Here is a 55,101-nt window from a genome sequence, read left to right as displayed (position 1 = left end):
ACTTCGAGGCGCTGTCGGCGTCAAGCAAGTTGTAGTTGCCGATGAAGCCTGCGGCGAATATGTCCACTGGTGCGGTGTAGAGGGTTTCGGCATCGCCGCTCTGCACGATCTTCCCTTGGTTCATCAGGAAAATCCGGTCGGACATGGTCAATGCTTCTTCCTGATCGTGGGTGACGAAAATCGTGGTCAGGCCGAGTTCGCGCTGGATCTGCCGGATCTGTTCACGCAGGTGTTTGCGGATACGCGCATCCAGCGCCGACAGCGGTTCATCCAGCAGCAACAGGCGTGGGCGAGTCACCAGCGAGCGGGCGAGGGCAACGCGTTGACACTGGCCGCCGGAGAGCTGATGCGGATAACGACTGGCGAAGTCGTTGAGCTCAACCAGTTTCAGCACCTCGGCGACACGCTTGTGGCTGTCGTCGGCATTGACCTTCTGCATGCGCAGGCCGAAGGCAACGTTTTGTTCGACGGTCATGTTGGGGAACAGCGCGTAGCTCTGGAACACCATGCCGATCCCGCGTTTCTGCGGGCTCAGCGGCACGATGTCGACGCCATCAAGCAGGATCTTGCCGCCATCCACCGGCGTCAGGCCGGCAATGCAGCGCAGCAGGGTGGACTTGCCGCAACCCGACGGGCCAAGCAGGGTGACGAATTCGCCCTTGTTGATTTCGCAGTTGATGTCGCTGAACACGGTCGTGCCCGCGTAGTTTTTCTGCAGGTGTTGGACGCTGACATAGCTCATTCGCTTTTGTCCTTGTTCAAGATGTTGGCGATCCAGGTCAGGACCAGCACGAAAAAGAAGTACGAGATCACCAGCGCACTGGTGAAGTGGCCGCTGCTGTTGCGCATGTTGTTCAGGTACACCTGCAGGGTTTCGTAGCGCGTGCCGACGAGGATGTTGGCGAACACGAACTCACCGAACAGGAACGAGAACGACAGCAGCAACGCGACCATCAGGCCCTTGCGCAGGTTTGGCAGCACCACCAGAAATGCCGCCTGAAAGGTGCTGGCGCCGAGCAGTTGCGCGGCGTCCATCAGGTCGCGCAGGTTGATCGCCTGCAGGTTGTTGGTGATCGCCCGGTACATGAACGGTAGCGCCACGGTGAAGTAGCAACCGATCAGAATCCACGGTGTGCCGACCATCGCCAGCGGCCCGGAACCGTACAGTTGCAACAGACCCACCGACGACACCACCGGCGGCACCGCGAAGGGCAGCAGGATCAGGATGTTCATCAGCGCATCGAGTTTCGGGAAGTGGTAATGCACCACGAACAGCAGCGGCAGGATCAGCACCACCGACAGCACCAGCGCGCCGACGCACACCAGCAGCGACTGGCCGAAGGCATGCAGGAAGCGCGGGTCGCTCCACAACTGGAGGTACCACTTGAAGGTGAAACCGCTGGGCAGGATGGTCGCCGACCAACTGCTGGCAATCGAGTAGATCAGCGTGCCCACCAGCGGCAGCAGCAGAATCGCGAACAGCAGATAAACCACGACGCGGTGGTAGACGCCGGCCGGGCCGGATTCAGCGCGAGACATGGTAGCTCCTCTTCAACAGCAGTTGATGCACGACGGTGACAATGGTCATCAACGCCACCAGCACCACAGCCAGGGCGCTGGCCAGATTCGGATCGAGGGAAATATCCCCGGAAACCATTGCCGCGATTCGGATCGGCAGCACGTTGAAGTTGCCGGTGGTCAAGGCGTACACCGTGGCGTAGGCGCCGAGGGCGTTGGCCAGCAGGATCACGAAAGTGCCGAGCAGGGCCGGGGTCAGCACCGGCAGACCGATGTGGCGCCAGAACTGCCAGCCGTTGGCGCCGAGCAGCGCAGCGGATTCGCGCCAGTCTTCACGCAAGGCGTCGAAAGCCGGGTAGAGCAGCAGCACGCCGAGGGGAATCTGGAAGTAGGTGTAGAGGATGATCAGACCGGTTTTCGAGTACAGGTTGAAGTCCTGAATGATCCCGGCCTGCTTGAGCATGATGGTGATGCTGCCGTTGAAGCCGAGCAGGATGATGAACGCGAACGCCAGCGGCACCCCCGCGAAGTTGCTGGTCATGTTGGCGAAGGCATTCACGAAGTTGCGCAGTTTCGAGTCGACCCGGCGCAACGAATACGCACCGAGCACGGCGATGATGATGCCGAATACGCTCGACCAGAAACTGATCTCCAGGCTGTACTGAATCGCCTGCAAATAGAACTTCGAGCTGAAGATCTTGCTGAAGTTGGCGAAGCCCCAGCCGAACTCTTCCGATTGCAGGCTGTTGATCATCACCCAGACCAGCGGGGCGATTTCGAACACGATAAAGAACAGCGCGAACGGCACCAGACACAGGGCCGCCAGCCATTTGCCGCGAGTCATGGCATTCACTTGAGCAGCTCCCGGCACACAGGTTTGTCGTGAGGGACGCCGAGCAGTTCGCAGACGGTGCCGCAGATCTCGGTCTGCTTCGGCGCGGCGTCAGCATTCAGGCTGAAGGCGTTGCCGAGGACGAACAGCGGCACCTGGCGCTCTTCCGGTAGCAAGCCGTTGTGCGAGCGGTCGTTGTTCATGCCGTGATCGGCAGTCACCAGCACCTGATAACCCGCGTCGAGCCAGCCTTGCAGGTAGTCGGCGAGGATGATGTCTGCCGAGCGTGCGCTGTTGCGGTACTGCGAAGAGTCGAGGCCGTGCTTGTGCCCGGCGTCGTCGATGTTCATCGGGTGGATCAGCAGGAAGTTCGGCGCATGGCGCAGGCGCAGGTGTTCCGCGTCGGCGAACAGGTGCGAATCCGGGTAGTGATCGTTCCAGTAGAAATGCCCGTGCTGGATCGGTAACGCTGGATCGTCGGTATGACGGTCGCGGGCCGCTACGAACGGTGAGCGGTTGTACAGTTCGCTGACCCAGTGATAGGCCGCTGCGGCGGTTTTCAGGCCGGCGTCGCGGGCGTAGTGATAGATGCTGCGCTGGTTGGACAGGCGCGCAACGTTGTTGTGGACGATGCCGCTGTCGATCGGCGGCACGCCGGTAAGGATGCATTCGTAAAGCGGTCGGGACAGGGCCGGCAACTCGCACTCCAACTGATAGAGCGCGGCGCGTCCTGCGCCAACGTAAGCCTGCAGATGCCCCATGGCGTGACGCGCGACCTCGTAATTAAGACCGTCGAGCACGACAAGGATGACGTTGTGCTTCATAGGGGCAAAAACTCCGCGAAAACAGGAAATTTCAGATTCAACCTGGATCCCCTGTGGGAGCGGGCTTGCTCGCGAAGGCGGAGTGTCAGTCATAGATGCTTGACTGATCCACCGCCTTCGCGAGCAAGCCCGCTCCCACATTTGGATCTCCAATGGATCCAGCAGTGGGGATTTACAGGATTACTTCATCTCTACGATGACTTCTTCGTTCCACTTCTGCGGCAGGGCCTTGGAGGTTTTTTCCCAGGCGTCGGCGTCCTTGATCGGCGTGACCTTCTTGTACTGCTCGTTTGGCAGCAGCTTGGCCTTCACGTCTTCCGGCAGTTGCAGGTGCTCGGCACGGATCGGACGAGCATTGCCGCGGGCGAGGTTGGTCTGGCCGGCGTCGCTGAAGATGTATTCGCGGGTCAGCTTGGCGGCGTTCGGGTTTTTCGCGTACTTGTTGATGATGGTGGTGTAGCCGGAAATCACCGAGCCATCCGACGGGATCAGCACCACGTAGTCATCCGGGTTGGCCATCTTGGCCTTGTAGCTCAGGCCGTTGAAGTCCCAGACCACGCCGACTTCGATCTCGCCTTTTTCCATGGTGGCGATGGTCGGGTTGGCCATCGACAGGCGACCTTGCTTGGCGATGTCTGCAAACAGCAACAGGGCCGGCTGGATGTTTTTCTCGTCGCCACCGTTGGCCAGGGCAGCGGCCAGTACGCCGTTGGCGGCTTGCGCAGCGGTGCTCACGTCACCGATGGAAACCTTGTATTTGCCGCCCTTGAGGTCAGCCCATTTGGTCGGGACTTCGGAACCGTGCAGCAGCTTCTTGTTGACGATGAAGGCGATGGTGCCGGTGTAGGCCAGTGCCCAGTTGCCGTCCTTGTCCTTGGCCCAGTCCGGGACTTGATCCCAGGTGCTTGGTTTGTACGGTTGCACCACGCCCTGCTTGACCGCGATCGGGCCGAAGGCGGCGCCGACGTCGCCGATGTCGGCAGTGGCGTTGTCTTTTTCGGCGGCGAACTTGGCGATTTCCTGGGCCGAGCTCATGTCGGTGTCGATGTGTTTCAGGCCATAGGTCTTGGCCAGGTCTTCCCAGGTGCCTTTCCAGTTGGCCCAGTCATCGGGCATGCCGACGCTGTTGACGGCGCCTTCCGCTTTCGCAGCGGCTTCGAGGGTTTTCAGGTCGGTACCCGCCGCCATGGCGGAGGTGCACATTGCAATGGTCGAGCCTAACAGTGTTGCCAGGAAAAGCTGTTTCATTCCGAAGCTCCTTGGTCGTGTTCAACGCTGCGATTGCGGTTTGTGTTGGTCTAGGTCAGCAATACCTGAGCCAATTTAAGGGGGCTGGATGACACTTTGATGTCGGCGGTCGCCCGGCAGGCCTTTTATTGGCCCGGTTTCGGCGCTTGCCCGGTAAGCGTAGACCAAGGTCAAAGCCCCGGCGGACAAGGCACTTGGCCGATGTATTGCAAGTCATGAGGGCGACCGTCGGGCGGGTTTGTCATCTCTCGGTCATCTGCACTGCCTAGGCTTGCAATACAAGGAAACGGCTTGCAGGCCGTACGGTTTTTGCCCCGAAACAGTGCTGGTCTAGTCCAGATAGGTAACGTTGATGCGCGATGAGGCAACAAAAGCGGTGACAGCGATTGGTCAGGTGCTGCAGGAGCAACTTGATCACGGCCTGCTCGCGCCCGGGAGCAAGTTGCCGGCCGAGCGCAAGCTCAGTGAGTTGTTCGGCACCACGCGCATTACTGTGCGTGAGGCCTTGTTGCAGTTGGAGGCGCAGGGGCAGATCTATCGCGAGGAGCGCCGTGGCTGGTTCGTTTCGCCGCCACGTCTGGCGTACAACCTGATGCAGCGCAGTCATTTTCACGCGATGGTCAGTGCGCAGGGGCGGGTACCGTCGACCGAGGTGATTTCGGCGCGGTTGCAGCCGGCGTCGGTGGCGGTGTGTGCGTTGTTGCAGTTGCCTGCTTTGTCGAGCGTGATTCAGATTTGCCGGTCGCGGCGGATTGACGGGCGGCTGGTTTTGTATGTGGAGCACTATCTGAATCCGCAGTATTTTCCGGGGATTCTGGGATTTGATTTGAATCAGTCGATGACCGAGCTTTATGCGCGGCATTACGATTTGCGCTATGGGCGGGTGCGGTTCGAGATTGTGCCGACGTCGTTGTCGGTGGATGCGGCGGCGGCTTTGCGGGTTTCTGTCGGGAGTCCGGGGTTACGGATTGCTCGGGTCAATTATGATCAGCATGAGCGGTTGATTGATTGTGATCTGGAGTTTTGGCGGCATGATGCGATTCACGTTGGTGTAGATGTTGTTTGACCTTGGCGGCCTTTGGGCCGACCAGGTTCTTGGGGTTTTGGGTGTATATCCGTTGCTTCGGGTGTTGCCACTGGCGGTTTCGCTTTTACAGCGAGTCCCTTTGGCAAACGCCCCAAAGGAACCAAAGGTCTGTGCCCTGACGTTCGGCCCGCTCGCTAAAGCTCGGGGTTCCTTCGCTCCGGGATCGATCCGGGCGCATCGCCTCCGGTTTGCTTCGCTGCACCTCCTCTCGATGTGTTCGACTTCGTCGAACGGTCGCTGCGCTCCCACCCCCGGATCAATCCCTCCGCTCAGCCTGCCGACGGGCCGGTGAGTCAAGATCAAGAGCTTTCGGCGAGCTGACACTCGGCCATTTGAGTGGTGAAGAGCCGGCGGTCGGCTTTTGCTTTTCTGTAGGAGTGAGCCTGCTCGCGATGGCGGCCTGAAAGCCGACCAATCACCAACTGCCTGCACTCAATCCAACTGTGGGAGCTGGCCTGCCAGTGGTGGTGACCTCCCAGCCGACCAACTCCAACAGCCCACACCCATCCACTGTGGGAGCGAGCTTGCTCGCGAAGGCGGCCTGACAGCCGACCAATCTCCAACTGCCTGCACCCAATCCCACTGTGGGAGCGAGCCTGCTCGCGAAGGCGGCCTGACAGCCGACCAATCTCTAACTGCCTGCACCCAATCTCTCTGTGGGAGCTGGCCTGCCAGTGATGGTGACCTCCCAGCCGACCAATCTCCAACTGCCTGCACCCAATCCCACTGTGGGAGCGAGCCTGCTCGCGAAGGCGGCCTGACAGCCGACCAATCTCCAACTGCCTGCACTCAATCCAACTGTGGGAGCTGGCTTGCCAGCGATGGCGGCCTGACAGCCGACCAATCTCTAACAGGCTGCACACGGTCAAATGTGGGAGCGAGCCTGCTCGCGAAGGCGCCCCCACTGTCACTTCATCTCTACTTGCCCGCCCCTGCATTGGCATACAAATAATCCGTCGCCAACGACGCCATCGTCCTCACTCCAACCACCAGCGCCGACTCATCCACAAAGAACCCCGGATTGTGATTCGGCGCTGCCTTGCTCATGTCCTGATCCCGTGGCGTCACCCCGAGAAACACAAACAGCCCCGGCACTTCCTTGGCGAAGAACGAGAAGTCTTCCGCGCCGCCCACCAGCGGCGCATTGACCACGTCATCCTTGGCGGCCCACTTCAACGTCGGCAGCATTTTTTCCGTCAGTGCCGGGTTGTTGATCGTGGGGTCGTATTTTTCGATGATGGTGACGTCGGCTTTCGCGCCGCCGCTTTCGGCGATTTTTTCGATGGTCTGGCGTACGTCGGCGTGGAGTTTCTGGCGGATGCCGTAGTCGTAGGAGCGGATGGTGCCGCTCATGTCCACGGACTCGGGAATGATGTTGTAGCGGGTGCCGCCGTTGATGGTGCCGATGCTGACCACCGACGGGTAGGACGAAATGTCGGTGCGGCGGCTGACCACGGTTTGCAGGCCGACGATGGTTTGTGCGCCGACGGTGATTGGGTCGATGCCGTCCCACGGGCGGCCGGCGTGGGTCTGTTTGCCGAGGATTTTGATGCGCAGGTCGTCGGAGCTGGCCAGAGTGGCGCCGGGGCGGTAGGCGATCTGGCCGGCGGGGACGCCGGCCCAGACGTGGAGGCCGAAGACGGCGTCGGGTTTGGGTGATTTCATCACGCCTTCCTGCACCATCATTTTCGCGCCCCAGGTGTTTTTGCCGTCGGGGATGAAGTCGCTCGGGCCTTCTTCGGCGGGCTGGAAGTAGAAGACCACGGTGCCGGGTAGGGTGTCGCGCATGCCCGTAAGAATTTTCGCCGTGCTCAGCAGGATCGCGGTGTGGGCGTCGTGGCCGCAGGCGTGCATCACGTCGACTTCTTTGTCGAGGTAGGTGCCTTTGGCTTTCGAGGCGAAGGGCAGGTCGGCGACTTCCTTGACCGGCAACGCGTCCATGTCGGCGCGCAAGGCCACGGTCGGGCCGGGCAGGGCGCCCTTGAGGATGGCGACCACGCCGGTGCGGGCGACGTTGGTTTTGACTTCCAGGCCCATGGCCTTCAGTTGCCTGGCGACCAGTTCCGCGGTGCGTTTCTCGGTGTTGCCCAGTTCCGGATGCGCGTGGATGTCGCGGCGGGTTTCCAGCAGCTGCGGTTCAAGTGCCTTGGCTTGCGTGGCGATCAGTTCGCGGGTGCTGTCCAGGGTGGCGGCGCTGGCGGTGCCGGCCAGCACGGTGAGCAGAACGGTCTGGGCGATACGTGTCAGCTGCATCGGGTTTCTCCGTGGTTATTGTTTTTCTGGCTTCCCTGCCTGTGACCCGAGTGTCTGCGCGAAGTGCTATTCCTTCGGCTGGCCACCGCCGGCAGTGATGACCTGCACGCTCATGCGTGGCGTCGCCAGATCGAGTCCGGCTTCGTCCAGATGGCGTTTGAGCGACAGGTTGAACGCTCGGGAAACTTCCCACTGTTTGATCGGCGCAGTCTTGAACCGCGCGCGAAGAATCGCGCTGCCGGACTCGAAGCTTTCCACGCCCTGGATCTCCAGCGGCGACCAGATGTTGCGTCGCTGCAGCGGGTCGGTGCGCATTTTCTGGCCGACTTCGCGCATCAGTTTGATCGCGTCGTCGATTTCCATGTTGTACGGCACCGCCACGCGGAAGATCGCGTAGCCGAATTCCCGGGAGTAGTTCTTGATGCTTTTGATTTCGCTGAACGGGATGGTGTGGACGATGCCGTCGATGTCGCGCAGGCGCACGGTGCGGATGGTCAGGCCTTCGACGGTGCCGAGGTGGCCGCCGACGTCGACGTAGTCATCAATGGCCAGCGAGTCTTCGATGATGATGAACAGACCGGTGATCAGGTCCGCCACCAGCGACTGCGCACCGAAACCGATGGCCAGACCGATCACACCGGCACCGGCCAGCAGTGGCGTGACGTTCATGCCCATGTTCGCCAGGGCGACGATCAGCGCGATGATGAAAATCGCCACGAACAGCACGTTGCGGATCAGCGGCATCATCGTTTGTGCGCGGGCATTCGCCAGGCCTTTGCGCGAGCGGGTGAGGGCGTGGTGCACGGCGGTGTCGGCGAGGATCCAGATCAGCCAGGAGAAAATCAGCGTGCCGATCAGGCTGAACAGTTTGACGCTGACGTCATGCCCTTCGCCCTCGGCAAAGCCGATCAGCGATTTGCCCCATACGCGTAGGCCGAGCTCGATGAAGATCAGCCACACCAGCAGGTGGGCGAGGGTGTAGAAGAAGCTTTTCAGGCGTTCCGAGTACAACGCGTGACGCTTGGGCCCGCGCTGCGGTTTGAGTGAATGACGGCGCACGAGGCCGTTGATCACCATGCACATCACCAGCAGCACCGTGCAGATCAGCGACTGACGCAGGGCGGTGCTGGTGTCGCCGGCGGAGACGAAGGTGGCGAACAGCGAGATCCCGACCAGCACCAGCGCCGGCACGTACCAGAAGGTGCCGAGGATATCGATGGTGTCGCTGAGGGCGCGGCGGGTCAGGCGGCGGGACAACGGCTGGTTGCGGATCAGGTGCGCGATCGGCCGGCGGAAACGCAGGATGAACAACCCGGTGAACAGCGCCGCGAGCACGTTGGTGATGGTCGCGGTGGTGTGCGCCAGGTGCACGCCGAGGCCTTCGACCAGGCGCGGGTCGCTCAGCGCTTCACCGAATGCGGCGAAGCTGCCGATCAGCCACAACGGACGGAAGGCCTGATGCCGCAGGATGTACAGCGCCCGGTGCCGGTGCGGGCCGTCGAGCAGCGAGAAGGCGATCACGCAGATCGCCGAGAAACAGGTGCCGACCACCAGCGCATAAGCCAGCACCATCGCCAGGCTTTTACCCAATGACGACGGCAGCGCGTAGCTCATGTAAACGGTGATGACCAATGCAATCAACCACGGCCCGAGCTTGCGCAGGGCGAAGCGCAGCATGTCGAGGGCCTTGGGGTGTTGCGGCAATTCTTCGGTCAGGCCGAAGCGCATGCGCACCCGGTGACCGAGCCAGATCAGCGCGGCGGCGAGCAGGCTCCAGACCATCAGGATCACCGCGAAGCCGAAGATGATCGGCAGCCATTCGCTGGCCGGCAACATCAGGGTGTCGAGTTCGTCCCTGGCCAGATCGAACTCGTCGGACCAGCGGGTCAGCGGGCTGTCGTCACCGGAGAACTGTTTCTCGAAGCTGGCCAGGGTGCCGCCGATCAGCCCCAGCACGCCTTCTTCCGGTGAGGCCTGGGCTTTCTTGGTGGCGTCGCGCAGCTTTTTCAGATCGCTCAGCAATTGCGCGCGTTGCTTGTCGTTTTCCAGCGACTTGATGACTTCATCCAGCGACTGGCCCAGCGGCTCTTGCGCCTCCGGCTGCGTCTTGGTGGTGTTGAGCAGGCCCGGCAACCCGACCGCCTGGGCAGGGGCCAGCGGCAGCAGCGTCATCAGGCAGACAAGGAACAGGCAGGGCAGAGCAAACAGACGAGCGAACACTAGGCGGTCAACCTCGCAAAGGGGCGAATTGAGCGAGTGTACGAGGCAGCCAGAATCAATGCGAGCCGGGCGCGGATTTATTCGTTGAGTTTGGCGAGGATCTTGTAGACCACGGTCGCCAGGATCATCAGCATGCCGACCCACATGGCAAACACACCGGCGTTCTTGTCGCGGAAGTTGAAGCCGATCGCCAGCAGGATCATCCCGGACAGAATCGGAATGAGCATGGCGTGGAAGGAGGACATCGAAATCATGGTGACTGCCTTGTCGAAGGGAATGATTTAAGTCTAGGTCGCATTTGGCGGAGCGGTTCTGATGTGTATCAGAATTGAGTCAGTCCAATGATGAAATTGTGTTGTCTGGACTGGCGCTTTCGCGAGCAAGCCCGCTCCCACAGGTTGAAATGCATTCCAATGTGGGAGCGGGCTTGCTCGCGAAGCTTTTCAGCTTTTAAGGCAACTCGCGGCTGGCGTAGAACGCGCTCAGCACTTTGACGAGGTGCGCCAGATCGTGGCTGCCGCACAGTTCGCGGATCGAGTGCATGGCGAAGGTCGGCAGGCCGATGTCGACGGTGCGCACGCCCAGGTGGCTGGCGGTGATCGGGCCGATGGTCGAGCCGCAGCCCATGTCGCTGCGCACCACGAAGCTCTGCACCGGCACTTCTTCGGCCATGCACAGATGGCGGAAGAACCCGGCGGTTTCGCTGTTGGTGGCGTAGCGCTGGTTGCTGTTGACCTTGATCACCGGGCCGGCGTTGAGTTTCGGACCGTGGTTGGCGTCGTGCTTCTCGGCGTAGTTCGGGTGCACGCCGTGGGCGTTGTCGGCCGAGACCAGCAGCGATTTCTGGATGGTGCGGACGAACTCGTCACCTTCCGGCAGCAGGCGGCGCAGGGTCTGTTCAAGCATCGGGCCATCGGCACCGCACGCCGAGCAGGAGCCGACTTCTTCGTGGTCGTTGCACACCAGCACGCAAGTTTCTTCGGTGTCGGCGCTGAGCAGGGCTTGCAGGCCGGCGTAGCAGGACAGCAAGTTGTCCAGGCGCGCGCCGGCGATGAAGTCGCCATGCAGGCCGATGACCGCCGCGCTCTGGGTGTCGTAGAAGCTCAGTTCGTAATCCAGCACCACATCGGCGTTCAGGCCATGTTCGCGGGCCAGTTGATCAGTCAGTACGGCGCGGAAGTCGACGCGTTCGTCGCCGGCGAATTGCGCGAGGATCGGCGGCAGCTCGGTCTGCGCGTTGATCGCCCAGCCTTGATTGGCTTCACGGTTCAGGTGGATGGCCAGGTTGGGAATGATCGCGATCGGCGCCTTGAAGTCGATCAGCTGGCTTTCGACCTTGCCATCACGGCGGAAAGTGACGCGGCCGGCCAGCGACAGGTCGCGGTCAAACCACGGCGCCAGCAGCGCGCCGCCGTAGACTTCGACGCCCAGTTGCCAGAAGCCCTGACGTTGCAGTTCCGGTTGCGGCTTGACCCGCAGGCACGGGCTGTCGGTGTGGGCGCCGACCAGACGGATACCGTCGTGCAGTGGCGAGTTGCGGCCCATTTTGATCGCGACGATCGAGGAGTCGTTACGGGTGACGTAGTAGCGGCCGTTGGCCTCGGTGGTCCACGGCTCGCGCTCGTCGAGGCGCACGTAACCGGCGGCCTCCAGACGCTGAACAAGGCTGGCGGTGGCGTGGAACGGGGTAGGGGAGGCCTTGAGGAAGTCGATCAGGCCTTGGTTCAACTCTTCGCGCATAAGAAGCTCCAGACAGCAATGGGCGCGAGTTTAACGCATCGGCCCGGGAATTGAATCCGGACAGGATCGGGGCGGAAGCGGGCTTGCTCGCGAAAGCGGTGGGTCAGATGCAGATTTTTTGGATGACACACCGCTTTCGCGAGCAAGCCCGCTCCCACAGGGAGTAATGTGGATCAGCGGGCGGCTATGCGTTTTTTCAAATAGTTCAAGATGACTTTTTCATCTTCCGGTTTATCCGGACGCGGCAGCTGTTGCGGCCAGGACTTCTGGCTCAGCAGTTTTTTCTGCTGGCTCTCGTCCCAACGCAGAATTTCCCGCGAGGCGCATTCCCACCATTCGTGTCGGCAAACACTGTAGTACGGATCTTCCGGCGCGGCGCTGCCGTACAGCAGATCACGACCGACCTTGCGCAGGGCGCCTTTCTGGTGGCGCAGCTTCCATTTGATTTTCAATCGGCGCCAGGCCGAGGGGAACGGCTTGACCCGTGGCACATCGCTGCACAGATCCACCAGGCGCTGGCTGAACTGCTCGCCGTGCTGGGAGAAGAAGTACGTCTGCATCGCGTGGAAGAAACGTTTTTCCGCGAAGTAGTGGTAGACGTGTTTGCGCGCTTCCACCACCTGACGCTCGCGCATGGCATACGACAGGGCGATCTGTTCGATGGTGTGGATTTCGAAGCCGCCGAGTGTCCACTCATCAATCAGGCGGATCGACTCTTCGAACAGCGCTGAGTCGCTGTCGGTCACGCCGCACAAGCCGCTGTTGTAGAGCTTGAAACCGTTATCCGGCGTCACGCCGTGGCTGCGCAGGTCGCGACCGAGTTTTTGATAGTCGGGACGCTGGTGCACATCTTTCCAGTCGTACTCGAAGCGATCCATCACCGAGCGATTCGGCTCGATGAATTTGAACAGTTGGCTCGGGTGGCGGGTGAACAGGGTGTCGGTGTCGACGAACAGGGTTTTTTCCGCCCACTGCATGCCCGCGGCGATGGCGCAGGCCTTGCGGCGGTGGTGATAGCCGTGGGTGCCTTGCCAGCGGGTCAGAGTCGCTTCATCCAGCAACACCGTGTCGACCGGCCAGCCCGCATAGTCGTCGGGGCGATCAGTGAGAATGCGGATCGCCGGTCGCTCGCCGTTTTTAGCCTGGGACAGGACGGTCAGGATGCTGAACTTGGCTTCGCGCCGGTACACATCCTGATTGCCGTAAACCAGGTAAAGCAGTTGATGACGAACTTTCGTGAGGGGGGTTACCAGGGAATCAATACAACTCATCCGAAAACAGAATCCTTGTCCAAATAAACAGCACTGCCACTCAGGCAGCGCTCAAAACGGTGCCGGGCATTCGAAGCGCAAACGCTCGCCGGTTTGCGGGTGGGTGAAGCTCAGCATGCTGGCGTGCAGGCACAGACGCGGCCAGGCCGCCAAGGCCTGCTCATGGGCGTACAGCCCGTCGCCCAGCAGCGGGTGACCGATGGACAGCATGTGCACACGCAACTGGTGCGAGCGACCGGTGATCGGCGTCAGTTCGACGCGGCACCAGTCGCCGCAACGTTCCAGTACGCGCCAGAAGGTCAGCGCATGCTTGCCGAATTCGTGGTCGACCACGTGCCGCGGTTTGGTCGGCGGATCGTAGCGCAGCGGCAGGTCGATGCTGCCGCTGTCCAGCTCCGGCTGACCCCAGCAGAGCGCAGTGTAGGCTTTCTCTGTTTCACGATCGTGAAACTGCCGCGACAGTTCGCGGTGAGTATCCGCGTCACGGGCCAGCAGAATGATGCCGGAGGTTTCCCAGTCCAGGCGATGAACGATGCGCGCTTCCGGGTAGCCGTTTTCCTGCAGGCGGGTGATCAGGCAGTCCTTGTTGTCGTCGGCGCGACCGGGCACCGAGAGCAGCAACGTCGGTTTGTCGACCACCAGTACGGCGGCGTCCTGATGAATGATGCGGATGTTGGACAACGGCATTAAAACAGCCTCGTAACAAATGCCAACGGCGGCTCAGGGCCATTCCGCGATGGGAATGGCCCTGAGCCGCCGTCGTTCCTGCCGGATCGACTCAGCGATCGGGCAGGGTGATGTTGAGTTCCAGAATCGAGCAACTGCCCTGGCTTTCCAGTGCAACATGTACGTCGTCGTTGCCGATGTTGACGTACTTGCGGATCACGTCGACCAGTTCCTTCTGCAAGGCTGGCAGGTAATCCGGCGTGCTGCGCTGGCCGCGCTCATGCGCCACGATGATCTGTAGACGCTCTTTCGCTACCGAGGCGGTACTTGGCTTTTTGTTGGCACGAAAGAAGTCAAAAAGGTTCATTACCTACCTCCAAACAGGCGCTCGAAGAATCCCTTCTTCGTAACATCGAGGAAACGATGTTCTTTTTCTTTGCCCAGCAGACGATCAACGGCATCGCTGTACGCCTGACCGGCATCGCTCTGGTCGTCGAGAATCACTGGAACGCCCGAGTTGGAAGCCTTCAGAACCGCCTGCGACTCAGGGATGACGCCCAGCAGGGTCACGGCCAGGATTTCCTTCACGTCTTCGACGCCCAGCATCTCGCCATCGCTGACGCGCTGCGGGTTGTAACGGGTCAGCAGGAGGTGTTCCTTGATCGGGTCTTCGCCTTTTTCGGCGCGACGCGATTTGCTGGCCAGCAGGCCGAGCATGCGGTCGGAGTCACGTACCGAGGACACTTCCGGATTGGTCACGATGATCGCTTCGTCGGCGAAATACATGGCCAGGTGCGCACCTTTCTCGATGCCCGCCGGGGAGTCGCAGACCACGAAGTCGAAGTCTTCCTTCAACTGCATCAGGACTTTTTCCACGCCTTCCTGGGTCAGCGCGTCTTTGTCGCGGGTCTGGCTGGCGGCCAGCACGTAGAGATTTTCCAGGCGCTTGTCTTTGATCAGGGCCTGCTGCAGGTTGGCTTCGCCGTTGACCACGTTGACGAAGTCGTACACCACGCGACGCTCGCAACCCATGATCAGGTCGAGGTTACGCAGGCCCACGTCGAAGTCGACGATCACTGTTTTGTGGCCGCGCAGAGCGAGGCCGGTACCGATAGCGGCGCTGGTGGTGGTCTTACCCACACCACCCTTGCCGGATGTAACCACGAGAATCTTGGCCAAGGTGTTTCACCCCTAAGGAAGAAGGACTTTTTAGCCCCTGAAAAACATCTCTTGAAAACTACTGCAGTCGGACAGCCTTGGCTGGAATTCGGCGCAAGTCGCAATTGCCGGGGGCAAACGCTGCTTGTTCCTTTTTCCTACTTCGTTTGAGCCGTTTTCGCTACGTTTTAGAGATGCTTGGAAAATGCGGCAGTATCCGTTAAAGCCGAATGATGTTCAACACGTCGGCCGACAGGCTGACCTGTACGCCGGAGCCCCACAGTGGATCGCGGCGCAAATCTTCGGAAACCTTGTAATGCCCGGCGATGGAGATCAGTTCAGCGCTCAATTGCTGACAGAAAATCCGGGCCTTGGTGTCGCCTTTGACGCCGGCCAGTGCGCGACCGCGCATCGGGCCGTATACATGGATGTTGCCATCGGCCAGAAGTTCCGCCCCCGGACTGACCGAGGACACCACCACCAGATCGCCACCCTGGGCATATATCTGTTGGCCACCACGTACTGGCGTGGTGATGACGCGGGTCGGTTTGACCGTTGGCTCCGGCGGCTTTTCCGGCTTCTTTTTGACTTCCGGTTCCGGGGCTTCCAGTGGTCGCTCGCGGGCGCCGGACGGCGGTAGCACCGGAATGTCGATGGCGATGGCGGCAGCGATGTCTTCGATACGGCTGGCGCGGATCGCCAGGGTGCGCAGGCCATGCTGGCGACATACGCGCATCAGGCCGGGCAGATCCACCGCGCCTTCGCCGGGCGGCAGTTTGTCCAGCGCCAGGACCAGCGGTGCATTGCTGAAGAAATTCGGCGCCTGGGCGACTTTGGCGGCCAGTTGCCGATCAAGGCTGTCGAGGTCGTTGCGGGACAGTTCCAGCACCGTGATGGCCAGCATGCTGCCCTTCAACTGGAACACGGGATCTCGGTCTGGCGATTCGTTTTGGCTCATATCGGCATACAACGGCTTGTCACTAAAAGTGCCGAGACTTATAACGAGAACGCCCGCGAGCCGCAAGCCGGGTCGAACGATGTAGAATGCGCGGCCACTGAATTTACGGAAGCTTTAATGGATCGCCCGCGTTTTCGAAGAGCCTTTCTTTCTCCCCGCTTCTGGCCGCTCTGGTGCGGTCTGGGGCTGTTGTGGCTGGTCGTGCAGTTGCCGTATGCGGTTTTACTGACGATCGGTCGTATCCTGGGCGCATTGATGTATCGCGTGGCCGGCGACCGGCGGCGCATCGCCAAGCGCAATCTGGAGCTGTGCTTCCCGGAAAAATCCGCCGCCGAGCGCAAACGCCTGCTCAAGGAAAACTTCGCCTCCACCGGCATCGCGTTCTTCGAAATGGCGATGAGCTGGTGGTGGTCCCGTGAGCGCCTGGCGAAACTGGCGCATGTCGAAGGGCTGGAGCATCTGCAAAAGGCCCAGCGCGAGGGCAAGGGCGTAATCCTGATGGCCGCGCACTTCACCACCCTGGAAATCGGCGCCGCGCTGCTCGGCCAGCAACACACCATCGACGGCATGTACCGCGAGCACAAGAATGCCTTGTTCGACTTCGTCCAGCGCCGGGGCCGCGAACGGCACAACCTCGACTCGCTGGCGGTGGAGCGTGACGACGTGCGCGGCATGCTCAAGCTGCTGCGTGCGGGGCGGGCGATCTGGTACGCACCGGATCAGGACTACGGCGCCAAGCAAAGCATCTTCGTGCCGCTGTTCGGCATTCAGGCGGCGACCGTGACCGCGACCACCAAGTTCGCCCGTCTGGGTAAAGCACTGGTGGTGCCGTTCACGCAGGAGCGTCTGGCGGACGGCAGCGGTTACCGGCTGGTGATCCATCCGCCGCTGGAAGACTTCCCGGGCGAGACTGAAGAGGCCGACTGCCTCCGCATCAACCAGTGGGTGGAAAGTGCGCTGCGCGCCTGCCCTGAGCAATACTTGTGGGCGCATCGCCGCTTCAAGAGCCGTCCACCGGGCGAGCCGAAGCTTTACCCGAAACGGCGCGGCTGATTCACTTACCCTTTCAAGCACCATGGAGCGTTGCGATGAGCCCAGCGGAACCGGTCACAGGTTTGATTCTTTCCGGCGGCGGGGCTCGGGCGGCGTATCAGGTGGGGGTGCTGGCGGCGATTGCCGAATTGCTGCCGCTGGGCGCGGACAATCCATTTCCGGTGATCGTCGGCACTTCGGCCGGGGCGATCAACGCGGTCAGCCTCGCCAGTGGTGCCACCGATTTTCGCGCGGCCATCGAACGCCTCACACTGTTCTGGCAGGGCTTTCGCAGCCATCGGGTGCTGCGCAGCGACTGGCCGGGGGTGATCCGTCAGGCCAGTCGCTTTGTCAGTCACAGCCTGCTCGGCATCGGTCGGCAACTGCCGGTGGCGCTGCTCAACAGTTCGCCGCTGCGCGAGCTGCTCAATGAAAAACTGCACATGCCCGGTATCGCCGAATCCATCGCCCGCAAGCAATTGCATGCGGTGGCGGTGACTGCGTTCGGCTACGAGTCGGGGCAGGCGGTGACCTTCTATCAGGGCGGCGGCACGATCGATGCGTGGTTGCGCCATCGGCGGATCGGCGTGCCGGCGCAATTGTCGGTGGACCATCTGCTGGCAAGTTCGGCGATCCCGTTGCTGTTTGCCCCGGTAAAAATCGGTGAGGAATATTTCGGCGACGGTGCGGTACGCCAGTCGGCGCCGATCAGCCCGGCGCTGCACCTGGGTGCGAGTCGGGTGCTGGTGGTGGGCGTCAGCGGCAACCCGCGCGGGTTTGATCCGCAGCAGCCGCTGGAGCGCGCCTACACCGGTCAGCAGCCAACGCTGGCGCAGATTGGCGGACACATGCTCAACAGCACGTTCATTGACAGTCTGGAGAGCGACATCGAGTTGCTGCAGCGTCTGAACCAGTTCAGCCACCTGATGCCCGAGGGCGTGCCGACTCGTGAGTTGGGCGTGGCGCCAGTGGAGGTGCTGGTGATTGCGCCGAGTCAGCCGATCGATGAAATCGCAGCGCGACATCGCCAGGAATTGCCGGCGGCGTTGCGTCTGTTTTTGCGTGGGCCGGGGGCGACCAAGACCAGTGGGGCAGGGGTGCTGAGTTATCTGCTGTTCGAGGCGGGGTATTGCAGCGAACTGATCGACCTGGGACGGCGCGACGCGTTGGCCAAGCGTGAGGAGTTGTGCCGGTTTCTCGGGATCACCGAGGCGGTCGCGCCCACCTGATATTTGTGCTGAAGCCATTCGCGAGCAGGCTCGCTCCCACATTGGAACTCGGTCGAATGTGGGAGCGAGCCTGCTCGCGAAGCTTTTAAGATCAGAAGTGGAACTTCACCAGGAAGCTGGTCACGTTCTGATTGGTGGTGAACGCACGGGTGTCGTCGATCCCGTACTTGTCTTTCCAGTAGTCGTATTCAACACCGACGTACAGCTGCTTCTCGCCGAAATTCAGCGCCTTGCCCAGGTCGTATTTGACCTGTGGGTTGAAGTGCAGGTTGGCGTGGTATTCGCCTTTGCTGTTGACGTCGTTGTCGACCACCCAGTCCATGAAACCGTCGATCAGGATGTTCGAGTCGCCAACCGGAATGGTGTAGGACCAGACCGGGGTGATCTGCCAGACGTTGTCACCGGCGCGCGAGCCTTCGGTGTGGCGCTGGTAGAAGTTCAGCTGGAAGTAGTCGAAGCCTGGAATCGCCAGGTCAAAACCCGGGCCGATCAGGTACGACTCGACGTCGCCTTCACCGAACTCGTAAGTCATCGCCAGCAGCACATCCTTGACCGGACCGAATTCGATCTTCTGGTCGAGGATCTTGCCCAGCGACAGGCGTGGGCTGAATTCGCCATAGTAAGTGTTGTTGCCGACGCCGCCATCCGGCTTGCCGTTGTAGAAGATCTTGTCGACGAACAGGAAGTTGTCCCCGTACTTCCAGGCATCGGCGTGCTCGAAGGTGACGGTCTGCTGGATCGCCGGGTTGACCTTGAAGTCTTTGCCGTAGAGGTAGGTCAGGCTGTTGTTCTGCCATTGCAGCAGGCCGTCGGCCATGGCCTCGCCGCCGGCCAGCATCGATCCCGCGAGCATCAGGCTGGTGCACATACGTTTCATTCGGTTGCTCCCAAAGTAGGTGTTCCACGTTTATTTTTTTAAGATCGGCGCTCTGGTGTGGCGCCTTTTTTCGTCGCTGCAAAAGTCATCCGATCGGTCAGCTTCGCTGGTGATAGCAAGAGCTGGGCCAACGCTTTCGAAAAGCAAAAAAACGCCCGTTCGGCTGCTGAAAAACAGTCGATTGCGCGTGTTTTCGGGATGCCTCGGTACTGACCGGGGCCGGGATAAGTTGGCTTGTCGGTCAGGAATTAAATCCGGGCTTTTTTTTAGACCGAATTCAAGAGGCCGCGGAGAATACTGACTCCTCGGCCAGCTCTCAAGTGCCCCGCAACAGAGCACCGACGACAGGTATGGGGCACGGTTGCGGGCCATCTCAGAAGTGCACCTTCACCAGCAGGCTGGCGGTGTTCTGGTTGGTGTCGAGGTTGTGGCTGCTTTCGACGCCATATTTGTTCTTCCAGTAGCTGTATTCGGTGCCGACGTACAGCTGCTTGTGGCTCCAGCCCAGGGCTTTGCCGAGGTCGTATTTGATCTGTGGATTGATGTGCAGGTTGGCGTGGTAGGTGCCGCGCGAGTTCTGATCGTTGTCGACGACCCAGTCCAGATAGCCGTCGATCAACAGGTCGGAGTTGCCCAGCGGCACGCTGTAAGACCAGCCCGGGGTGATCTGCCAGACGCCGTCGCCGGGGCGCGGGCCTTCGGTCTGGCGACGGAAGATGTTCAGGGTCACGTAGTTGAAGCCGGGTACTTTCAGGTCGAAGCCGGGGCCGATCAGGTAGGCCTCGCTATCGCCTTCGCCGTACTCGTAGGTCATCGCCAGCAGCACGTCCTTGATCGGGCCAAACTCGATTTTCCGGTCGAAGATCTTGCCGAACGAGAAACGCGGGGTGAATTCGCCGTAGAAGGTGTGCGGGCCTTTGTTGCGGTCTTCCTGACCGTTGTAGAAGATCTTGTCGACGAACAGGAAGTTGTCGCCGTACTTCCACTTGTCGGCGTGCTCGAACGTCACCGTCTGCTGGATCGACGGGTTGATCGCGAAGTTCTTGCCGTACAGGTAGCTCAGGCTGTTGGTCTGCCACAGCAGTAAATCGCCGGCCATGGCCTGACTCGCGGCCAGCAGGCCGCCACTCAACAGAACGTTGGTTTGCGTGCGAATCATCGGTTGCTCCCTCTTGTTTTTATTGTTGAGGCAGGGTGTTGCACAGTCCCCTGTGGGAGCGAGCCTGCTCGCGAAGAGGGCGTGTCAGTCGCCATCACTGTTGAATGACACAACGCTTTCGCGAGCAGGCTCGCTCCCACAAGGTTTTGTGGTGACTTGGTTAATGCTGATGTGCGTGGCAGTCGTTGATTGCTGCGCGTTCGGCGCCGCCGAGGATGTTGAACAGCAGGTTCAGGGTCAGCGCGCTGAGGGTGGCCATGGCGATGCCGCTGTGGGTGATCGGGCTCATCCACAGCGGCAGATGCGCGAAGAACTCCGGACGCACCACCGGGATCAGGCCCATGCCGATGCTCACCGCCACCAGCAGTTGATTACGCCGGTCGCCGATGTCGGCTTCTTGCAGGATCTTGATCCCGGTGGCAGCAACCATGCCGAACATCGCGATCGCCGCACCGCCCAACACCGCCGGCGGAATCGACGCCACCAGGAATGCGGCTTTCGGCAGCAGGCTCAGCACGATCAGCAGGCCACCGGCAACGATGGTCACCGAACGGCAACGCACGCCGGTCATCTGCACCAGGCCGATGTTCTGCGCGAACGAGGAATGGGTGAACGTGTTGAAGAAACCGGCAACGAACGAGGCGCCGGCATCGCACAGCAGGCCGCGCCGCAGCATCCGTGGGCAGACTTCCTGACCGGTGATTTTGCCCAGCGCGAGGAACATCCCGGTGGACTCGACGAAGATGATCACCACCACCAGGCACATCGACAGAATTGGCGCGAGTTCGAATTTCGGCATGCCGAAGTGCAGCGGGGTGACGAACTGAACCCACGGCGCGTTGGCCATGCCGCTCAGGTCGACCATGCCGATGGCGCCGCAGAGCACGTAGCCCAGGCACATGCCGATCAGCACGGAAATATTCACCCAGAAGCCGCGCATGAAGCGGTGGATCAGCAGAATCGTCGCCAGCACCAGAGCGGCGATGGCCAGGTAAATCGGTGAACCGAATTGCGCCGCGGCGGCACCGCCACCGGCCCAGTTCACGGCCACGGGGAACAGCGACAAACCGATCGAGGTGATGACTGTGCCGGTCACCAAAGGCGGGAAGAAACGCACGACCTTGGACATGAACGGCGCGATGAGCATGCCGAAGAACCCGGCGGCGATGGTTGCACCGAAGATCCCTTGCAGACCGATACCGGGCATGCCGGCCATGGCGACCATGCTGCCGACCGCCGCGAAACTGGCGCCCATCATCACCGGCATGCGGATGCCCATGGGGCCGATGCCGAGCGACTGGACGATGGTGGCGATACCGGCGACCAGCAGGTCGGCGTTGATCAGGAAGGCAATTTCTTCACGACTCAGGCCAGCGGCCTGTCCGATGATCAACGGCACCGCGATGGCACCGCCGTACATCAGCAGAACATGTTGCAAACCGACCAGGATCAGTTGCAAAAAGGGCAAACGCTGAATGGCGGGTGCGTCGGGGATGCGCGCTTTGGACAGCTCGGACATGCAACACCTCGGATCTTTTTTATTCTTGTGATTGAACAGCTGCCGGGTGGCTCACAGCTGTTTCTTTGCATCAGGTAAACCGCGTTGCGGCTAATCGCTGGCAAGCCAGCTCCCACACAGGCACTGCAAAACCCTGTGGGAGCTGGCTTGCCAGCGATGCTTTTACTGCTTAGTTGGTCTGGGCTCCCTGGGCGATCCATGCACCGATCAGGTCACGTTCCTGCTGGGTCATCTGCGTGATGTTGCCCAGTGGCATGATCTGCGTGGTGATGGCTTGCGCCTGGATCCGCGCCGCGTTCTGGCGGATCTGCTCGGGGGTGTCGAACATCACACCGGCGGGCGCCGCGCTGAACAACGGGCTGGTCGGTTTGGCCGAATGGCAGACCGCGCAGCGTTCTTGGATCACGTTGTGCACCTTGTCGAACGCAGGACCTGCGTTGGACGCTTGCGCCGGTGCCGCAGCAGGGGCTGCTGCTGGCGCTGCAGGTGCCGCCGTTTCAGCCGGTTTCGCGCCACCGCCCAGTGCCGTTTCCGGCAGTGGCTGGTACTCGATTTTCGCGGGTGCCTTGGCCACGTCCGGCGCGGTCGACATCGGCGCAGGGCCGGTGACGTACGCCAGACTGATCATGCCCACCGCTGCCACCGGCAGGGTCCAGGCAAACTTGTGGCTGTCGTGACGGGTGTTGAAGTAGTGACGCACCAACACCGCCAACACCGCGATCCCGGCCAGAATCAACCAGTTGTACTGGCTGCCATAAGTGCTCGGGAAGTGGTTGCTGATCATGATGAACAGCACCGGCAGGGTGAAGTAGTTGTTGTGACGCGAACGCAGCAGGCCTTTGGCGGGTAGCGCCGGATCCGGTGTGCGGTTCTCGGCAATCGCCGCGACCAGTGCACGCTGCGCCGGCATGATAATGCGGAACACGTTGCCGACCATGATGGTGCCGATGATCGCGCCGACGTGCAGATACGCACCACGACCGCTGAACACCTTGCTGAAGCCATACGCCGCGCCGATGATCAGCACGAACAGGATGAAGCCGAGCAGGGCGGGTTTCTTGCCCAGAGCCGAATCGCAGAGGAAGTCGTAGATGAACCAGCCGGCGATCAGCGAACCGATGCCGATGGCCACGCCTTCAGGGCCGGTCAGGCCGCTGCCGGGTGCCACGAGGTAGAGCACGGGATTGGAGTAGAACACCACGCACAGCAGCGCGATCCCCGACATCCAGGTGAAATAGGCTTCCCATTTGAACCAGTGCAGGTTCTCCGGCATCGACGGTGGGGCCAGTTTGTATTTTTCCAGGTGATAGATACCGCCGCCGTGGATCGCCCACAGATCACCGGCCAGACCGGTTTTCGGGTTGACGCGGTTGAGGTTGTTCTCCAGCCAGACGAAGTAGAACGACGCGCCGATCCAGGCCACGCCAGTGATCATGTGAACCCAGCGCACGCTCAGGTTCAGCCATTCCAACAGATGTGCTTCCACAGTCTTTACCTCTCGCCTGTCACTCTTGTTGTCGAGTGATCAGACCTTCTCTTATTGGTGGGGGGCGAGGATCAGACGCTCATCCTCTTTGAAAAAATGCTCATCGCAGTTATTGCCTGTGCCACTGCGATCAACCACCAGGAAGTCATCCCGCTTTTCGATCGTCAGCACCGGGTGGTGCCAGACGCCGCGATGGTAATTGATGCCCTGCCTGCCGTTGGTGACGAAGGCGCGGACCAAGCCTGATACAGGTACATCGCCAAGTGGCGCGACCACGATCAGAAAGGGGTTGCCGAGCAGCGGAATGAAAGCCTGGCTGCCCAGCGGATGGCGTTCCAGCATGCTCACGGTCAGCGGCATGTCCTGCGCGTCGGCGCGGAAGATGCTGATGATCGCGTTGTCCTCAGGCGTAGCGGTTTCGACCGTCGCCAGTTTGTGGAAGCGCATGGTCGAACCGTTGTTGATCATGAAGTGGTCGCTGCCGTCGGTTTCGATCACGTCACCGAAGGGGGCGAAGGCTTCTTTGGTCAGCGGTTCAATCTGTAGTGTGCGCATGCTGTTCTTTTCCGAATTCTGTGTTGACTGTTCTGACGCCTTCGCGAGCAGGCTCGCTCCCACATTTGGAATGCAGTCTCCTGTGGGAGCGAGCCTGCTCGCGAATGGTTTCACTGCTTACTTCGCGACCTTGCCCAAAACGCGCAGGCGACTCACGCCACCATCCGGGAACACGTTCAGACGGATGTGGGTGATCGGGCCCAGTGCCTTGATCTGCTCGACGAAGGTGTGTTCGGCGTGCATTTCCAGCTTCTGGCTCGGCAGCAGTTCACGCCAGAACAGCGACTGGGTTTCGATCTGGCTGTCGGTGCCGCCCTTGACGAACGCGCCCTGGATCGAGCAGGTGTCCGGGTAGTTGCCCTTGAAGTGCAGGGTGTCGACGATGATTTTTTCGATCTCGCCCGGGTGGCCCAGCGCGACGATCACCCAGTCATTGCCCGGGGTGCGACGACGTGCGGTTTCCCAGCCGTCGCCCATGTTGATGCCACGGCCCGGGTTGAGGATGTTGCTCATGCGACCAAAGTGTTCGTCGGAGCAGGCGAGGGCGCGGCCACCGTTGAGGGCTGCGGCCAGATCGACTTGCTCGTTGTCGCCAACCGCGGACCAGTCACGGAACGGAATGCCGTACACGCGCAGACGGGCGACACCTCCGTCCGGGTAGATGTTGAAGCGCAGGTGGCTGAACGCTTGGTCGTTGCTGATTTCGTGGTAGTGGTGGCTGTTGCCTTGCAGCTCGACGGCCGACAGCACTTCAGTCCACTGGGTGTTTTCGTCCGGCTCGCCCGAGGCCAGGAAGCACGCTTCCAGCGAGGCCGATGGCGGGAAGTTGCCGGTGAAGAATGAGGTGTCGATGTCCACGCCTTTGATCGAACCCGGTACGCCCAGGCGGATTACCGCGCTGTCGTAGCCTTCAAAGCGCTTGCGACGCGATTCCCAGCCGTCCATCCACTTGCCGTTGTCGTCGAACACCCCCTCCTTCCACACGGCCGGGGTCGGCTGAAACAGACGATTGGCGTCTGCGAACCAGTCATCGGTGACCGAGATGATTTTGGTGCCCAGACGGGCATCGGCCAGGTTGACGAACTTCTCGAAAGGTACGGCGTAAGCTTTCATTCTTCTTGTCTGCCTTTAATAAGTTGGCTGGGGATGCTTGCAAGGCCCTGGGTGCTCTCCGCGTTTGATGCACTCGGGCCAGGCTTCGCTAGAGAGTCAGTAAACGGAACAGGGCGATCTTGTTGATCTCCGCCAGCGCGCATTTGAATTCGGTGTCGACCGAGTTGTGAATGCGCGTTTCGAACGCCGCGAGGATCTGATGCCGGTTGCTGCCTTTTACCGCCATGATGAAGGGAAACTTGAACTTGGCCTTGTAGGCGTCGTTCAGCTCGGTGAAGCGCTGAAACTCTTCGGCCGTGCATTGGTGAATACCGGCGCCAGCCTGTTCATTGGTACTGGCTTCGGTCAGTTGGCCCTGGACGGCGGCTTTGCCGGCCAGGTCCGGGTGAGCGTTGATCAGTGCCAGTTGACTGGCGTGATCGGCGCTCAACAGGATGTCGCTCATGCGCTGGTGCAGGGTTTCGATCTCGTCGATCGAAGCGTCCACGCCCAGGTCGTAGGCCTTCTCGGCCACCCATGGCGAATGTTCGTAGATGTCGGCGAAGGCTTTGACGAAGGCGTCGCGGCTCAGGGTCGACGGTTGCAGGGTTTGAAAGTGGCTCATTTAGCGGCCCCTTGGTACGGGTGGGTTTGGTGCCAGTGACGCGCGATGTCGACGCGACGGCTGAACCACACCTGTTCATGACTTTTGGCGTATTCGATGAAGCGCTTGAGCGAGGCCAGACGCGCCGGACGGCCGATCAGCCGGCAGTGCAGACCGATCGACAGCATCTTCGGCGCTTCGGCGCCCTCGGCGTACAGTACGTCGAACGCGTCTTTGAGGTATTCGAAGAAATCGTCGCCCTTGTTGAAACCCTGCACCTGGGTGAAGCGCATGTCGTTGGTGTCGAGGGTGTACGGGATCACCAGGTGCGGCTTGCCGGTCGGGTTATTCGGTTCCCAGTAGGGCAGGTCGTCGTCGTAGGTGTCGCAGTCGTAGAGGAAACCACCTTCTTCCATCACCAGGCGCCGGGTATTCGGGCCGGTGCGGCCGGTGTACCAGCCCAGTGGGCGTTCGCCGGTGAGTTCGGTGAGGATGCGGATCGCTTCGAGCATGTGCTCGCGCTCCTGCGCCTCGTCCATGTATTGGTAGTCGATCCAGCGGTAGCCGTGGCTGCAGATCTCGTGACCGGCTTCAACCATCGCGCGGATCACATCCGGGTGGCGCTGGGCAGCCATGGCCACGGCGAAGATGGTCAGCGGAATGTCGAATTCCTTGAACAGTTTCAGGATCCGCCAGACGCCGGCACGGCTGCCATACTCGTAAAGCGATTCCATGCTCATGTTGCGCGCGCCTTGTAGCGGCTGGGCAGCAACCATCTCGGAGAGGAAGGCTTCGGATTCTTTGTCGCCGTGCAGAATGTTGCGCTCGCCGCCTTCTTCGTAATTGAGCACGAAGGACAGGGCGATGCGCGCGTTGCCCGGCCAGTGTGGGTGAGGAGGGTTACTGCCGTAACCGATCAGGTCGCGTGGGTAGTCAGCGCTCACTGCAGTCTTCCTTCTTATTCGTTGACAGGTTTGTGTAACGGCCTGCACAGGCTGGCGTCACAGCGATGGGCTGATTGTATACAACTTTATTCGCAATTTGTAAGCCTGAATTTTCGCATTTTTCACCGACTGTCATCTTTTGCTGTTAATGGCGTAAACCTGCAAGAAACCTGCCTGATCAGTCAGCTAATGGTTGTGAGGTTCAATAGCCAGGCGCTTTAGGCGCAGATCCGCAGTAAACGCCCGAATGGCGGGGGTGATGCGAAAAATGTCGTTTTTATTGTGTACAATTTTTTTGAAAAGTGTCTTAATCAGTCGCTCGCCGCAACTTTTCGTGCTCCGAATCGGTGCGGTCTCCTTTTTACCTGACTTCGGGAGGCGCGAAGTCTGACTGCTCTTTGCGGCCAGGCGCGCAGAATCAATGGGACGTTTGACAACACACGTTTTGGACGCTGCACACGGTTGCCCGGGCAGCTCGATCAAGGTCGAGCTGTACCGCGTTGAAGGCTCGCATCTGGAATTGGTCGCCAGTGCGATTACCAACAGTGATGGCCGGGTCGATGCGCCGCTGCTGCAAGGCGATGACTACCGCACAGGGGTCTATCAGGTGCAGTTCCACGCCGGCGATTACTACCGCGCCCGTGGCGTGCAACTGCCGGAGCCGGCGTTCCTCGACGTGGTGGTGCTGCGTTTCGGCATCTCCGCCGAGCAGGATCATTACCACGTACCCCTGCTGATCTCGCCTTACAGCTATTCCACCTATCGGGGCAGCTGACCCCCAAGCAGCTGCCCCCACCGGGAAGCGACTGCGCATATAGCTTCTTTGGTCTTTCGCCCGCTCACACTGCGGGCTTTTTTTCGCTTGGAGGATAGTGCTGTCTGGTCTGACGCCTTCGCGAGCAAGCCCGCTCCCACAAGGGAATGCATTCCAAATGTGGGAGCGGGCTTGCTCGCGAAGCTTTTGCTGTCAGCGGCTCAACAGCGACGCAGCGCCCGCACCACTGAACAGTCCGGCACTCACCCGGTTAAACCAGCTCTGTCCCTTGCCGCTGCGCAGATAGCGCGCCGCGCCATGTGCACCCAGCCCGTAAGCCAGTTTGCAGCACAGATCCAGCACCACCCACGTGGCAATCATGATCAGCAACTGCGGCAGGAACGGCTGTTGCGCGCTAAGGAACTGCGGCAGAAACGCGGCGAAAAACAGAATGTCCTTCGGATTGCTCGCGCCCAAGACAAACGCGCGGCCGAACAATGTGCGGAAACGCGGCACCGGCGCGGCTTGTGGCACTTCGGCACCGACCGCTGGCTGACGCGATTGCTGCCAGCTCTGCCAGGCGAGGTAGAACAGGTACAGCGCCCCGACGATTTTCAGGGCGCTGAACAGTTGTTCCGAGGCCAGCAGCAGGGCGCCGAGCCCCAGCGCCGAAGCACTGAGCAGGCAGATCGAGGCGATCACGCCGCCGAGAAATGCCGGATAAGAGCGGCGCAAGCCGTAGTTCAGACTGTTGCTGATCATCAGCAAGGACAGCGGCCCCGGAATCAGGATCACCACCAATGCCGCGCCGCTGAACAGCAGCCAGGTTTCCAGACTCATCAATTTGCTCCTTTTTTTGTTGTACTCAAGAATGTGCAAAAGCCCCACCCGCGAAGGTGAGGCTGGTTTGACGCTTGAACCGCGTGTCGCTTACAAGAAGATGAACTTGGCGATGAAGATCGCGCAGAGCACCCACAGGCTGACGGAAATTTCCTTGTACTTGCCGGTGCCGGCCTTCAGCGCCACATAGGTGATGAAGCCCAGCGCAATGCCATCGGCGACCGAGAAGGTCAGCGGCATCATGATCGCAGTGACGATCGCCGGGATGGCGTCAGTGGCCTCATCCCATTCGATGTGCGCCATGCCGCCCATCATCAGCATCGCTACGTAAATCAGCGCACCGGCTGTGGCGTAAGCCGGAATCATCCCGGCCAGTGGCGCGAAAAACATCGCGGCTATAAATAGCACACCCACGGTGACTGCGGTAAGACCAGTCCGACCACCAGCGGCTACGCCAGCGGCACTTTCCACATAGCTTGTTACCGGAGGGACACCGACCACCGCGCCGAAGACGCTGGAGGCGCTGTCGGCTTTCATCGCCCGGGAAAGGTTTTCGATACGCCCGTCAGCGTTGACCAGATTGGCGCGCTGGGCCACACCCATCAGGGTGCCGGCGGTGTCGAACATGTGCACAAAGAGGAAAGCCAGCACCACGCTGATCATGCTGACGTTGAACACGCCCGCGACGTTCATTGCCATGAAGGTCGGTGCCAGGCTTGGCGGGGTCGACATGATCCCCTCGTAGTGCACGATGCCCAGGCCCCAACCGGCGAGGGTCACGGTGATGATGCTGATGAGGATCGCGCCGAACACTTTGTGGTAGCTGAGGATCGCGATCATCAGGAAGCAGATCGCCGCCAGCAGCGGGCCGGGTTCACGCAGGGAGCCGAGTTTGATCAGGGTGGCCGGGCTGTCGACGACAATGCCAGCGGTTTTCAGACCAATCAGCCCGAGGAACAGGCCGACGCCAGCGCCCATCGCAAAGCGCAGGCTGACCGGGATGCTGTTGAGCAGCCATTCGCGAATCCGCGAGAAGGTCAGGATCATGAACAACACACCGGAAACGAACACCGCACCAAGCGCGGTTTCCCAGTTGTAGCCCATGGTGCCGACCACGGTGTAAGTGAAGAAGGCGTTGAGGCCCATGCCCGGTGCCAGGCCCACCGGCCAGTTGGCGTACAGGCCCATCAGCAGGCAGCCGAGTGCGGCGGCGATGCAGGTGGCGACGAAGGCTGCACCGTGATCGATCCCGGCATCGGCCATGATGTTCGGGTTGACGAAGATGATGTAAGCCATGGTGATGAAGGTTGTCAGACCGGCAATCAGCTCGGTCTTCACCGTGGTGCCATGCAAGCTGAGTTTGAAGATGCGCTCCAGCACGCCTGTGCGTAAGGGCGGCGAGAGTTCCAGCGTCGATGCTTCGGATTTGCGGCTTTCCACAGCGAGTACTCCTCAAGAGTTTTATTGTTATTTCCAGGGCCGGACCCATGAGGGGTGGCAGCAGCCCTTTGAGGCATACGCGAATTTGTTGACCATGCGGTCAGGAACTCGCACGCAGTGGATTATGCTTTTGTGTACAAATAAAGCAAATATTGTTTTTGGTTTTGTTTACGAAAGGTCAGGCGATAGGGATATATCGCCTGTTCTGGCCTCTTCGGGAGCAAGCCCCCTCCCAAAGTGGATCTCCAGTGGACCCGAATAATGGGTAATCAGCAGAGCCCTGTGGGAGGGGGCTTGCTCCCGAAGAGGCCAGTCCAGTCAATCGAGAAGTGACTGAGTGTTCCCAAGTGCCATATTCACCGCCAACCACCCATTCACCGCCGCCTCCCCAGCCTCAGCAAACACCCGCTCGAGCAATTTCACCTGCTCACGCCGCAACGCCTGCTCAAACTTCTCACCTTCAGTAGTCAGCTCCAGCAGGCGCTTACGCTTGTCTGCCTCCGACGCCACGCTTTCCACAAGGTGCATTTCCTGCAGCTGGCGCAACGGCATGTTCAGCGCCTGTTTGCTGACGCCGAGCAAACCCAACAATTCCTTCACACTCAAATTCGGATAACGCGCGATGAAGAACACAATCCGCTGATGCACCCGGGACAGGCCGCGCCGCTCGAGCATTTCATCAGCCTTGGCGGTGAACGCCTGATAGCCGAAGAAAAACGCTTCCATCGCCTGTTGCTGGCTGGCGGGGTTTTTAAGGTCAAGCATGTTGACGTACTCGCTCAAGCTGTCGTAGTTTCAGTCAACCAGTTTGACTCATTTTTCCCAGGCCTCGCTACCGGTGACTCCCATGGCTTTTTCCGAACGTGTTTCGCGTCTTAAAAGTTCTCTGATCCGTGAAATCCTCGCCGCCGCCCAGCGCCCGGAGGTGATGTCGTTTGCCGGCGGCTTGCCGGCCGAAGCCATGCTGCCGAAAGTCGAATGGGCCGACATGCCGCTGTCCCTTGGCCAATACGGCATGAGCGAAGGCGAGCCGGCGCTGCGTGAAGCGCTGGCGGCGCAGGCGCGAGCGTTGGGGCTGGAGTGCACGGCGAGTCAGGTGCTGGTGGTCAGCGGTTCCCAGCAGACCCTGGATCTGGCGGCCAAGTTATACATCGACAAAGGCACCGAAATCCTGCTGGAGGCGCCGACCTATCTGGCCGCGCTGCAGATCTTCCAGCTGTTCGGCGCCGAGTGCCTGACCGTGCCGCAAGAGGCCGATGGCCCGAATCTGGCCCAACTGCGCAGTCGCCTTGAGCAACATCGCCCGGCGTTCATCTACCTGATCCCGACGTTCCAGAACCCCTCCGCCGTGCGCTACAGCGAAGCCAAGCGCGCCGCCGTCGCCGCATTGCTCGATGAATTCGGCGTGACCCTGATCGAAGACGAGCCGTACCGCGAATTGACGTTCGATGGCGGCAGCGCCAAACCGATTGCCGGGCGTTTGCAGAAAGCCAGCTGGATCTACACCGGCACCGTGTCGAAAACCTTGCTGCCGGGTTTGCGCGTCGGCTACCTAATCGCCAGCCCGGACTTGTTTCCACACCTGCTCAAGCTCAAGCAATCGGCAGATCTGCACACCAACCGCATCGGCCAGTGGCAGGCGCTGCAATGGATCGGCACGGAAAAGTATCAGCAGCATTTGAGTGAGTTGCGTGGGTTCTACCGTGAGCGGCGCGATGCTTTCCAGTCAGCGCTGGAAACGCATTTTTCCGATCTGGCGGACTGGAACATGCCACAGGGCGGGTTGTTTTTCTGGCTGACGCTGAAGCAACCGCTGGATACGCGGACGTTGCTCAACGAGGCGCTGGCCAATGATGTGGCGTTCATGCCGGGCGAGCCGTTCTTTCCCGAACCGGATAAAAACCTCGGGCACCTGCGTTTGAATTTCAGCCACATCGACCCGGCGCGACTGGATGAAGGGTTGAAGCGGTTGGCGGCGGTGGTGAGGCAGGCGCAACTAGACAAAGCAGCCTGAAAAAAATAAACCGGCTCGAGGGCCGGTTTATTTTTGACTGGAATTTGTGGTGGCTGAGTAGGCCTCTTCGCGAGCAGGCTCGCTCCCACAGTGGAAATGCATTCCAAAGGGTGGGAGCGAGCCTGCTCGCGAAGGCGTCAATCAACCCACCACATAATCATCAGACCGCCGCAAACCGCTTATCCAGATAATCAATGATCACCTTGGACTCATACATCCAGGTCGTCTGCCCATTCTCTTCAATGCGCAGGCACGGCACCTTGATCTTGCCGCCCTGGTCCAGCAGGGTCTGGCGATCCTGTTCATTGTTCTTCGCGTCCTTCAGTGCGACCGGCACATTCAGGCGACGCAGCGTACGACGGGTTTTCACGCAGAACGGGCAGGCGTGGAACTGATACAGGGTCAGGCCTTTGGCGGCGGCGTTGACTTGCGCCTGTACCTCGGCCGGGCGCTGTTTCTTGCCCGGGCGGGTGATGAAGTCAATGAAGATGATCAGTTGGCCAAGGCCGACACGAAGCGCTTTTACGAACACGTTGAAAGCCTCACGGTGCAAAGAGAGAAGGGCGCGCAGCTTACCCGATTTTTCACAGGCGAAAAAAAACCGGCGATCAACGCCGGTTTTTTTCTGCAGCCGATTACTTGATCAGGCTGAGGAACTCGCTGCGAGTCGCCGCGTTTTCGCGGAACTCACCGAGCATCACCGAAGTGATCATCGACGAATTCTGTTTCTCGACACCGCGCATCATCATGCACATGTGCTTGGCCTCGATCACCACGGCCACGCCCAGCGCGCCGGTGACTTGCATCACTGCATCGGCGATCTGGCGGCTGAGGTTTTCCTGGATCTGCAGGCGGCGGGCGTACATGTCGACGATCCGCGCGACCTTCGACAGGCCCAGCACTTTGCCGCTCGGGATGTACGCAACGTGCGCCTTGCCGATGAACGGCAGCAGGTGGTGTTCGCACAACGAGTACAGCTCGATGTCCTTGACCAGCACCATCTCGCTGTTGTCGGAGCTGAACAGGGCACCGTTGGTGACCTCTTCGAGCGTCTGTTCATAACCGCGGCAGAGGTACTGCATGGCTTTGGCGGCACGCTTTGGCGTGTCGAGCAGGCCCTCGCGGGACACGTCCTCGCCCAGTTGGCCGAGAATCGCGGTGTAGTTCTGTTCCAGTGTCACAGGGGCTGATTCCATAAGGGTTTCAGAGGGGTACTGTTTCTGCCTGTACCAATTTTGTACCAATCAAGCTGTTTTCGAGCTTCCCGAGTTCACCCCAGTCGGTGCTGGAATTTATCCATCGGGCGTATGTCGATAGCAACATCTGAACGCTATGACCGAGCTGAGTGGCGATAAACGCAGGGTTCATACCCGCCATGAGGCACATGGTAGCGTATGTGTGTCGGCAGTTGTATTGCCGGCGGGCGCGAATGCCCAATTCAGTCAGTGCAGCCTGGAAGTGTTTGTCGGTTACGCTCGATTGTTGGATGAACTCGAAGTTCTTGGTGGGCGGGAACACATAGGTCGATTCGGTGCGTTTGCGCCGGCTTGGCAAAGCACGTTGCTTCGCCAACAGTTCTGCCTGCTCGATGGCGTGCAGTGCTCGGCTGTTGAGCATGACCTGGCGTCTGTTGCGGGTTTTGGTGCGCTCCTCGATCTTGTAGTCCGCGACGATCCGACACACGTTGACCAGTCGCTTTTCCTTGTCGACCTCTTCCCAGCGCAGCGCCGCGATCTCGCTGGGGCGCATGCCTGTGTAGAAGGCGAACTCGAAGTAGGCCGCGTAGATCCGCATCAAGTGGGTCAGCGTCTTATATAGGTGATCGATAATCTGGTTGGCCTCGCCCACGGTGAAGGGATCGATGGGTTTCTTGGCCTTCACCGGCAGCTCGATGGACTCCACCGGGTTACGGTTGATCAGGCCGTCTTTCACTGCGGTACCGAACACCGTGGTCAGGCGCTGGATCGCCGCACGCTTCACGCCCGGCGTAGGCCATTCGGTATTGGCCACCACCTTGCGCAGCATCACCGATGTGATGCTGTCGATGGGTAGCATTGCCAGATACGGCATCCAGTACAGATTGAGCGAACCGAGGTAGTTCTTTCGAGTCCCGGCCACGATCTCTCGGCTGTTGAGCCACTCTTGGGCGTACTCCCCGAAACGGGGAGTCGCTGAGTAGGTGGCATAAGTGGAGTTGGGGAACAGCTCGGAGTAGCGCTGATCATCCAGCACGCCATGCTTGATTAGGCTGATTACGTTAGCGCGTAAGTCGGCGGCAGCCTTAATCCCCTTCGGCGTTTGGGGATAGGGGAGGGTTTCGCAACGGCGTTGCCCGTTCCAAGTGAAGCGAATGCGGACGGACTGTCCAGCAAATTCAACTCCGGTGGGCAATCCCATTGGCTCTCGAGCCATGCTTCATATCTCCTTAGGCTGTAGTAAATGCGGCTATCGATGCTGTTCCAAACCCCTTTCGGTATGACGCCTCTCGCGCGCTTGCCTTGTAATGCCCGGCGGGTGGTACCGACCAGTTCGGCCATCTTGTCTTCTGGAATCTTGTCGAGGTGATAGGTTGGCAACGATGGCTCTGCTGCCTCATCACATTGCGTATACCCCTCGACAAGCTGCGCGGGCGAGCGTTTCTGAGCGTTCAGCGTTGCATTAGGGATGGCTGCCTCGCGCAGCTTTTCGTGGGGTATCAGACCCTCGGCAGTGCTGCTGGAAGAGGCAATGATGCTTGCTGCTGCGCAGCAGCTGTTGTTTACAGGCGTGGCGATCCAGTTGTTTATGCGGAGCAAAGCGGGCAGGGTCTCGGTGGTGTTCTGTACATTTCTCATGCCGCTTTCCTCCGGTGTTCGACAGTGAGTTGATCCATCAGGCGCTGCTGGTACGTGTGTTGCGCTTCGTTAGGCGACCAAGGGCGAATGGTTTCGGCAGAAGGTTCGATACCGACCAGACATTCACGGATAGCCGGGTCTGCAGGCATGAGATCTCGATATTCGGTTGCCATCGTGACGAGACTTGCCTCGTATACGCATTCGGGAGTCTCGTGGGAAAGGCTGAAGCGCTCGCAAATGCGTTGCCAAATAACATCTTCAAAACGCTGCTGGAGGAACATCCATTTCTTGGGATGTTCATTGATCACAGCCACATACGCGTCGGTGGCGGCATAAAGTAGCGCTGCGAGTTTGTGCTCTTTCGGCACCATAGTGGCAACGATGCAGCTGTGCTGAGCAACGCTGTAGAACTCGCGGGCCCGGCCATCGAAGTGGCACAGGTGGGCGAGTGCGTGAGAGATGTCGTGCGGTTCAATCATGATTGAGTCGGGTTTGAACAGTTCGAACCGTTTGCCGGTGGAAGTCAGAATCTCGCTCATGCGGCACCACCTGAAGCTGTTTGCAATGTTGTTGCGATTGCTTGGCTATCTTGCTGGAAAAATAATGCAGCTTTTTCTGCATCTACCTTGCTGAGAGGTATGAGAGGGAACACCTTTTCTACCTTGGCACGGCCTGTTGTTTCGACGGGCTCCAGTAATTCGGCCATGGCTAGCGCCTCATCGCGCAGGGCGCGGGTTTCGCGTTCCAATTTCTTCCCGGTGCGGAAAGCGGCGAAAGTCTCGGCGGCAATGCGGAGCTTTTCGGCGATATCGAGCAGTGTCTGGCGCTCGGGATCGCCTAGCGTAAACGCTTTCTGCAGGCGTTTGCTGAATTGCGCCAGGTGGGCGTGGTCGGCCTTAATGAAGTCGAGTGAGGCCCTTAACTCACGAATGGTTTTGGCGCTTTCGGCACGCTGGATGTCGTCGCTTTCTTTCTTACCGGCGGACATTCCGTCGGTATGGCTCATCAAGTAGCCGGCCCAAATTAATAGCGCCGCCAGAGTGATGAGAGAGATGAGTGCGCAGATTTGAATTGCTGTCATTTGGTTTGCTCCTGGGCTCGCTTGGCTGGTGGTGGCAGCCAAATGGGGGTGTCGTTCGATCTCAAATGGGTATTACGCGTCCGACTTGTCGTCTAGCGGTCGTTGCATCTCTTCATCAGCCTTGTAGGCGCGGATATCGATCAGAGCGGCAACGTGCTTGATGTGGGCATACCTCAATGCTTTTCCGCTTTCGTCGATAGTGGTCACGGGAATTTGAATCCGGCGGCTATTGATCGCTTCTGTGAACGTCTTTTCGTTGAGGTTCTTGAAGTAGTGGACACGCAGCTTTTCAAGCGGAATGAGTACGTCGCCGAAAAGACGGTAAAGCATGTCAACGGTGCAGTTATCAGGCGCTGGAAGCAGTCGCAGCGGTGTTTGGTTCACGTTGGTCATGTGGCTATTGAGCCTCCTTGCGTTTGGATCGTGAGGGGTGGTTCCAGGCGTTCAGGCAATGGCGTTTGGTCAATTCCCGCAGATGTTCGGGCACCTCCTGGAGCGCGGCATTGCGCTCCTCACGTGTCCGCATTGCGATGATCTGTCGGGCGTATTCCCTAGGCCACGTCACGGCGGTCTGCCGGAATGGCGGGGAGGTCGATCCCCAACTGGTCAGCCAGCCAGCGGATGCCGGCCTGCTTGACCCGAGTCGACTGGCTGTACTGCATGCCGCATTTCTCGTCGTACCATGGGCTGTTGTTGATCCGCAGATAATCACCGTCGCGGTTGAGATCCGCCGGCAGGTTTCCCTTGAGTAGACCCTTTTCGCGCATGCGGGCGATGAGCTTGGGACGGGTCAGGCCGAGATGAGCAGCTGTTTGGGCGAGGGTACGTTCCATGGCGCTCTCCTTAAGCCGCGTGTGCGGCAGGGGTGGCCGCTAATGCAATTTGGCTGATGAACTCGCTTACCTTGCCGTAGATCTCGACATCGGTACCGCACGCGGTAAAACACCGGGTACGCGGGCTCTTTTTGCCAATGCTGAGGATGCCGGTGATGCAGGAGAGGGTGTGCGGGCGATGAATAGCGACGTGCAGGGGCAGGTCGAAGCCCATGTCGAGGCTCAGCACGCCACCGGTGCGGATCAGCTCGAATACCCGCTGTTTGTCCTGGATTTCAAAACGGCCGTATTGACGATCTGCGTGGGTACGATGCACCAGGTCGCTGGTACTGCGCGAATCAAGCGGGCCGTTGGCAATCTCTTCGATGAAGTCGGCCAGCTTGAGGTGCATCTTCTTGTCGTTCGGCAGCGTCAGCGTATGGCGTTCATTGCCCAGCTCGATGACAAAAGTGCTTTCCGTGGTGCCGCGTTCGGCCTTGAGACGGAATGCCAAGCACTCGCGCTTCGGAGCTGTGCGCAGGACGTGGTTGAAAGTCTCGGTCAGGTTGACTTGGGCGTTGAGCAGTTGGAGGGTGCGGTTGTCGATCTTGTACTTGATCATGCCGCGTGCCCTCCGCCGTTCGGATCGACAGGAGAGGGCTGGCAGGACTTGGCGACAAGCTGGGGTTTGCAGTTATGAATGATGACCAAGCGGCCCGTGGCGAGCTGCAACTGCTCGATCATTTTTTTGTTGCTGACGCACGCCGGGTGAACGTGGAGGGTAGCGCTAGATAGCATGGGTGAAGCCTCGCTCTATGGTGGAGAGTGAGGCAATATTAACCCTAAAGGTTATTTGGTCAAGAAAAAATAACCTTCAGGGTTAACTTTAGAGGTCGGAGATTTTCCACCTAGCTCGTCCGCATATGTTCCATTCTTCAGTCATTCGGATTATTCGTTCCGGCCAATCAGGATTGACTGCATAGAGATAACGTTCGCTACCCTCTTGTCTGAGTTGCTTGAGTGTTGCCGCTTCATCTCTAACTCGCTTCGCTGCAACAAAATGGCCTGGTAAAGCTTCGAGGGATGGATCGATCACGATCTTGTCACCCTCCATAAACTTTGGCTCCATGCTCACACCTTCAACTCTGAGAATGAACGCGCTTGGCCCCACTGGTCCGGGAGCATCAATCCATTCCTCAGCATCTCTTGGATCAAAGCTCCCTTGGCCCTCGCACCATGAGCCCGCAGCAATGGAGCCTATAACCGGAAGCTTACGTCCTGTATGGCTTAGCACAGTAGCGTTATTGAACTCCCCAACACCGTAAGGCATGTCGAGGTAACCCTCGTGCAAGTTCAGAGCTTTTTCGAGCTCGCGTGCAATCTGGTCACCAATCCCTTTCGTAGGATTCTTCCCTCCGAAAGCACTGACCTGCGCAGGCGCTTTACCTAGGCGCTCAGCTACGTCCGTCAAGCGAAGATTCCGCTCAGCGATGATTCGTCGAAAGTTGTGAAGCCGGGTATCTGAAATTTTCATGTGATGATTTTGGCTTCATTAACCTTTGAGGTGAATGTCTCTCTGGGTATTGCAAAAAATAACCCTAAAGGTTAATTTGTCGCCCGGAGGACTACTCAATGAACCTGCGTGATTACATCAGCAACATGGATAAGGAAAAGCTAAAGGCCTACGCGAATCGCTGCCGTATAGCTGATAGCTACCTTCGCTTACACGTGAAATATGCGAGCAAAGATCCAAGCGTTTCTCTAATCAAGTCATTGGCCCGCGAAAGTGATGGCTGCGTGACGATCTCAGAAGTTCTTGAACACTTTGGGATCATGGACGATGACTCGCCAAGCGAAGCTGCATAGTTAGAAAAAAGGCGACCCAAAGGTCGCCCAGTTCCTCCCGACACGCACCACCACAGCGCTGTCGGGCCGCGTTAGGAGTAGGGGGGCAAACCAAATGCAAACCGCCCACGCCTCTCGCGTTTTCCAAGGCTCGGAAGCTTTGGTGTTGCTGCCTTTTCCACCACAGAGCTGGCAGCTGTTGCGCTAGGGGTGAACAACGGATTGTTCGCCCCAGCACGGTGCCGGTGTTGGTCTATGAAACCTCGCCGGCGTTTGGGCACTTACACGCCACACGACAAATGTACCACCACTCCCTGTCGTGCGGCACTGGCAACATTCAAGGATTAATGCCATGAGCCGAATCGCTCTGAGTTCCGTAGATCGGGCCCAGCGGGAAGTCCTGCCGCTCGATTTAGCGCTGTACCACGCCGCTCGCGAATACCCAGGCGGCGCTGCGGCCATCGCCGCCACGACCGGTCGCAACCCGACCACGCTGCAGCACAAGCTTTCGCCGACCCACCCGAGCCACTCCATAAACATTCAGGAGTTCGGTGAGATCCTCGAGCTCACCAAGGATCGCCGCATTCTCGATGCGGTGCATGCATTGGTCGGCGACACGGTCTGGCAGGAGTTGGCCGACACCTACACCAACGACATGCCTGAAACGCTCACGACCGGTATCGCCGAATACTTCCGGCAGGTCGCGGATCTCGCCGAGACTTGGGCCAAGAGCATCGGCGACGGCGTTGTCACCGATCAGGAACTGGCTGCGATTCGTCTGCAGGTGTTCCGAGGTATTCAAGGGCTGCTCGGGTTATTCAACCGCGCCACCTACGTCAATCAGACTACGCGAGGTGCTGACCGTGGCTGACATCGCAGACTTTGCTAATGATCTCGTCCAAGAGCGTGTCGACCAAGCGCTCGCAGCACGTCGCAACGCCGCCAAACCTGCATTGGCGGCGCACTCTTATCTGTTCTGTGAAGAGTGCGAAGAGCCGATTCCAGAGGGACGTCGTGTAGCGCAACCAGGCTGCACGCATTGTGTGGACTGTCTTTCGCTCGCGGAATTGAAGGGAGCTCGTCATGCTCGATGAAGTTTTGGCGCAGTTCGCGGATTACGGACTTGTACCAGCGCAACCGCTGGTGTTCGGCAAGCTCACCCGGTGCAAGACGGCGCAGGATAAGGGCACCGAGAAAAACGGCTGGTACGTCGCCCATGAACACCGCACCGAGAAAGGTGAGACGCTGATCTTCGGTTCATTCGGCGATTGGCGTTCGGGTGAGACGCAGAAGATCAAGGTCAAGGCCGGTCGGATGTCACCCGAAGAACGCGAAGTGATGCGCGCTCGGCAGGAAGAGGGCAAGCGTCGTGCTGCTGAGGTTGCGGCCAATGCGGCGCGCCGGGCGGCAAAGCGAGCGGATGGCTTGTTTCAGCGGATGCCGGAGAAAGGCCGTAGCGAATACCTGGACCGCAAGCAAATCGTCGGTATCCGGGTGCGATACGCGCCGCGTTCCGGGGCAGTCTTGGTCCCCATGAGCAACGCACGGGATGACATCGTCGGGCTTCAGGTGATTTACCCGAACAAACAGGAAGACACTGGCCGGGACAAGACGTATTGGCCTTACGGGATGTCGAAAGAGGGGGCTTTCCACCTCCTAGGACCGGACGCCGATCCAGGCGATCCCGTGTTGGTGTGTGAAGGCTACGCGACTGGCGCCAGCCTGCACATGGCGACCTCGCTTACCGTGGCCGTGGCATTCGATGCGGGTAACTTGCTTGCGGTCTGTAAGGCCATGCGTGAGCGGTTCGCGGGCTGTCCGCTGATCATTTGTCGCGATGATGACTGGAAAACTACCAAGCCGAACGGTGATGCGTGGAACCCTGGTGAAGAAAAGGCCAATAACGCGGCACTGATCGTCGGTGGTCAGGTGGTTGCACCAATCTTTTCCGGTGAGCGCGGTGATAAATGGACCGACTTCAACGATTTGCACGTTGCAGAGGGGCTGGAGGCGGTGCGTCGTCAGGTGCTGGCGGTGGTCAAACCGCCCGCCACAGGCGGTTGGAAAGATCTCCTGGCCCGCAGCGACAGCGGCGCACTGATCGCACATATGCAAAACGTTGAATTGATCCTCGCCAATGATCCTCGCTGGGCCGGAGTCATCAGTTTCAGCGCGTTCAGTTCGAAGATCGTCAAGCTCCGTGCAGCGCCTTATGGCGGGGGCACGGGCGACTGGGCTGACATTGATGATGTGCGGGTAATGAAATGGCTCGCGCAGCATTACAACCTGCGGGTCAAGGCATCCCATGTGATCGAGGCGGTGAGCGTTGTGGCTCATGACCACGAGTTTCATCCGGTGCGGCAATACCTTAAAAAGCTTGAATGGGATCGTGTGCCGCGTCTGGAAAGCTGGTTGACGGACGTCATGGGCGTTAGGGCTTCTGCTTACTCGTCCAAGGTTGGCAAGCGCTGGATGATTTCGGCTGTAGCACGGGTGATGAAACCGGGCTGCAAGGCTGACTCGGTGATGATCCTCGAAGGTGCGCAGGGTGCTGGTAAATCGACGGCGATGAGCATTCTCGGCGGTGAATGGTTCATGGATACACCTTTCGCTCTGGGCGACAAAGACGGTTTTCAGGCGATCCGGGGAAAATGGATCGTCGAACTTGGCGAGCTGGACAGCTTCAACAAAGCGGAAAGTACAAAGGCCAAGCAATTTTTCTCGGCGTCCACGGATACCTACCGCGAGAGTTACGGCCGTCGCACCATGGACGTCCCGCGTCAGTGCGTCTTTGTCGGCACCACCAATCAGGAGGAGTACCTGAAGGACGCCACCGGTAACCGGCGGTATTGGCCGGTCGCCTGTACCAAGGTGGACTTAGAGCTGCTGCGCTCCATTCGCGACCAGCTATGGGCCGAGGCTGTGTTTTGTTACGACGCGGGTGACCTCTGGTGGGTGACGCGAGATGAGGCGACATTGTTCGCTGAGGAGCAGGACGAGCGCTTCGTGGTGGACGAATGGGAGACGCCGATCCTGACCTGGCTGGAGGAATCGCAGATTGGAGAGACTACGACCGGCAGTGAGATTTTGACGCAAGCGCTCAAGCTTGATCCGGGACATTGGGGCAAGCCGGAGCAGATGCGGGTCGGGGCGATACTGCATCGGCTAGGTTGGAGTCGTTACCGGCTCGGAGCAATGACCAAGAGTCGGATCCGTTTGTGGGGCTACAAGAAACCTGAGGGCTGGGGCAAGGCGTCTGCTTTGGAAAATGAGCGTGTCGAGGAGCCTTGTTTCGGTGATTAAGGAAATCGATTCGTTACTGAAAAAGTGGGCTCAGGAGCTGCACTCCGATCATTCGAAAGGGGGGCTGGCAGGTGGCAATATGGTCGCGATGATGATGGAGAGCAATGGGCAACTGATCCGTGGGCGGCGGGCCTTCCGTGCGCCGCTAGAGAGTTCTCTCGACATCGAGCTGATCGTGACCAAGCATCTGGCGCCCGAGCTTGTGACGGTGGTGCGAGAGCACTACTGCACCCTCGATGTCGGCATGCGCTTGCGATATGCGCACTGCGGCTGCGGGCGTGACACTTATTATCAGCGCCTGCACGACGCACACCTACAGATTCTTGGAGTCATGATGGGGGTGGCTGCTTGACCCTAGGCACGGCTCCGGCAGTTGCTGTCCCACCGGCCCGCCTTGTCCCACTATGTTTAGACGTAGTGGGACAGGTGCGGGCCTTGTCTTTACTGGGTTGTCCCACCGTCCCACCTTTCAGCGTCACCCGCCCGCATATGCGTAGCAGGCACATTGCACGCGCGCTTCACGCGCAAGCGTGTTCTTAAATTTCTCCCTTTACACGAAAAAGGAGATAAATAAGTAGGACGGTGGGGCGAGACCCCGAATCTAGGCGCTCTCAGGCGTCCCACTTCGATTTTGAAAGGTGGGACGTATGGGACGCCGAATCAAAAGCGATAGCCGAGTGAATACGTTGTACCCCTGTCGCACCCGCGTCGTACCCATATTGCACCCGTATTGTTCCATGGCATTAAAACTCGCTTGCTGCCACCGGAATCGCCCTGTAAAAAGTACCCATCTTCGATAGGTGCGACCGCAGAGAGCGGCAGTCACCACACCACCAAACCCGGCCATTGCGCCGGGTTTTTGCGTTTAGGGGTTGGCGATGACAAACGAGCAACAAGCGCTGGCAGAGATGCCGATCTGGTTAGTGATCGTCCTGGCCCTGGTCGGCGGCGTATCGGGGGAGATGTGGCGAGCCGACAAGGACGGGGCGCGGGGCTGGGCATTGTTGCGCCGCCTCGTGCTTCGGTCCGGGGCCTGCATTGTCTGCGGAGTGTCGGCGATGATGCTGATGATCGCCGCCGGTATGACGATCTGGACGGCGGGTGCCTTGGGGTGCCTCACGGCGATGGCCGGTGCGGACGTAGCCATCGGGTTGTACGAACGATGGGCTGCCAAGCGGCTGGGCGTCTGCGAAGTACCGCCTGCCGGGGGCGAACAGGGGTGATGCACCGATCTGGTGCGCCGAAAACCGCCGGGGACCCTAGGGGTATCTGAAGGACACGGGGTCGGAAACCCGCGGGAAACTGTTAGCCGCAGACTTCCCAGCTTACTGAAATTTCAATCATTGAAATCTTGAAAGGATTCATTGAAATACGTTGAAAAAGGAGGGCTCATGACAGAACCAACCTACCTGTCGAAGAGCGCCTTCGCGGCCCGGCTCGGCAGGTCGCCGAGTTACATCACCTGGCTGAAAGACAACAACCGTTTGGTGCTTTCGCCCAATGGCAAACAGGTTGATGTACATGCCACCGAAGCGCTGATTCGCGACACCGCCGACCCGAGCAAGGCCGCCGTTGCTGAACGCCATCAACAAGATCGGATTCAGCGCAACGTTTACAGCCAACTGTCGACCCAAACCGAGCCGACTTCCATGGCTGCGCCGCCGCTGGCGGTTCCGACGACAGACAAGCATCCGGATTTTCAGAAGGCACGCGCGCACCGTGAGTTCTACTTGGCGCAGATGGCCGAGATGGAGTTTCACAAAGCACAGGGCTCAACAGTCGAGGTTACGGCAGTTCAGTCCGGGGCATACAACGCCGGTCGCATGCTTCGCGACACGTTGCTGGGTATGCCTCCGCAACTGGCTCCGGAACTGGCGGCCATGTCGGATCCATGGGAGATCGAACGACACCTGACTGCAGCGTTGAGACAACGGCTTGAGGACGCCGGCCGTATGTCCTCTGAGGAATTCGGCCACACACTGGATACTAACTGGGAGGTGATAGATGAGCCTGACCAGATCTGATGGAGCGACGGTGTACTGCGAGGCTTATTTCCGGGGGCTTCAACCTGACCCGGATGTGTGGGTGGACGAGTGGGCCGACGAATACATGCGTATTCCGCGTGATTCAGGTGCCGCTGAGCCCGGCCAATACCGCACCTCTCGCACCCCTTACGCACGTGAGCCGATGCGCTGTTTATCGCCAGCTCACCCCTGCAAGCGCGTCGTTACGATGGTGGCTTCGCAGTTAATGAAAACCCAAATCGCCTTAAATTGGATTGGTGGCCTGATCCATATGGCACCGTCCAATATCCTGACACTGCTGCCGAGCCTTAGCCTGGCTAAGCGGGTGTCATCGAGGATCAGCAAGACCATCAAGGCCACGCCCGTTCTGCGTAAGCGAGTGGCGTCCAGTCGGTCTCGTGACTCCCGCAACACGATGGACACCAAAGAGTTTGAAGGTGGTTCGCTGTACGTGACCACTGCGGGTTCCGCAGCCAACTTGGCCGAGCTCTCAGCGCGCTATGTGTACGGCGATGAGGTGGATCGTTGGGAAGTCGACGTCGGAGAGGAGGGTGATCCCATCGAGCTGGCAGAGACTCGGGGCAGTACCTTTGGCCGGAATGCCAAGTTCTACTTCTCCAGTTCACCAACGATCAAAGGTGCTTCGCGTATCAGTGATCTGTTCGAGTCCAGCGATCAACGTTACTTCTACGTGCCGTGTCCAACTTGCGGGCACAAGCAGGTACTGGAGTGGGAACGTTTGCTCTACTCCAAGGATTACCAGCTCATTCACTACCAGTGTGCTGGGCCTGAGTGCGACGTGTTGATCGAGGAGCACCATAAGGGCTGGATGCTTGCCAATGGCGAGTGGATAGCCCATGCCGAAGGTGATGGCGAAACGGTTGGCTTTCATCTCAACGCGTTGTACTCGCCACCAGGCTGGATGGACTGGCGTACGCTGGCCAGGCAGTACGAGAAGGCCAAGCGGGCGCAGGCGAAAGGCGATCTTGAACCGATGCAGGTGTTCTACAACACCCGCCTGGCCAAGGTCTGGGACAGCGCTCAAGAGCAAACCAAAGCCGATGTTCTTATGGACCGGGCGCGTCTGGAAAGCTACGGCCTCGGCTCAATGCCGTCCGGTTCGCTGATGCTTACCGCCGCCGTCGACGTTCAGGCTAACCGTCTAGAGTTGATGGTCATGGGCTGGGGCTTTGGTATGGAGCGTTGGGTGATTGATCACAAGGTGATCTCAGGCGACCCCGCTGATGAGCGAACTTGGGCGGTACTTGATGACTTGCTCAAAGCTCGCTACCGGCACCCTTGCGGTGTCGGCTTGGCGATTCTTGCCACGGCTGTCGACTCCGGGGGCCATCACACCGATGAGGTCTACCAGTTCTGCCGCATGCGGCGCTGGCGCAACATCTTCGCCATCAAAGGTGCGAGCAAGCCCGGCAGACCGGTGATTGCCCAGCGGCCCTCGATGGTCGACGTGACCTGGAAGGGTCAGACCGAGCGCCACGGCGCCGAGCTGTGGTTCGTCGGTACCGACACCGCCAAGGACTGGATCTACAACCGTTACCCGTTCCCGGATGGACCCGGCTCGCTGCATTTTGCCAACGATTTGCCGGACGACTTCTTCGCCCAATGTGTGGCAGAACGCAAGGTCGCTCGCTACGTCCGCGGTCATAAACGTGTCGAGTGGATCAAGGGCAAAGCCGAGCGCAACGAAGCACTGGACCTGATGGTGTATTGCCTGGCCATGGCGCATTACCTGGGCATCAATCGGTACCAAGAGCATGACTGGGATCGGGTGCGGCAAGCCTTGGCACAATCCGGATTGTTCGACGATGCCCCGGTCCAGCCTGTCCATGCCCCGCGTGTTGAACAAGCCCAAACAACCGAAACAGCGCCGCCGGCTGTTTTCCGGCAAGCCCAGCTGGCACCGCCTACACCGGCTGCACCTGTCGCACCCACGCGACCTGCTGCATCGCCATCACCACGCCGCAGCTCTACCAGCGGTTATCTGAAGAGACGCTGATATGTCCTTTACCCAACAGCACCTCGACGTAATCGAGAAGGCCATCGCGCGCGGTGAAAAAACCGTTCGCTTCGGCGACCGCACCGTCGAGTACCGCACCATCACCGAGCTGCTGCAGGCCCGCGACGAAATTCGCACCTCGCTGCTCAACGCTGCCGGGCCACGTTCGCGCGTGGTCCGGCTTTACCACGGAGGCAAGGGACTCTAATGGCTCGTTATCCGACGCTAACCCGTAACGGATTCTTGCTGCCGTCGAACATCAAGGCCAGTTACGAAGGCGCCGGGGAGGGCCGTCGTTCCGCTGGCTGGGATGCGCCCGACAATGGCTTGAACTCCATCAACACTCCGGCGCTGCGCAACCTGCGTTCCCGTTCGCGGGCCGCAGTGCGCAATGACCCGTATGCTTTCAACGTCATCGAAAAACGCGTCAGCAACCTGATCGGCACCGGCATCAACCCCCGGCCGAAGACGGACGATGACGCCCTGCGTAAGCAACTGCAGGAACTGTGGGAAGACTGGGTCGATGAATCGGATGCCGATGACCTCACCGACTTCTACGGCCAACAGGCGCTTGCCGCGCGGACGGTGGAAACCTCCGGCGAGTGCTTCATTCGTCTGCGGCCACGCAGTCTGGACGACGGTCATGCGGTGCCGCTGCAATTGCAGTTGCTCGCACCGGAGTTCGTACCGCACGACAAATTCGAAACCACCCGCGACGGCAACGTCATCCGTGCCGGCATCGAGTTCAACCCGGTCGGCAAACGCGTGGCGTACTGGATGTATCGCTCGCACCCGGGCGATCCCTCGTCACTGAATGCCGGCTACAACCAGCTCGTGCGTGTGCCTGCCTCGCAGGTGCTGCACATCTTCGAGCCACTGGAGCCTGGGCAGTTGCGTGGCGTGCCGCGCTTGTCACCTGTGCTCAAGCGCCTGCGCAGCCTCGACAACTACGATGACGCTGTGCTGTTTCGCCAAGAGGTGGCCAACCTGTTCGCAGGTTTCATCACCCGACCGCCGCCGGATTCCGGTCCCATGCCGCGCGACCCGGTCACCGGTCAGCCACTGGTGACCGACCGCGACGGCTTCACGCCAATGGTCGCGCTCGAACCCGGAACCATGCAGGAGCTCGGCCCGGGCGAGGAGGTGGAGTTCTCCAAACCGCCCGATGCTGGCAACAACTACCCGGACTTCATGCGGCAGCAACTGATGGCCGCTGCGGCCGGTACCGGTACCCCCTACGAGATCCTCACCGGCGACATGCGCGAGATCAACGACCGCGCGTTGCGCGTCGTGCTCAACGAGTTTCGCCGTCGTCTGGAGCAACTGCAGTTCAGCGTTTACGTGCATCAGCTGTGCCGTCCGGTTCGTGCCGCGTGGATGGACATGGCGGTGCTGTCCGGTGCGCTGGTGCTGGAGGATTACGCCCAGCGACGGCGCGAGTATCTACGAACGCGCTGGGTGCCGCAGGGTTGGGCCTACATCCAGCCGGTGCAGGATGTACAGGCGCGCACGATGGAAGTCAAAGCCGGCTTTGCATCGCGCAGCGAGATGGTGCTGCGCACCGGCTACGACGCCGAAACGGTCGATGCGGAGAACGCCGCTGATCTCGCCCGGGCCGTTCGCCTGGGCCTCAACTACAACACCCTGGACGTCATCGAGTCGCTCGACGACAAGGAGCAACCATGAGCAAACAAGCGCGACCGCGCATTTACAATAAAGCCGGCGAGCGCGTGCAGGTATCGGACAAAAGCTGGTACGCCATGCAGGCCAACGGCGAAGCCGAGCAACGCACCATTGAAGTGTTCGTCTACGGCGAGATCGGTACTTGGGGCATCACCGCCAATCAGTTTGTCCAGGATCTGCGCGCCATGGACGACGGTGTTTCGCCCGTCGTGGCGGCGTTTAACAGCGTCGGCGGTGATCTATTCGATGGGCTGGCGATGCACAACGCGCTGTCGCGGTTGGGCGAGCGTTGCACTGGCCGGGTCGATGCACTGGCCGCGAGCGCAGCCAGCGTTGCGGTGTGTGGAGCGCACCGGGTGGTGATCGCGTCCAACGCCATGTTGATGATTCACAACCCGTGGACCTACGCCGCCGGCGACGCTGAAAGCTTTCGCAAGGTCGCCGAAGTGTTGGACCAGACCATGGAAGCCATCATCGCGGCCTATAAGGCCAAGGCGCCTGACATCGACGAGCCCGAGTTGCGCCGCTTGGTGGCGGCCGAGACCTGGTTGACGGCAAACGAAGCGGTGGCGTTGGGTTTGGCCGATGAGATCGGCGACGGCGTCAAGGTCAAAGCGTGCTTGGGGCAAGGCGCCGTGCTGCAGCGATTCCAGCATGCCCCGGCCGCACTGCTGGCTCAACTGGATGAACCGACCGATCCGGAACCCGAACCCACACCGGAGCCTGCGCCGCCGATCCCGGATGACCCGCCGGCGCCGGCGTCCAATGCCGCGCAACTCGCGGTGCTAATCAGCCAGCGTTGCACGGCGGCGGGTATCAGCAACCTGATCGAGCCGCTGCTCGCTGTCACCAAGCTGGAAAGCGAAGCGGTGGTGCAGGCGGCGCTGACCCAGGCCAAAGCCATCAACGACTTGTGCGTCGCCGCGCGGTTACAGGAGTTCAGTGCTGAGTACGTTTCGGCCGGCCTGGATGCCTCGGCGGTGCGTGCCCGACTCTTCGACAAACTAGTCGGCAGCGGCAAAGGCTTCGAGATCGACAACAGCCTGCCGCTGGCCGATGACCCTCCGCCGAAAGTGCAGGCCAAGCAGATCGACCAGCCCTCGATCTGGTCCGCACGCCAAGCGGCGCAGACCGGCAAACGAACCTCACTTACTGGAGCTACTGCATGAACATTCAACGCGAACCGATGCACGCCGGGGAATTCCTCCTGTCCGAGGGCGCCGGCACCATTTCCCGTGAAGCAATCAACGTTGCCGCCGGCCCGGCGCTGGAGCCTGGTCAGATCCTGGGTCTGGTCACTGCCACCGGCGAATTCGCTCCGTACAACCCGACCGCCGAAGACGGCAGCGAAAACGCGCAGGCGATTCTCTTCGGCCCGCTGAGCACGTCCGACATTGTCCGTCGCGGGCGCGCCGTGGTGCGTCTGGCCGAGGTCAGCGAAGCACACTTGACCGGTCTGGATCTGGCCGCCGAGAAAGCGCTGGCTGCCCATAACGTGATCGTTCGCTAAGGCGATCGCCTTCAAATTTTCAGCCCGCCCTGTGCGGGTTTTTTGTTTTCTGGAGACTGCTACATGGCTGACATTCAAATCTTCAACGACGAGGCATTCTCGGTGTCCTCGTTGACCGCCGCCATCAACGAACAGGAATACGTTCCCGGGCGCATTGGCAGCCTGGGTCTGTTCCAAGAGGAGGGCATTACCACTCTCACGGTACAGATCGAGAAAGACGGTGACACCCTCGCCCTGGTACCGGCCGGTGAGCGCGGCACCTCCGGTCTGGTGGTGTCAGGCAGCAAGCGCAACCTGATCCCATTCAACACCGTGCACTTGCCTGAGCGCTTCACCATCAAGGCTGACGAGATTCAGGGTATTCGCGCCTTCGGTACGCGCTCGGAGTTGCAGTCGGTGCAGGACGTGGTCAACAAGCGTCTGGCCAAGGCGCGCCGTCAGCTGGACGTCACCCATGAGTTCCAGCGACTGGGCGCGCTGAACGGCAAGATCTACGATGCCGACGGCAAAACCGTATTGCTCGATCTTTATGAGCGTTTCGGTGTTCAGCGACAACGTATGCCGATGGAGTTCGCAAACCCGGAAAGCGATTTCCGTGTCAAATGTGGCGAAGCGCTGGATATGCAAGAAGATGCGCTCGGTAGCGTGACCAGCAGCGGTTCGCGGGCGTTTTGCGGGAAAAACTTTTGGAACGCAATGCTGAAACTTGATGAGGTGAAAGAGACCTATCTCAACACCCAGCAGGCAGCATCGTTGCGCGGTGATGCGCGCGAGAGCTTCGATTACGGCGGCATCACCTGGGAACGTTATCGCGGCAAGATCGCCGGCATGACCTTCGTGCATGACGACAAGGCACTGCTGATTCCCGAGGGTGTGCCCGACCTCTACATCTCGGTGTTTGCACCGGCCGACTACATGGAAACGGTCAACACCGAAGGCGTGCCTTACTACAGCAAGATCGAACCCTTGCCGTTCAACAAAGGCATGGCCGGTGAAGCGCAGTCCAACCCACTGCACATGTGCACCCGGCCGCTGGCGCAGATCCTGTTGGAGATGTAGTCATGGGCATTCGCGAGCTGATGGCCGATGTCGACGACATCGTCTTTGAAACTTTGGGCGACAGTGCGCGGATCGAAGGGCGTAGTGAACCGGTACTTGGCATGTTCTCGGCGCCCTGGTTGCAACCGCGGATCGGGCGGATGAATACCGCCATTCGTGAGCCGCGCTTCGAGGTCCGCGTTGCTGATGCCGATGGTCTGAGCAAGGGGCTGCTGGTAAGCGTTGACGTACCGGGCCTGGATGGTGGCGGGGACTACGACCTGCTGCAGCTTGAGCCCACCGGTGACGGTCTGGTCGCCCTGATTCTAAGGAAACGACCATGAGTGTCGGCAGTCACTTCAAGCCCTCGGCTGGCGGCGGGATGATCTCGTTGCAGACCTCGGCGGCAGACCTGAAAGCCTTTCAGGACTTTGCCGCCGTAGTGCCAAAAGCAGCGGCCAACGCCCAGCGCCGAGCCATCAACAAAACCCTGCGCTGGCTTGCCACACAGATTGCCCGCGCCGTCGGCCGGCAGGAACGCATTGCGGTCGCTGCTGTACGTCAGCGCCTGCGGGCCTACCCGGTCAGTGGCGGGGCCAACAGCGGCAAATTGTGGTTCGGTCTCAATGCCATGGAGGCCAGCCGCATCGGCCGGCCTCGGCAGAGTCGCTCCGGTGTCTCGGTGGCAGGCCGGCGCTTTCAGGGCGCGTTCTTCAAGAAGGTCTACGGCAACAGCGCAGAAGTTTGGATCCGTACCGGCAGCAAGCACTTCAGGGCGAGCGATTATCCCGACAGCGATGTCAGCGGTGCGGTTGGCGCGAGTTCGGGCTGGATCGCCGAGCACGACAACCGCTTCCCGCTGGCTAAGGCCAAGGTGTCGTTGGAGCAGGCCCGCCCGCACTTCGAGAGCTGGGTACGTAAGGCTGACGAACAACTGGTGCATGTCCTGCAGCAGGAACTCAATTTCGAAGTGCAGAAGCACTTGAAGGGGACATGACGTGACGGATCAAGTCGACGAGCCGTTCAGTCTTGAACAGCTGTATCACGCCATCGAGCGGCGCATTCAGGAACACTTTCCGGGCCTGCAGACGGTGTCCATGTGGCCGGATGATTTGGATCGCTTACCGCTGCCAGCGGTGCTGATCGAATTGGCCGAGATGGAGCCGGGTCTCGATCCGGGAACCGGTGAAACCGGTTTGACCTGCAAGTTCGAAGCGCGAGTGATCACCGATCCGATTCAGTCGGATCATCATCAACAAGCGGTGTTCCTGGCGGGCCACCTCGCAGCGTTGCTGCGCATGCAGTGCTGGGGCGTTGAGGTCGAGCCGGCCGAGTTCGTTCAGGCCATGCAGGACTGGACCAAACCCGAACTGGACGGCTACACCGTCTGGGTCGTGGAATGGACGCAGCAGATCTACCTCGGTGAGGCAGAATGGCCTTGGCCGGATCAGCCACCGGGCACCCTGCTGCTGAACATTGAGCCAGGCGACGGCCCGTTCCGTCCGGAGGATGTTCCATGAGTTCCGGTTACGTCGCGGCCCAGCACGACCGCATGCTCTCTGGCCTGGTCAAGGATTGCTACGTGGTGGCGGTGGATCTCGCCGCGTCACCTCCGGTGTGCCGAGTCTCGGACGGGGAGTGGGTCAGCGGCTGGGTACGCTGGCACAGCATCGCCGCCGGCAAGGCGCGGCACTGGCGGGCGCCGAGTCTCAACGAGCAGGGCACCCTGATCAGTGCCAGTGGCGAGGTGGCGCAGGGCACATTCATTCCTGGTCTTTATGGGAATGGCGGCGCGCCGCCGGACAACCGCGATCACGTCGAAGTCTGGCGTTTCGATGATGGAGGCTCACTGGTCTACGACTGGCGGGCCAACAGTTACACAATCACTTTGCCGAGCGGTACGGTCACCATCAAGGTCGGTTCAACACTGGCCGAAGTCACCGACAACGCTGTCAGCGTGAAGTCGGGAACGATCGATCTGGAGGGCGCCGTGAACATCAAAGGGCCGGTCAACATAGACGGTCCGCTGCACGCGACACAGAGCCTCACCAGCGATGCCGACATTCTGGCCACCGGCCAAAGTGACAACCACCACAAGCACTAACTCATCACTCATTCAGCCCGCCGCGAGCGGGCTTTTTTATGCCTGGAGAAACCATGGCCAAACATCAAGATGATTCGAATGCGCCTGAGTCCGTACCGATCAGCACCGTGCAGGCGAACTCGACCGTGACCTTTCGCGACACGCTCTACACCTCGCGCACGGTCGTCCTGCCTGACGGCCGCACCCTGGCTGTAGCGAAAGCCCAGGTATCGGTTGATGGCACCGACGATGTGGCGCTGAAGTGTCTCAAAGCCAACGCCGAGTTCGAGCAGCTCAAGGAGTAAACCCGATGATCGGAATGGATCGCCACACCGGGCAACCCATCTCCGGCATCGAGCATTTACGTCAGTCGGTGGCGGACATACTCGGCACGCCGCTGCTGAGCCGCCGCGAGCGTCCGGAGTACGGCAGCAAGCTGCGGCGCATGGTCGACCTGCCCATCAACGAAGGCTGGAAAAGCGCCGCTCAAGCGGAAGCGGCCCGGGCGCTGCGCCAGTGGGAACCGCGACTGAAGCTTGAGCGCGTCGTCGCCATCTCGGTGTTGGGCGGGAAAATCAATTTCAGAATCAGTGGCGAGTATTTCGGTGAGCGCGGCACGTTGGAGGTGTGGGTATGAGTACGCTGGTGGATCTGACTGAGCTGCCCGCACCGGACGTGCTGGAGCCTCTGGACTTCGAAGAAGTGTACGGCGAAGCGTTGAACGTGTTTCGCGGTTACATGGGCGACAACTGGACAGCGGCGCTGGAGAGCGATCCTGTGACCAAGCTGCTGGAAGTCGGCAGTTACATCAAACTCGGCAACCGGGCGCGGGTCAACGATGCGGCCAAGGCTCAATTGCTGGCCTATGCCATCGGCGCCGATCTGGAGCAATTGGCCGCCAACGTGAATCTCAAACGCCTGGTGATTCAGGCGGCGGATCCGCTGGCGGTGCCGCCGGTCGAGGCAGTACTGGAATCATACGATGCTCTGCGTGAACGGGTACAGATGGCCTATGAGGGTTTGACCACGGCGGGGCCACGCAACAGCTACATCCTGCATGCCCGTAATGCCTCGGCATTGGTTGCTGACGCAACAGCCGAAAGCCCGGCGCCGGCCTGTGTCGACGTGACGGTGCTGGGTTTGGAAGGGGACGGCGCGGTTGGGCCGGAGCTGCTGGCCCTGGTCGCCGAGGCTGTGAATGACGACGATGTGCGCCCGGTCGGTGATCGGGTCACCGTACGCGGTGCCGAGATCCTGCGGTATCGGATTGATGCGGTGCTGCACATGAAAGGTACCGGACCGGAAAATGACGCCGCGCTCGCCGAGGCAATCAAGCGCCTTGAGGCCTGGGTCAATCCACGCCGTCGCTTGGGCGTCGAGGTAGCCCGCTCGGGTGTCGATGCGCAGTTGCACGTCGCCGGTATGGCCCGCGTTGAACTCAAGGACTGGCAGGATCTGACACCAACCAAGGCGCAGGCGGCGTACTGCACCGGTTTCACCGTCGTGTTGGGAGGCTGATATGCGCAGTCTTCTACCGCTCAACAGCACTCCCTTGGAACGGGGTATCGAGGCGACCTTTGCCGAGACCACACTGATTCCGTTGCGGACGCTGTACAACCCCGACACCTGTCCTGTGCACCTGCTGCCACATCTGGCCTGGGCCTGGTCAGTCGACCGCTGGGATCCGGAGTGGCCGGAAGCGGTCAAGCGCGCCGCGATCAAGGCCTCGTTCTACATCCACAAGCACAAAGGCACCATTGGCGCTCTACGCCGGGTAGTCGAACCGCTGGGCTATCTGATCGAGATCTCGGAATGGTGGCAGACCATCCCGGAAGGCGTGCCGGGCACCTTCGCGTTGAAGGTCGGCGTGCTGGACACCGGTATCACCGAAGAGATGTACCTCGAACTTGAGCGCCTGATCGACGATGCCAAACCCGTCAGCCGAAAACTGACCGGACTCGACATCACTCTTGAAACTCACTTGGACGCCTATGTCGGTTTTGCCGTTTACGACGGTGATGAAATCGACGTTTACCCATGGAGCAACCCGGACATGGACGTAATGGTTCAGGGGAACCATGGCGTCAGCGAATACACCCTCGACGAATTGGACGTATATCCCCATGGTTGACAAAAACTCTATTTTTGGCGGCATGCTCACCACGCAGGGTGCCGCCAAGAAAACCAACTGCGACGCGCTGGGCATCCCTTGGGAACCGCGCTACATGCTGATCGGTGATGCAAACGGCACCGACCCTGTCCCCAGCGCTTCGCAAACCAAACTGGTGAACCAGGTTTACCGGGCGCAGCTCAATCAGTTACGTGTCTCTCCCACTGATTCCAATGTTCTGATTGCCGAACTGGTGTTGCCACCGGATGTAGGCGGTTGGTGGATTCGCGAGCTTGGGCTGGAAGACAAGGACGGCGTTTTCTGTGCGGTGGCGAATGCGGCGCCGAGCTACAAGCCGTTACTCGCCCAAGGCTCTGGTCGCAACCAGGTGGTGCGGATGCACATCATCACCAGCGGCACCTCGAACATTCAGTTGAAGATCGACCCGTCGGTGGTGTTGGCCACTCGCGGGTATGTGGACGATTTGATCAACGGACTGCTGCCGGCGAACAAAGTCGCCGGGACGTACACCAAGGTCACGGTGAATGATCGCGGCGTGTTCATGTCCGGGTCCAATCCAACAACCTTGGCCGGGTTTGGCATCAAGGACACTTACACCAAGACTGAGATCGAGTCGATGATCGCGCAGGCTTCGGCCTTGCCGGTCGGCGCTACGGTCGCTTTCCCGTTGGACAAGGTCGCGCCGGGCTTTCTTGAGCTGGACGGTAGCGTAAAGAGCGTTGCGGTCTATCCCGATCTGGCGGCGTTCCTCGGCACGGCCTTCAACAAGGGTGACGAGGGTGCAGGCAATTTCCGCCTGCCCGATTCTCGCGGTGAGTTCCTGCGGGGCTGGGATCATGGACGCGGGGTTGATGCAGGTCGCGCAATTAGCACGTATCAGAAAGGTTCGTTGCTTCACGGTAATGATGACAATGGTGCCGAGATTCACGGGCTAAATGGTATCAATGCTAATCGTGTGGGCTTGGGCTGGGATCTTCCGGTGATGGCTGACTATTCCGGCTCCGGTGCTTACACGGCAAGCGGCGTTGCTGTCCCCGGAACCTCGCTTTTTGCTCAGGCGCATTATGGTATATCGCGCCCGCGCAACTTGGCGGTGATGTGGTGCATTAAGGCCTGGAACGCGCCGATCAATCAGGGAAACATCGACATTGCCGCCCTGGCGGCTTTGGCGACTCAGGCCACTGAAATCAAACTCGGTACGGCCAAGATCGCGACGCAGGCGCTGACGGATGCCGGAATCGATGACGGCACCATTGTTACGCCGAAGAAGCTGCGTGCTGGATTCTTGTCGAGTTTTACCGCTAACGGTTACTTGGCTTTCCCATCATGGCTGGGAGGGCTTGTTATTCAATGGGGCAGTCTGAGCGTTGCCGGCACTGCGACTGTTCCGTTGCCCATGGCCTGGCCCACTGGCAAGTGC

62 protein-coding genes (2 of these 62 only partly in view) are annotated in these 55,101 nt (G+C 60.0%); 27 read left to right on the top strand and 35 right to left on the bottom strand.

Annotated elements, in window-relative coordinates; translation table 11 throughout:
- The 5 genes from ACM6I7_RS06390 to ACM6I7_RS06370 form a co-directional block, all read right to left on the bottom strand.
- A protein-coding gene (locus ACM6I7_RS06390) for an ABC transporter ATP-binding protein (protein ID WP_003223124.1) crosses the window boundary here: on the bottom strand, positions 1–742 show its 5' portion. Its footprint begins 248 nt before the window's first position; the window shows 742 of its 990 coding nt (coding positions 1–742); the start codon lies at positions 740–742; its stop codon lies beyond the left edge, outside the window.
- Complete coding sequence (locus tag ACM6I7_RS06385) at positions 739–1,539, bottom strand: ABC transporter permease (protein WP_007965346.1); 801 nt, start codon at positions 1,537–1,539, stop codon at positions 739–741. The genes ACM6I7_RS06390 and ACM6I7_RS06385 overlap by 4 nt, the downstream gene beginning before the upstream one ends.
- Entirely contained in the window at positions 1,526–2,362 is an 837-nt protein-coding gene (locus ACM6I7_RS06380) for an ABC transporter permease (protein ID WP_163005303.1), read from the bottom strand. The genes ACM6I7_RS06385 and ACM6I7_RS06380 overlap by 14 nt, the downstream gene beginning before the upstream one ends.
- A 5-nt stretch (positions 2,363–2,367) precedes the next feature.
- Positions 2,368–3,174, bottom strand: coding sequence for an alkaline phosphatase family protein (locus ACM6I7_RS06375; protein ID WP_247842996.1), 807 nt, complete (start codon positions 3,172–3,174; stop codon positions 2,368–2,370).
- A 180-nt stretch (positions 3,175–3,354) separates the two neighbouring features.
- On the bottom strand, positions 3,355–4,422 hold the full coding sequence (locus ACM6I7_RS06370) for an ABC transporter substrate-binding protein (RefSeq protein ID WP_027613356.1): 1,068 nt from the start codon (positions 4,420–4,422) through the stop codon (positions 3,355–3,357).
- Between the two features lie 352 nt (positions 4,423–4,774).
- Between ACM6I7_RS06370 and ACM6I7_RS06365 the strand changes: the two genes are divergently transcribed.
- Entirely contained in the window at positions 4,775–5,488 is a 714-nt protein-coding gene (locus ACM6I7_RS06365; protein WP_007965348.1) for a UTRA domain-containing protein, read from the top strand.
- Between the two features lie 939 nt (positions 5,489–6,427).
- Here the strand turns inward: ACM6I7_RS06365 and ACM6I7_RS06360 are convergent.
- The 9 genes from ACM6I7_RS06360 to minC form a co-directional block, all read right to left on the bottom strand.
- Positions 6,428–7,762, bottom strand: coding sequence for an amidohydrolase (locus tag ACM6I7_RS06360; RefSeq protein WP_414888178.1), 1,335 nt, complete (start codon positions 7,760–7,762; stop codon positions 6,428–6,430).
- A 66-nt stretch (positions 7,763–7,828) separates the two neighbouring features.
- Positions 7,829–9,982 (bottom strand): mechanosensitive ion channel family protein, encoded by a 2,154-nt coding sequence (locus ACM6I7_RS06355; protein WP_330207817.1) that lies wholly within the window; start codon positions 9,980–9,982, stop codon positions 7,829–7,831.
- A gap of 77 nt (positions 9,983–10,059) precedes the next feature.
- Positions 10,060–10,236, bottom strand: a complete 177-nt coding sequence (locus tag ACM6I7_RS06350; RefSeq protein ID WP_007965354.1) for a hypothetical protein — start codon at positions 10,234–10,236, stop codon at positions 10,060–10,062.
- 196 nt (positions 10,237–10,432) lie between these two features.
- Positions 10,433–11,722, bottom strand: a complete 1,290-nt coding sequence (locus ACM6I7_RS06345) for a M18 family aminopeptidase (protein WP_041068806.1) — start codon at positions 11,720–11,722, stop codon at positions 10,433–10,435.
- A 173-nt stretch (positions 11,723–11,895) separates the two neighbouring features.
- Positions 11,896–12,993, bottom strand: a complete 1,098-nt coding sequence (locus ACM6I7_RS06340; protein WP_414888177.1) for a hypothetical protein — start codon at positions 12,991–12,993, stop codon at positions 11,896–11,898.
- 51 nt (positions 12,994–13,044) lie between these two features.
- Positions 13,045–13,680 carry an RluA family pseudouridine synthase gene (locus ACM6I7_RS06335; protein ID WP_027613350.1) on the bottom strand — a complete coding sequence of 212 codons (636 nt, stop codon included), beginning with the start codon at positions 13,678–13,680 and terminating at the stop codon, positions 13,045–13,047.
- A 91-nt stretch (positions 13,681–13,771) separates the two neighbouring features.
- Positions 13,772–14,026, bottom strand: coding sequence for a cell division topological specificity factor MinE (gene minE / locus ACM6I7_RS06330; protein ID WP_003223146.1), 255 nt, complete (start codon positions 14,024–14,026; stop codon positions 13,772–13,774).
- Complete coding sequence (gene minD, locus ACM6I7_RS06325; protein WP_098967914.1) at positions 14,026–14,838, bottom strand: septum site-determining protein MinD; 813 nt, start codon at positions 14,836–14,838, stop codon at positions 14,026–14,028. Before minD ends, minE begins: the two co-directional genes overlap by 1 nt.
- 199 nt (positions 14,839–15,037) lie before the next feature.
- Positions 15,038–15,775 carry a septum site-determining protein MinC gene (minC, locus tag ACM6I7_RS06320; protein WP_027613349.1) on the bottom strand — a complete coding sequence of 246 codons (738 nt, stop codon included), beginning with the start codon at positions 15,773–15,775 and terminating at the stop codon, positions 15,038–15,040.
- 117 nt (positions 15,776–15,892) lie between these two features.
- Here minC and ACM6I7_RS06315 point away from each other — a divergent pair, with 117 nt between their 5' ends.
- A complete protein-coding gene (locus ACM6I7_RS06315; protein ID WP_414888176.1) occupies positions 15,893–16,828 on the top strand; it encodes a lipid A biosynthesis lauroyl acyltransferase in 936 nt (311 codons plus the stop codon).
- A gap of 35 nt (positions 16,829–16,863) precedes the next feature.
- Positions 16,864–18,036 (top strand): patatin-like phospholipase family protein, encoded by a 1,173-nt coding sequence (locus tag ACM6I7_RS06310; RefSeq protein WP_097087551.1) that lies wholly within the window; start codon positions 16,864–16,866, stop codon positions 18,034–18,036.
- Positions 18,037–18,127: 91 nt separating this feature from the next.
- Here the strand turns inward: ACM6I7_RS06310 and ACM6I7_RS06305 are convergent, their stop codons facing one another.
- The 8 genes from ACM6I7_RS06305 to puuE form a co-directional block, all read right to left on the bottom strand.
- Positions 18,128–18,913, bottom strand: a complete 786-nt coding sequence (locus ACM6I7_RS06305) for an outer membrane protein OmpK (RefSeq protein WP_027613346.1) — start codon at positions 18,911–18,913, stop codon at positions 18,128–18,130.
- A 373-nt stretch (positions 18,914–19,286) separates the two neighbouring features.
- Positions 19,287–20,072 (bottom strand): outer membrane protein OmpK, encoded by a 786-nt coding sequence (locus ACM6I7_RS06300; RefSeq protein ID WP_414888175.1) that lies wholly within the window; start codon positions 20,070–20,072, stop codon positions 19,287–19,289.
- Between the two features lie 160 nt (positions 20,073–20,232).
- Entirely contained in the window at positions 20,233–21,591 is a 1,359-nt protein-coding gene (locus ACM6I7_RS06295) for a nucleobase:cation symporter-2 family protein (RefSeq protein WP_115990356.1), read from the bottom strand.
- A gap of 169 nt (positions 21,592–21,760) precedes the next feature.
- Positions 21,761–23,077, bottom strand: coding sequence for a urate hydroxylase PuuD (locus ACM6I7_RS06290; RefSeq protein ID WP_414888174.1), 1,317 nt, complete (start codon positions 23,075–23,077; stop codon positions 21,761–21,763).
- 51 nt (positions 23,078–23,128) lie between these two features.
- A complete protein-coding gene (locus ACM6I7_RS06285) occupies positions 23,129–23,632 on the bottom strand; it encodes an ureidoglycolate lyase (RefSeq protein ID WP_041068829.1) in 504 nt (167 codons plus the stop codon).
- Between the two features lie 117 nt (positions 23,633–23,749).
- Positions 23,750–24,745: an allantoicase gene (gene alc, locus ACM6I7_RS06280; RefSeq protein ID WP_003223166.1), complete on the bottom strand. Its 996-nt coding sequence runs from the start codon at positions 24,743–24,745 to the stop codon at positions 23,750–23,752.
- Between the two features lie 88 nt (positions 24,746–24,833).
- Positions 24,834–25,349 carry a 2-oxo-4-hydroxy-4-carboxy-5-ureidoimidazoline decarboxylase gene (gene uraD, locus ACM6I7_RS06275; RefSeq protein ID WP_414888173.1) on the bottom strand — a complete coding sequence of 172 codons (516 nt, stop codon included), beginning with the start codon at positions 25,347–25,349 and terminating at the stop codon, positions 24,834–24,836.
- Positions 25,346–26,272 (bottom strand): allantoinase PuuE, encoded by a 927-nt coding sequence (puuE, locus tag ACM6I7_RS06270; RefSeq protein WP_027613340.1) that lies wholly within the window; start codon positions 26,270–26,272, stop codon positions 25,346–25,348. The genes uraD and puuE overlap by 4 nt, the downstream gene beginning before the upstream one ends.
- 421 nt (positions 26,273–26,693) lie before the next feature.
- On the opposite strand from puuE, the gene uraH reads away from it, so the two are divergent.
- Positions 26,694–27,047 carry a hydroxyisourate hydrolase gene (gene uraH, locus ACM6I7_RS06265; protein ID WP_003223171.1) on the top strand — a complete coding sequence of 118 codons (354 nt, stop codon included), beginning with the start codon at positions 26,694–26,696 and terminating at the stop codon, positions 27,045–27,047.
- A gap of 192 nt (positions 27,048–27,239) precedes the next feature.
- On the opposite strand, the gene ACM6I7_RS06260 is transcribed toward uraH, so the two are convergent.
- The 3 genes from ACM6I7_RS06260 to ACM6I7_RS06250 all read right to left on the bottom strand — a co-directional run bounded on the left by ACM6I7_RS06260 (position 27,240) and on the right by ACM6I7_RS06250 (position 30,071).
- Positions 27,240–27,866, bottom strand: coding sequence for a LysE family translocator (locus ACM6I7_RS06260; protein ID WP_003223174.1), 627 nt, complete (start codon positions 27,864–27,866; stop codon positions 27,240–27,242).
- A gap of 90 nt (positions 27,867–27,956) precedes the next feature.
- Positions 27,957–29,306: an NCS2 family permease gene (locus ACM6I7_RS06255; RefSeq protein WP_027613339.1), complete on the bottom strand. Its 1,350-nt coding sequence runs from the start codon at positions 29,304–29,306 to the stop codon at positions 27,957–27,959.
- Between the two features lie 318 nt (positions 29,307–29,624).
- Complete coding sequence (locus tag ACM6I7_RS06250) at positions 29,625–30,071, bottom strand: MarR family winged helix-turn-helix transcriptional regulator (RefSeq protein WP_097087806.1); 447 nt, start codon at positions 30,069–30,071, stop codon at positions 29,625–29,627.
- Between the two features lie 82 nt (positions 30,072–30,153).
- Between ACM6I7_RS06250 and ACM6I7_RS06245 the strand changes: the two genes are divergently transcribed.
- Positions 30,154–31,320 (top strand): PLP-dependent aminotransferase family protein, encoded by a 1,167-nt coding sequence (locus ACM6I7_RS06245; RefSeq protein WP_097087562.1) that lies wholly within the window; start codon positions 30,154–30,156, stop codon positions 31,318–31,320.
- A 160-nt stretch (positions 31,321–31,480) separates the two neighbouring features.
- Here the strand turns inward: ACM6I7_RS06245 and ACM6I7_RS06240 are convergent, their stop codons facing one another.
- From ACM6I7_RS06240 to ACM6I7_RS06195, 10 genes are all read right to left on the bottom strand, one after another.
- A complete protein-coding gene (locus ACM6I7_RS06240; RefSeq protein WP_007960660.1) occupies positions 31,481–31,852 on the bottom strand; it encodes a glutathione S-transferase N-terminal domain-containing protein in 372 nt (123 codons plus the stop codon).
- A 103-nt stretch (positions 31,853–31,955) separates the two neighbouring features.
- Positions 31,956–32,501: a GTP cyclohydrolase I FolE gene (folE, locus tag ACM6I7_RS06235; RefSeq protein WP_019826593.1), complete on the bottom strand. Its 546-nt coding sequence runs from the start codon at positions 32,499–32,501 to the stop codon at positions 31,956–31,958.
- A gap of 22 nt (positions 32,502–32,523) precedes the next feature.
- Entirely contained in the window at positions 32,524–33,672 is a 1,149-nt protein-coding gene (locus ACM6I7_RS06230; RefSeq protein WP_414888183.1) for a tyrosine-type recombinase/integrase, read from the bottom strand.
- Positions 33,573–34,154 carry a hypothetical protein gene (locus tag ACM6I7_RS06225; protein ID WP_414888172.1) on the bottom strand — a complete coding sequence of 194 codons (582 nt, stop codon included), beginning with the start codon at positions 34,152–34,154 and terminating at the stop codon, positions 33,573–33,575. The genes ACM6I7_RS06230 and ACM6I7_RS06225 overlap by 100 nt, the downstream gene beginning before the upstream one ends.
- Positions 34,151–34,693, bottom strand: coding sequence for a phosphohydrolase (locus ACM6I7_RS06220; protein ID WP_414888171.1), 543 nt, complete (start codon positions 34,691–34,693; stop codon positions 34,151–34,153). Before ACM6I7_RS06220 ends, ACM6I7_RS06225 begins: the two co-directional genes overlap by 4 nt.
- Positions 34,690–35,235 carry a hypothetical protein gene (locus ACM6I7_RS06215; protein ID WP_414888170.1) on the bottom strand — a complete coding sequence of 182 codons (546 nt, stop codon included), beginning with the start codon at positions 35,233–35,235 and terminating at the stop codon, positions 34,690–34,692. The genes ACM6I7_RS06220 and ACM6I7_RS06215 overlap by 4 nt, the downstream gene beginning before the upstream one ends.
- Before the next feature lie 72 nt (positions 35,236–35,307).
- Positions 35,308–35,628 carry a pyocin activator PrtN family protein gene (locus ACM6I7_RS06210; protein ID WP_414888169.1) on the bottom strand — a complete coding sequence of 107 codons (321 nt, stop codon included), beginning with the start codon at positions 35,626–35,628 and terminating at the stop codon, positions 35,308–35,310.
- A gap of 158 nt (positions 35,629–35,786) precedes the next feature.
- Entirely contained in the window at positions 35,787–36,068 is a 282-nt protein-coding gene (locus ACM6I7_RS06205) for a DNA-binding protein (protein WP_414888168.1), read from the bottom strand.
- 10 nt (positions 36,069–36,078) lie between these two features.
- Entirely contained in the window at positions 36,079–36,669 is a 591-nt protein-coding gene (locus ACM6I7_RS06200) for a hypothetical protein (RefSeq protein WP_414888167.1), read from the bottom strand.
- Positions 36,670–36,933: 264 nt separating this feature from the next.
- Entirely contained in the window at positions 36,934–37,581 is a 648-nt protein-coding gene (locus ACM6I7_RS06195; protein ID WP_047598940.1) for a LexA family protein, read from the bottom strand.
- A 98-nt stretch (positions 37,582–37,679) separates the two neighbouring features.
- On the opposite strand from ACM6I7_RS06195, the gene ACM6I7_RS06190 reads away from it, so the two are divergent.
- From ACM6I7_RS06190 to ACM6I7_RS06085, 22 genes are all read left to right on the top strand, one after another.
- Positions 37,680–37,913, top strand: coding sequence for a hypothetical protein (locus tag ACM6I7_RS06190; protein ID WP_414888166.1), 234 nt, complete (start codon positions 37,680–37,682; stop codon positions 37,911–37,913).
- 331 nt (positions 37,914–38,244) lie between these two features.
- On the top strand, positions 38,245–38,763 hold the full coding sequence (locus ACM6I7_RS06185) for a phage regulatory CII family protein (protein ID WP_414888165.1): 519 nt from the start codon (positions 38,245–38,247) through the stop codon (positions 38,761–38,763).
- Complete coding sequence (locus ACM6I7_RS06180) at positions 38,756–38,986, top strand: TraR/DksA C4-type zinc finger protein (protein WP_414888164.1); 231 nt, start codon at positions 38,756–38,758, stop codon at positions 38,984–38,986. The genes ACM6I7_RS06185 and ACM6I7_RS06180 overlap by 8 nt, the downstream gene beginning before the upstream one ends.
- Positions 38,976–41,195 carry a VapE domain-containing protein gene (locus ACM6I7_RS06175; protein ID WP_414888163.1) on the top strand — a complete coding sequence of 740 codons (2,220 nt, stop codon included), beginning with the start codon at positions 38,976–38,978 and terminating at the stop codon, positions 41,193–41,195. Before ACM6I7_RS06180 ends, ACM6I7_RS06175 begins: the two co-directional genes overlap by 11 nt.
- Positions 41,188–41,547, top strand: coding sequence for a hypothetical protein (locus ACM6I7_RS06170; RefSeq protein WP_414888162.1), 360 nt, complete (start codon positions 41,188–41,190; stop codon positions 41,545–41,547). The genes ACM6I7_RS06175 and ACM6I7_RS06170 overlap by 8 nt, the downstream gene beginning before the upstream one ends.
- Before the next feature lie 526 nt (positions 41,548–42,073).
- Positions 42,074–42,418 (top strand): phage holin family protein, encoded by a 345-nt coding sequence (locus ACM6I7_RS06165; protein WP_414888161.1) that lies wholly within the window; start codon positions 42,074–42,076, stop codon positions 42,416–42,418.
- Between the two features lie 168 nt (positions 42,419–42,586).
- A complete protein-coding gene (locus ACM6I7_RS06160) occupies positions 42,587–43,219 on the top strand; it encodes a terminase small subunit (protein ID WP_414888160.1) in 633 nt (210 codons plus the stop codon).
- A complete protein-coding gene (locus tag ACM6I7_RS06155; protein ID WP_096796983.1) occupies positions 43,200–45,236 on the top strand; it encodes a phage terminase large subunit family protein in 2,037 nt (678 codons plus the stop codon). The genes ACM6I7_RS06160 and ACM6I7_RS06155 overlap by 20 nt, the downstream gene beginning before the upstream one ends.
- A 1-nt stretch (position 45,237) precedes the next feature.
- Positions 45,238–45,444, top strand: a complete 207-nt coding sequence (locus tag ACM6I7_RS06150) for a phage head-tail joining protein (protein WP_096796982.1) — start codon at positions 45,238–45,240, stop codon at positions 45,442–45,444.
- Positions 45,444–46,922, top strand: coding sequence for a phage portal protein (locus ACM6I7_RS06145; RefSeq protein ID WP_414888159.1), 1,479 nt, complete (start codon positions 45,444–45,446; stop codon positions 46,920–46,922). Before ACM6I7_RS06150 ends, ACM6I7_RS06145 begins: the two co-directional genes overlap by 1 nt.
- Positions 46,919–48,088 (top strand): head maturation protease, ClpP-related, encoded by a 1,170-nt coding sequence (locus tag ACM6I7_RS06140; protein ID WP_096796980.1) that lies wholly within the window; start codon positions 46,919–46,921, stop codon positions 48,086–48,088. Before ACM6I7_RS06145 ends, ACM6I7_RS06140 begins: the two co-directional genes overlap by 4 nt.
- Positions 48,085–48,429, top strand: coding sequence for a head decoration protein (locus tag ACM6I7_RS06135; RefSeq protein ID WP_095139914.1), 345 nt, complete (start codon positions 48,085–48,087; stop codon positions 48,427–48,429). Before ACM6I7_RS06140 ends, ACM6I7_RS06135 begins: the two co-directional genes overlap by 4 nt.
- Positions 48,430–48,492: 63 nt before the next feature.
- The gene (locus tag ACM6I7_RS06130) at positions 48,493–49,488 is read left to right on the top strand and encodes a major capsid protein (protein ID WP_096796979.1); all 996 of its coding nucleotides are present in this window, start codon (positions 48,493–48,495) and stop codon (positions 49,486–49,488) included.
- 2 nt (positions 49,489–49,490) lie between these two features.
- On the top strand, positions 49,491–49,811 hold the full coding sequence (locus ACM6I7_RS06125) for a hypothetical protein (RefSeq protein ID WP_122843352.1): 321 nt from the start codon (positions 49,491–49,493) through the stop codon (positions 49,809–49,811).
- Positions 49,808–50,464 carry a hypothetical protein gene (locus ACM6I7_RS06120; RefSeq protein ID WP_414888158.1) on the top strand — a complete coding sequence of 219 codons (657 nt, stop codon included), beginning with the start codon at positions 49,808–49,810 and terminating at the stop codon, positions 50,462–50,464. Before ACM6I7_RS06125 ends, ACM6I7_RS06120 begins: the two co-directional genes overlap by 4 nt.
- 1 nt (position 50,465) lies before the next feature.
- Positions 50,466–50,987, top strand: a complete 522-nt coding sequence (locus ACM6I7_RS06115; RefSeq protein WP_414888157.1) for a hypothetical protein — start codon at positions 50,466–50,468, stop codon at positions 50,985–50,987.
- The gene (locus ACM6I7_RS06110) at positions 50,984–51,571 is read left to right on the top strand and encodes a phage baseplate assembly protein V (protein ID WP_122843349.1); all 588 of its coding nucleotides are present in this window, start codon (positions 50,984–50,986) and stop codon (positions 51,569–51,571) included. Before ACM6I7_RS06115 ends, ACM6I7_RS06110 begins: the two co-directional genes overlap by 4 nt.
- A 53-nt stretch (positions 51,572–51,624) precedes the next feature.
- On the top strand, positions 51,625–51,855 hold the full coding sequence (locus ACM6I7_RS06105) for a hypothetical protein (protein WP_241002195.1): 231 nt from the start codon (positions 51,625–51,627) through the stop codon (positions 51,853–51,855).
- A 5-nt stretch (positions 51,856–51,860) separates the two neighbouring features.
- On the top strand, positions 51,861–52,187 hold the full coding sequence (locus ACM6I7_RS06100) for a GPW/gp25 family protein (RefSeq protein WP_122843348.1): 327 nt from the start codon (positions 51,861–51,863) through the stop codon (positions 52,185–52,187).
- The gene (locus ACM6I7_RS06095; protein WP_414888156.1) at positions 52,184–53,068 is read left to right on the top strand and encodes a baseplate J/gp47 family protein; all 885 of its coding nucleotides are present in this window, start codon (positions 52,184–52,186) and stop codon (positions 53,066–53,068) included. Before ACM6I7_RS06100 ends, ACM6I7_RS06095 begins: the two co-directional genes overlap by 4 nt.
- A gap of 1 nt (position 53,069) precedes the next feature.
- Positions 53,070–53,681, top strand: coding sequence for a phage tail protein I (locus ACM6I7_RS06090; RefSeq protein WP_122843346.1), 612 nt, complete (start codon positions 53,070–53,072; stop codon positions 53,679–53,681).
- Positions 53,674–55,101: the 5' portion of a phage tail protein gene (locus ACM6I7_RS06085; protein ID WP_205941822.1), read on the top strand. Its footprint extends 174 nt past the window's final position; the window shows 1,428 of its 1,602 coding nt (coding positions 1–1,428); the start codon lies at positions 53,674–53,676; its stop codon lies beyond the right edge, outside the window. The genes ACM6I7_RS06090 and ACM6I7_RS06085 overlap by 8 nt, the downstream gene beginning before the upstream one ends.

The organism is Pseudomonas sp. IT-93MI4 (genome assembly GCF_949767635.1).
GTDB classification, from domain to species: Bacteria; Pseudomonadota; Gammaproteobacteria; order Pseudomonadales; family Pseudomonadaceae; genus Aquipseudomonas; species Aquipseudomonas putida_A.
This window is presented reverse-complemented; position numbering and strand designations above follow the sequence as displayed.

Excerpts from the sequence above, each read along its gene's own strand:
- ACM6I7_RS06385 (WP_007965346.1), bottom strand. The coding sequence starts at position 1,539 with ATGTCTCGCGCTGAATCCGGCCCGGCCGGCGTCTACCACCGCGTCGTG.
- ACM6I7_RS06380 (WP_163005303.1), bottom strand. The coding sequence starts at position 2,362 with ATGACTCGCGGCAAATGGCTGGCGGCCCTGTGTCTGGTGCCGTTCGCG.
- ACM6I7_RS06375 (WP_247842996.1), bottom strand. The coding sequence starts at position 3,174 with ATGAAGCACAACGTCATCCTTGTCGTGCTCGACGGTCTTAATTACGAG.
- ACM6I7_RS06370 (WP_027613356.1), bottom strand. The coding sequence starts at position 4,422 with ATGAAACAGCTTTTCCTGGCAACACTGTTAGGCTCGACCATTGCAATG.
- ACM6I7_RS06365 (WP_007965348.1), top strand. The coding sequence starts at position 4,775 with ATGCGCGATGAGGCAACAAAAGCGGTGACAGCGATTGGTCAGGTGCTG.
- ACM6I7_RS06360 (WP_414888178.1), bottom strand. The coding sequence starts at position 7,762 with ATGCAGCTGACACGTATCGCCCAGACCGTTCTGCTCACCGTGCTGGCC.
- ACM6I7_RS06350 (WP_007965354.1), bottom strand. The coding sequence starts at position 10,236 with ATGATTTCGATGTCCTCCTTCCACGCCATGCTCATTCCGATTCTGTCC.
- ACM6I7_RS06345 (WP_041068806.1), bottom strand. The coding sequence starts at position 11,722 with ATGCGCGAAGAGTTGAACCAAGGCCTGATCGACTTCCTCAAGGCCTCC.
- ACM6I7_RS06340 (WP_414888177.1), bottom strand. The coding sequence starts at position 12,993 with ATGAGTTGTATTGATTCCCTGGTAACCCCCCTCACGAAAGTTCGTCAT.
- ACM6I7_RS06335 (WP_027613350.1), bottom strand. The coding sequence starts at position 13,680 with ATGCCGTTGTCCAACATCCGCATCATTCATCAGGACGCCGCCGTACTG.
- minE (WP_003223146.1), bottom strand. The coding sequence starts at position 14,026 with ATGAACCTTTTTGACTTCTTTCGTGCCAACAAAAAGCCAAGTACCGCC.
- minC (WP_027613349.1), bottom strand. The coding sequence starts at position 15,775 with ATGAGCCAAAACGAATCGCCAGACCGAGATCCCGTGTTCCAGTTGAAG.
- ACM6I7_RS06315 (WP_414888176.1), top strand. The coding sequence starts at position 15,893 with ATGGATCGCCCGCGTTTTCGAAGAGCCTTTCTTTCTCCCCGCTTCTGG.
- ACM6I7_RS06310 (WP_097087551.1), top strand. The coding sequence starts at position 16,864 with ATGAGCCCAGCGGAACCGGTCACAGGTTTGATTCTTTCCGGCGGCGGG.
- ACM6I7_RS06305 (WP_027613346.1), bottom strand. The coding sequence starts at position 18,913 with ATGAAACGTATGTGCACCAGCCTGATGCTCGCGGGATCGATGCTGGCC.
- ACM6I7_RS06300 (WP_414888175.1), bottom strand. The coding sequence starts at position 20,072 with ATGATTCGCACGCAAACCAACGTTCTGTTGAGTGGCGGCCTGCTGGCC.
- ACM6I7_RS06295 (WP_115990356.1), bottom strand. The coding sequence starts at position 21,591 with ATGTCCGAGCTGTCCAAAGCGCGCATCCCCGACGCACCCGCCATTCAG.
- ACM6I7_RS06285 (WP_041068829.1), bottom strand. The coding sequence starts at position 23,632 with ATGCGCACACTACAGATTGAACCGCTGACCAAAGAAGCCTTCGCCCCC.
- alc (WP_003223166.1), bottom strand. The coding sequence starts at position 24,745 with ATGAAAGCTTACGCCGTACCTTTCGAGAAGTTCGTCAACCTGGCCGAT.
- uraD (WP_414888173.1), bottom strand. The coding sequence starts at position 25,349 with ATGAGCCACTTTCAAACCCTGCAACCGTCGACCCTGAGCCGCGACGCC.
- uraH (WP_003223171.1), top strand. The coding sequence starts at position 26,694 with ATGGGACGTTTGACAACACACGTTTTGGACGCTGCACACGGTTGCCCG.
- ACM6I7_RS06260 (WP_003223174.1), bottom strand. The coding sequence starts at position 27,866 with ATGAGTCTGGAAACCTGGCTGCTGTTCAGCGGCGCGGCATTGGTGGTG.
- ACM6I7_RS06250 (WP_097087806.1), bottom strand. The coding sequence starts at position 30,071 with ATGCTTGACCTTAAAAACCCCGCCAGCCAGCAACAGGCGATGGAAGCG.
- ACM6I7_RS06245 (WP_097087562.1), top strand. The coding sequence starts at position 30,154 with ATGGCTTTTTCCGAACGTGTTTCGCGTCTTAAAAGTTCTCTGATCCGT.
- ACM6I7_RS06225 (WP_414888172.1), bottom strand. The coding sequence starts at position 34,154 with ATGAGAAATGTACAGAACACCACCGAGACCCTGCCCGCTTTGCTCCGC.
- ACM6I7_RS06220 (WP_414888171.1), bottom strand. The coding sequence starts at position 34,693 with ATGAGCGAGATTCTGACTTCCACCGGCAAACGGTTCGAACTGTTCAAA.
- ACM6I7_RS06215 (WP_414888170.1), bottom strand. The coding sequence starts at position 35,235 with ATGACAGCAATTCAAATCTGCGCACTCATCTCTCTCATCACTCTGGCG.
- ACM6I7_RS06210 (WP_414888169.1), bottom strand. The coding sequence starts at position 35,628 with ATGACCAACGTGAACCAAACACCGCTGCGACTGCTTCCAGCGCCTGAT.
- ACM6I7_RS06205 (WP_414888168.1), bottom strand. The coding sequence starts at position 36,068 with ATGGAACGTACCCTCGCCCAAACAGCTGCTCATCTCGGCCTGACCCGT.
- ACM6I7_RS06200 (WP_414888167.1), bottom strand. The coding sequence starts at position 36,669 with ATGATCAAGTACAAGATCGACAACCGCACCCTCCAACTGCTCAACGCC.
- ACM6I7_RS06195 (WP_047598940.1), bottom strand. The coding sequence starts at position 37,581 with ATGAAAATTTCAGATACCCGGCTTCACAACTTTCGACGAATCATCGCT.
- ACM6I7_RS06190 (WP_414888166.1), top strand. The coding sequence starts at position 37,680 with ATGAACCTGCGTGATTACATCAGCAACATGGATAAGGAAAAGCTAAAG.
- ACM6I7_RS06185 (WP_414888165.1), top strand. The coding sequence starts at position 38,245 with ATGAGCCGAATCGCTCTGAGTTCCGTAGATCGGGCCCAGCGGGAAGTC.
- ACM6I7_RS06175 (WP_414888163.1), top strand. The coding sequence starts at position 38,976 with ATGCTCGATGAAGTTTTGGCGCAGTTCGCGGATTACGGACTTGTACCA.
- ACM6I7_RS06165 (WP_414888161.1), top strand. The coding sequence starts at position 42,074 with ATGACAAACGAGCAACAAGCGCTGGCAGAGATGCCGATCTGGTTAGTG.
- ACM6I7_RS06160 (WP_414888160.1), top strand. The coding sequence starts at position 42,587 with ATGACAGAACCAACCTACCTGTCGAAGAGCGCCTTCGCGGCCCGGCTC.
- ACM6I7_RS06155 (WP_096796983.1), top strand. The coding sequence starts at position 43,200 with ATGAGCCTGACCAGATCTGATGGAGCGACGGTGTACTGCGAGGCTTAT.
- ACM6I7_RS06150 (WP_096796982.1), top strand. The coding sequence starts at position 45,238 with ATGTCCTTTACCCAACAGCACCTCGACGTAATCGAGAAGGCCATCGCG.
- ACM6I7_RS06145 (WP_414888159.1), top strand. The coding sequence starts at position 45,444 with ATGGCTCGTTATCCGACGCTAACCCGTAACGGATTCTTGCTGCCGTCG.
- ACM6I7_RS06140 (WP_096796980.1), top strand. The coding sequence starts at position 46,919 with ATGAGCAAACAAGCGCGACCGCGCATTTACAATAAAGCCGGCGAGCGC.
- ACM6I7_RS06135 (WP_095139914.1), top strand. The coding sequence starts at position 48,085 with ATGAACATTCAACGCGAACCGATGCACGCCGGGGAATTCCTCCTGTCC.
- ACM6I7_RS06130 (WP_096796979.1), top strand. The coding sequence starts at position 48,493 with ATGGCTGACATTCAAATCTTCAACGACGAGGCATTCTCGGTGTCCTCG.
- ACM6I7_RS06125 (WP_122843352.1), top strand. The coding sequence starts at position 49,491 with ATGGGCATTCGCGAGCTGATGGCCGATGTCGACGACATCGTCTTTGAA.
- ACM6I7_RS06120 (WP_414888158.1), top strand. The coding sequence starts at position 49,808 with ATGAGTGTCGGCAGTCACTTCAAGCCCTCGGCTGGCGGCGGGATGATC.
- ACM6I7_RS06110 (WP_122843349.1), top strand. The coding sequence starts at position 50,984 with ATGAGTTCCGGTTACGTCGCGGCCCAGCACGACCGCATGCTCTCTGGC.
- ACM6I7_RS06105 (WP_241002195.1), top strand. The coding sequence starts at position 51,625 with ATGGCCAAACATCAAGATGATTCGAATGCGCCTGAGTCCGTACCGATC.
- ACM6I7_RS06100 (WP_122843348.1), top strand. The coding sequence starts at position 51,861 with ATGATCGGAATGGATCGCCACACCGGGCAACCCATCTCCGGCATCGAG.
- ACM6I7_RS06095 (WP_414888156.1), top strand. The coding sequence starts at position 52,184 with ATGAGTACGCTGGTGGATCTGACTGAGCTGCCCGCACCGGACGTGCTG.
- ACM6I7_RS06090 (WP_122843346.1), top strand. The coding sequence starts at position 53,070 with ATGCGCAGTCTTCTACCGCTCAACAGCACTCCCTTGGAACGGGGTATC.